The sequence below is a fragment of the Aquamicrobium defluvii genome, assembly GCF_004363725.1.
Taxonomy (GTDB): domain Bacteria; phylum Pseudomonadota; class Alphaproteobacteria; order Rhizobiales; family Rhizobiaceae; genus Mesorhizobium; species Mesorhizobium defluvii.
Genome location: NZ_SNZF01000027.1, coordinates 1 through 53,488 on the forward strand (window position 1 = coordinate 1; position 53,488 = coordinate 53,488).

Annotated in this window: 56 protein-coding genes and 2 pseudogenes; 40 read left to right on the top strand and 18 right to left on the bottom strand. The window is 62.5% G+C overall.

What is annotated here, in order from left to right:
* Positions 1 to 89 precede the first annotated feature (89 nt).
* From DES43_RS17400 to DES43_RS17425, 6 genes are all read right to left on the bottom strand, one after another.
* Complete coding sequence (locus DES43_RS17400; RefSeq protein ID WP_133675850.1) at positions 90 to 1,025, bottom strand: type I restriction endonuclease; 936 nt, start codon at positions 1,023 to 1,025, stop codon at positions 90 to 92.
* On the bottom strand, positions 1,022 to 2,305 hold the full coding sequence (locus DES43_RS17405) for a restriction endonuclease subunit S domain-containing protein (RefSeq protein ID WP_133675852.1): 1,284 nt from the start codon (positions 2,303 to 2,305) through the stop codon (positions 1,022 to 1,024). The genes DES43_RS17400 and DES43_RS17405 overlap by 4 nt, the downstream gene beginning before the upstream one ends.
* Positions 2,298 to 4,985: a type I restriction-modification system subunit M gene (locus DES43_RS17410; protein WP_208110847.1), complete on the bottom strand. Its 2,688-nt coding sequence runs from the start codon at positions 4,983 to 4,985 to the stop codon at positions 2,298 to 2,300. The genes DES43_RS17405 and DES43_RS17410 overlap by 8 nt, the downstream gene beginning before the upstream one ends.
* A gap of 206 nt (positions 4,986 to 5,191) precedes the next feature.
* Positions 5,192 to 5,737 carry an ATP-binding protein gene (locus tag DES43_RS17415; RefSeq protein WP_133675856.1) on the bottom strand — a complete coding sequence of 182 codons (546 nt, stop codon included), beginning with the start codon at positions 5,735 to 5,737 and terminating at the stop codon, positions 5,192 to 5,194.
* On the bottom strand, positions 5,734 to 7,269 hold the full coding sequence (locus DES43_RS17420) for a GNAT family N-acetyltransferase (protein ID WP_133675858.1): 1,536 nt from the start codon (positions 7,267 to 7,269) through the stop codon (positions 5,734 to 5,736). The genes DES43_RS17415 and DES43_RS17420 overlap by 4 nt, the downstream gene beginning before the upstream one ends.
* Positions 7,244 to 8,038 carry a helix-turn-helix domain-containing protein gene (locus DES43_RS17425; RefSeq protein ID WP_133675860.1) on the bottom strand — a complete coding sequence of 265 codons (795 nt, stop codon included), beginning with the start codon at positions 8,036 to 8,038 and terminating at the stop codon, positions 7,244 to 7,246. Before DES43_RS17425 ends, DES43_RS17420 begins: the two co-directional genes overlap by 26 nt.
* Before the next feature lie 388 nt (positions 8,039 to 8,426).
* Between DES43_RS17425 and DES43_RS17430 the strand changes: the two genes are divergently transcribed.
* The 3 genes from DES43_RS17430 to DES43_RS17445 all read left to right on the top strand — a co-directional run bounded on the left by DES43_RS17430 (position 8,427) and on the right by DES43_RS17445 (position 10,509).
* Entirely contained in the window at positions 8,427 to 9,098 is a 672-nt protein-coding gene (locus tag DES43_RS17430; RefSeq protein WP_208110848.1) for a DNA methyltransferase, read from the top strand.
* Between the two features lie 627 nt (positions 9,099 to 9,725).
* On the top strand, positions 9,726 to 9,941 hold the full coding sequence (locus tag DES43_RS17440; RefSeq protein ID WP_133675864.1) for a transcriptional regulator domain-containing protein: 216 nt from the start codon (positions 9,726 to 9,728) through the stop codon (positions 9,939 to 9,941).
* An 88-nt stretch (positions 9,942 to 10,029) separates the two neighbouring features.
* Positions 10,030 to 10,509, top strand: coding sequence for a DUF2285 domain-containing protein (locus tag DES43_RS17445; protein WP_245514597.1), 480 nt, complete (start codon positions 10,030 to 10,032; stop codon positions 10,507 to 10,509).
* A gap of 16 nt (positions 10,510 to 10,525) precedes the next feature.
* On the opposite strand, the gene DES43_RS17450 is transcribed toward DES43_RS17445, so the two are convergent.
* Positions 10,526 to 10,813 (bottom strand): DNA -binding domain-containing protein, encoded by a 288-nt coding sequence (locus DES43_RS17450; RefSeq protein WP_133675866.1) that lies wholly within the window; start codon positions 10,811 to 10,813, stop codon positions 10,526 to 10,528.
* Between the two features lie 463 nt (positions 10,814 to 11,276).
* On the opposite strand from DES43_RS17450, the gene DES43_RS17455 reads away from it, so the two are divergent.
* From DES43_RS17455 to DES43_RS17505, 12 genes and pseudogenes are all read left to right on the top strand, one after another.
* Entirely contained in the window at positions 11,277 to 11,549 is a 273-nt protein-coding gene (locus tag DES43_RS17455) for a helix-turn-helix transcriptional regulator (protein WP_133675868.1), read from the top strand.
* Positions 11,550 to 12,578 carry a replication initiator protein A gene (locus DES43_RS17460; RefSeq protein WP_133675870.1) on the top strand — a complete coding sequence of 343 codons (1,029 nt, stop codon included), beginning with the start codon at positions 11,550 to 11,552 and terminating at the stop codon, positions 12,576 to 12,578.
* A complete protein-coding gene (locus DES43_RS17465; RefSeq protein ID WP_133675872.1) occupies positions 12,575 to 13,804 on the top strand; it encodes a DNA cytosine methyltransferase in 1,230 nt (409 codons plus the stop codon). The genes DES43_RS17460 and DES43_RS17465 overlap by 4 nt, the downstream gene beginning before the upstream one ends.
* On the top strand, positions 13,801 to 14,316 hold the full coding sequence (locus tag DES43_RS17470) for a DUF2840 domain-containing protein (RefSeq protein ID WP_133675875.1): 516 nt from the start codon (positions 13,801 to 13,803) through the stop codon (positions 14,314 to 14,316). Before DES43_RS17465 ends, DES43_RS17470 begins: the two co-directional genes overlap by 4 nt.
* Positions 14,313 to 14,858, top strand: coding sequence for a S26 family signal peptidase (locus DES43_RS17475; RefSeq protein ID WP_133675877.1), 546 nt, complete (start codon positions 14,313 to 14,315; stop codon positions 14,856 to 14,858). Before DES43_RS17470 ends, DES43_RS17475 begins: the two co-directional genes overlap by 4 nt.
* Positions 14,859 to 14,881: 23 nt before the next feature.
* Positions 14,882 to 15,652, top strand: coding sequence for a lytic transglycosylase domain-containing protein (locus DES43_RS17480; RefSeq protein ID WP_245514598.1), 771 nt, complete (start codon positions 14,882 to 14,884; stop codon positions 15,650 to 15,652).
* 505 nt (positions 15,653 to 16,157) lie between these two features.
* Positions 16,158 to 16,619, top strand: a pseudogene (locus DES43_RS23405) (relaxase/mobilization nuclease domain-containing protein); the annotation flags it as partial.
* A gap of 168 nt (positions 16,620 to 16,787) precedes the next feature.
* Positions 16,788 to 18,020: a DUF3363 domain-containing protein gene (locus DES43_RS23025; protein ID WP_425352100.1), complete on the top strand. Its 1,233-nt coding sequence runs from the start codon at positions 16,788 to 16,790 to the stop codon at positions 18,018 to 18,020.
* Between the two features lie 426 nt (positions 18,021 to 18,446).
* Positions 18,447 to 19,343 carry a LysR family transcriptional regulator gene (locus DES43_RS17490; protein ID WP_035028975.1) on the top strand — a complete coding sequence of 299 codons (897 nt, stop codon included), beginning with the start codon at positions 18,447 to 18,449 and terminating at the stop codon, positions 19,341 to 19,343.
* Positions 19,344 to 19,474: 131 nt separating this feature from the next.
* Positions 19,475 to 21,463, top strand: coding sequence for a conjugal transfer protein TraG (locus DES43_RS17495; protein WP_035028978.1), 1,989 nt, complete (start codon positions 19,475 to 19,477; stop codon positions 21,461 to 21,463).
* Between the two features lie 10 nt (positions 21,464 to 21,473).
* Positions 21,474 to 21,953, top strand: a complete 480-nt coding sequence (locus DES43_RS17500) for a hypothetical protein (protein ID WP_035028981.1) — start codon at positions 21,474 to 21,476, stop codon at positions 21,951 to 21,953.
* A 127-nt stretch (positions 21,954 to 22,080) separates the two neighbouring features.
* Complete coding sequence (locus tag DES43_RS17505) at positions 22,081 to 22,533, top strand: GNAT family N-acetyltransferase (protein ID WP_035029209.1); 453 nt, start codon at positions 22,081 to 22,083, stop codon at positions 22,531 to 22,533.
* A 17-nt stretch (positions 22,534 to 22,550) separates the two neighbouring features.
* Here DES43_RS17505 and DES43_RS17510 read toward each other — a convergent pair whose 3' ends face one another.
* Complete coding sequence (locus DES43_RS17510; RefSeq protein ID WP_035028984.1) at positions 22,551 to 23,120, bottom strand: ATP-binding protein; 570 nt, start codon at positions 23,118 to 23,120, stop codon at positions 22,551 to 22,553.
* Positions 23,121 to 23,329: 209 nt separating this feature from the next.
* Here DES43_RS17510 and trbB point away from each other — a divergent pair.
* From trbB to DES43_RS17565, 11 genes and pseudogenes are all read left to right on the top strand, one after another.
* Positions 23,330 to 24,326, top strand: a pseudogene (gene trbB, locus DES43_RS17515) (P-type conjugative transfer ATPase TrbB).
* Entirely contained in the window at positions 24,323 to 24,655 is a 333-nt protein-coding gene (locus tag DES43_RS17520; RefSeq protein WP_035028993.1) for a TrbC/VirB2 family type IV secretion system protein, read from the top strand. The pseudogene trbB and the gene DES43_RS17520 overlap by 4 nt, the downstream one beginning before the upstream one ends.
* The gene (locus DES43_RS17525) at positions 24,655 to 24,936 is read left to right on the top strand and encodes a VirB3 family type IV secretion system protein (RefSeq protein ID WP_035028996.1); all 282 of its coding nucleotides are present in this window, start codon (positions 24,655 to 24,657) and stop codon (positions 24,934 to 24,936) included. The genes DES43_RS17520 and DES43_RS17525 overlap by 1 nt, the downstream gene beginning before the upstream one ends.
* Before the next feature lie 10 nt (positions 24,937 to 24,946).
* Positions 24,947 to 27,439 (top strand): conjugal transfer protein TrbE, encoded by a 2,493-nt coding sequence (trbE, locus tag DES43_RS17530; RefSeq protein ID WP_035028999.1) that lies wholly within the window; start codon positions 24,947 to 24,949, stop codon positions 27,437 to 27,439.
* Positions 27,436 to 28,212 (top strand): P-type conjugative transfer protein TrbJ, encoded by a 777-nt coding sequence (trbJ, locus tag DES43_RS17535; protein WP_035029002.1) that lies wholly within the window; start codon positions 27,436 to 27,438, stop codon positions 28,210 to 28,212. Before trbE ends, trbJ begins: the two co-directional genes overlap by 4 nt.
* A 14-nt stretch (positions 28,213 to 28,226) precedes the next feature.
* Positions 28,227 to 28,493, top strand: a complete 267-nt coding sequence (gene trbK-alt / locus DES43_RS17540; protein WP_035029005.1) for a putative entry exclusion protein TrbK-alt — start codon at positions 28,227 to 28,229, stop codon at positions 28,491 to 28,493.
* A 2-nt stretch (positions 28,494 to 28,495) separates the two neighbouring features.
* A complete protein-coding gene (gene trbL / locus DES43_RS17545; RefSeq protein ID WP_035029008.1) occupies positions 28,496 to 29,857 on the top strand; it encodes a P-type conjugative transfer protein TrbL in 1,362 nt (453 codons plus the stop codon).
* Positions 29,854 to 30,543, top strand: coding sequence for a conjugal transfer protein TrbF (trbF, locus tag DES43_RS17550; protein WP_035029011.1), 690 nt, complete (start codon positions 29,854 to 29,856; stop codon positions 30,541 to 30,543). Before trbL ends, trbF begins: the two co-directional genes overlap by 4 nt.
* Positions 30,540 to 31,538 carry a P-type conjugative transfer protein TrbG gene (gene trbG / locus DES43_RS17555; protein ID WP_035029014.1) on the top strand — a complete coding sequence of 333 codons (999 nt, stop codon included), beginning with the start codon at positions 30,540 to 30,542 and terminating at the stop codon, positions 31,536 to 31,538. The genes trbF and trbG overlap by 4 nt, the downstream gene beginning before the upstream one ends.
* Positions 31,535 to 32,662 carry a TraB/TrbI/VirB10 family type IV secretion system protein gene (locus tag DES43_RS17560; protein ID WP_035029017.1) on the top strand — a complete coding sequence of 376 codons (1,128 nt, stop codon included), beginning with the start codon at positions 31,535 to 31,537 and terminating at the stop codon, positions 32,660 to 32,662. Before trbG ends, DES43_RS17560 begins: the two co-directional genes overlap by 4 nt.
* A 2-nt stretch (positions 32,663 to 32,664) precedes the next feature.
* A complete protein-coding gene (locus DES43_RS17565) occupies positions 32,665 to 32,895 on the top strand; it encodes a DUF2274 domain-containing protein (RefSeq protein WP_035029020.1) in 231 nt (76 codons plus the stop codon).
* 238 nt (positions 32,896 to 33,133) lie between these two features.
* Here the strand turns inward: DES43_RS17565 and ftsH are convergent, their stop codons facing one another.
* The 6 genes from ftsH to DES43_RS17595 all read right to left on the bottom strand — a co-directional run bounded on the left by ftsH (position 33,134) and on the right by DES43_RS17595 (position 37,688).
* Complete coding sequence (ftsH, locus tag DES43_RS17570) at positions 33,134 to 34,963, bottom strand: ATP-dependent zinc metalloprotease FtsH (RefSeq protein ID WP_035029023.1); 1,830 nt, start codon at positions 34,961 to 34,963, stop codon at positions 33,134 to 33,136.
* A 122-nt stretch (positions 34,964 to 35,085) separates the two neighbouring features.
* A complete protein-coding gene (locus tag DES43_RS17575) occupies positions 35,086 to 35,445 on the bottom strand; it encodes an SPW repeat protein (RefSeq protein WP_035029026.1) in 360 nt (119 codons plus the stop codon).
* 30 nt (positions 35,446 to 35,475) lie between these two features.
* Complete coding sequence (locus DES43_RS22750) at positions 35,476 to 35,790, bottom strand: DNA-directed RNA polymerase subunit omega (protein ID WP_051520656.1); 315 nt, start codon at positions 35,788 to 35,790, stop codon at positions 35,476 to 35,478.
* Positions 35,791 to 35,799: 9 nt separating this feature from the next.
* The gene (locus tag DES43_RS17585) at positions 35,800 to 36,504 is read right to left on the bottom strand and encodes an NADH dehydrogenase ubiquinone Fe-S protein 4 (RefSeq protein WP_051520657.1); all 705 of its coding nucleotides are present in this window, start codon (positions 36,502 to 36,504) and stop codon (positions 35,800 to 35,802) included.
* 98 nt (positions 36,505 to 36,602) lie between these two features.
* Positions 36,603 to 37,115 carry an Hsp20/alpha crystallin family protein gene (locus DES43_RS17590; protein WP_035029032.1) on the bottom strand — a complete coding sequence of 171 codons (513 nt, stop codon included), beginning with the start codon at positions 37,113 to 37,115 and terminating at the stop codon, positions 36,603 to 36,605.
* A gap of 96 nt (positions 37,116 to 37,211) precedes the next feature.
* Positions 37,212 to 37,688, bottom strand: a complete 477-nt coding sequence (locus DES43_RS17595; protein WP_035029034.1) for an Hsp20 family protein — start codon at positions 37,686 to 37,688, stop codon at positions 37,212 to 37,214.
* Between the two features lie 219 nt (positions 37,689 to 37,907).
* Between DES43_RS17595 and DES43_RS17600 the strand changes: the two genes are divergently transcribed.
* Positions 37,908 to 38,123, top strand: coding sequence for a hypothetical protein (locus DES43_RS17600; protein ID WP_035029037.1), 216 nt, complete (start codon positions 37,908 to 37,910; stop codon positions 38,121 to 38,123).
* Positions 38,124 to 38,234: 111 nt separating this feature from the next.
* Positions 38,235 to 38,543, top strand: a complete 309-nt coding sequence (locus DES43_RS17605; protein ID WP_084496545.1) for a DUF982 domain-containing protein — start codon at positions 38,235 to 38,237, stop codon at positions 38,541 to 38,543.
* Here the strand turns inward: DES43_RS17605 and DES43_RS17610 are convergent.
* On the bottom strand, positions 38,537 to 38,815 hold the full coding sequence (locus tag DES43_RS17610) for an usg protein (protein ID WP_109708007.1): 279 nt from the start codon (positions 38,813 to 38,815) through the stop codon (positions 38,537 to 38,539). The two genes, DES43_RS17605 and DES43_RS17610, sit on opposite strands and share 7 nt — an antisense overlap.
* 19 nt (positions 38,816 to 38,834) lie before the next feature.
* Positions 38,835 to 39,179: a hypothetical protein gene (locus DES43_RS17615; RefSeq protein WP_035029039.1), complete on the bottom strand. Its 345-nt coding sequence runs from the start codon at positions 39,177 to 39,179 to the stop codon at positions 38,835 to 38,837.
* Between the two features lie 340 nt (positions 39,180 to 39,519).
* Between DES43_RS17615 and DES43_RS17620 the strand changes: the two genes are divergently transcribed.
* From DES43_RS17620 to DES43_RS17670, 11 genes are all read left to right on the top strand, one after another.
* Positions 39,520 to 39,834 (top strand): co-chaperone GroES, encoded by a 315-nt coding sequence (locus DES43_RS17620; protein ID WP_035029042.1) that lies wholly within the window; start codon positions 39,520 to 39,522, stop codon positions 39,832 to 39,834.
* Between the two features lie 69 nt (positions 39,835 to 39,903).
* A complete protein-coding gene (gene groL, locus DES43_RS17625) occupies positions 39,904 to 41,529 on the top strand; it encodes a chaperonin GroEL (protein WP_035029045.1) in 1,626 nt (541 codons plus the stop codon).
* A gap of 71 nt (positions 41,530 to 41,600) precedes the next feature.
* The gene (locus tag DES43_RS17630; protein ID WP_035029048.1) at positions 41,601 to 41,825 is read left to right on the top strand and encodes a hypothetical protein; all 225 of its coding nucleotides are present in this window, start codon (positions 41,601 to 41,603) and stop codon (positions 41,823 to 41,825) included.
* A gap of 133 nt (positions 41,826 to 41,958) precedes the next feature.
* The gene (locus DES43_RS17635) at positions 41,959 to 43,329 is read left to right on the top strand and encodes a DegQ family serine endoprotease (protein WP_035029051.1); all 1,371 of its coding nucleotides are present in this window, start codon (positions 41,959 to 41,961) and stop codon (positions 43,327 to 43,329) included.
* 50 nt (positions 43,330 to 43,379) lie between these two features.
* Entirely contained in the window at positions 43,380 to 44,579 is a 1,200-nt protein-coding gene (locus DES43_RS17640) for a COG1470 family protein (protein WP_035029054.1), read from the top strand.
* Entirely contained in the window at positions 44,576 to 45,514 is a 939-nt protein-coding gene (locus tag DES43_RS17645) for an ABC transporter ATP-binding protein (RefSeq protein ID WP_009452091.1), read from the top strand. The genes DES43_RS17640 and DES43_RS17645 overlap by 4 nt, the downstream gene beginning before the upstream one ends.
* The gene (locus tag DES43_RS17650) at positions 45,504 to 46,457 is read left to right on the top strand and encodes an ABC transporter permease (protein ID WP_035029062.1); all 954 of its coding nucleotides are present in this window, start codon (positions 45,504 to 45,506) and stop codon (positions 46,455 to 46,457) included. Before DES43_RS17645 ends, DES43_RS17650 begins: the two co-directional genes overlap by 11 nt.
* A 531-nt stretch (positions 46,458 to 46,988) precedes the next feature.
* A complete protein-coding gene (locus DES43_RS23030; RefSeq protein ID WP_245264744.1) occupies positions 46,989 to 47,456 on the top strand; it encodes a GGDEF domain-containing protein in 468 nt (155 codons plus the stop codon).
* A gap of 381 nt (positions 47,457 to 47,837) precedes the next feature.
* Complete coding sequence (locus DES43_RS17660; protein WP_035029225.1) at positions 47,838 to 48,152, top strand: hypothetical protein; 315 nt, start codon at positions 47,838 to 47,840, stop codon at positions 48,150 to 48,152.
* 20 nt (positions 48,153 to 48,172) lie between these two features.
* A complete protein-coding gene (locus DES43_RS17665) occupies positions 48,173 to 48,559 on the top strand; it encodes an HVO_A0114 family putative DNA-binding protein (RefSeq protein WP_035029065.1) in 387 nt (128 codons plus the stop codon).
* A complete protein-coding gene (locus tag DES43_RS17670; RefSeq protein WP_035029071.1) occupies positions 48,556 to 50,196 on the top strand; it encodes a recombinase family protein in 1,641 nt (546 codons plus the stop codon). Before DES43_RS17665 ends, DES43_RS17670 begins: the two co-directional genes overlap by 4 nt.
* 44 nt (positions 50,197 to 50,240) lie before the next feature.
* Here DES43_RS17670 and DES43_RS17675 read toward each other — a convergent pair whose 3' ends face one another.
* Both DES43_RS17675 and DES43_RS17680 read right to left on the bottom strand, forming a co-directional pair.
* The gene (locus DES43_RS17675) at positions 50,241 to 52,178 is read right to left on the bottom strand and encodes a heavy metal translocating P-type ATPase (protein WP_051520665.1); all 1,938 of its coding nucleotides are present in this window, start codon (positions 52,176 to 52,178) and stop codon (positions 50,241 to 50,243) included.
* Positions 52,179 to 52,405: 227 nt separating this feature from the next.
* The gene (locus DES43_RS17680) at positions 52,406 to 52,804 is read right to left on the bottom strand and encodes a cupin domain-containing protein (protein WP_035029077.1); all 399 of its coding nucleotides are present in this window, start codon (positions 52,802 to 52,804) and stop codon (positions 52,406 to 52,408) included.
* Between the two features lie 215 nt (positions 52,805 to 53,019).
* On the opposite strand from DES43_RS17680, the gene DES43_RS17685 reads away from it, so the two are divergent.
* Entirely contained in the window at positions 53,020 to 53,436 is a 417-nt protein-coding gene (locus DES43_RS17685) for a DUF924 family protein (protein ID WP_051520659.1), read from the top strand.
* Positions 53,437 to 53,488 lie beyond the last annotated feature (52 nt).

Here is a 53,488-nt window from a genome sequence, read left to right on the forward strand (position 1 = left end):
CCCTGCAATCAACCAGCAGGGGTGGGTTCAAACATGGGTCACTTCTCAATGGAAAAATCCCTCAATCCCGGGTCAGCTCTCAGCGGAAATCAACAGCGTGGCACCACCTTGATGCGCACGCCTTCGTCTGTGGTCATGTAGACAGTGAAAGCGCGCAGCGCGTCGAGCAGGTACTGCGGCCGCAGCAGGCCCGCCGCCATGACCTCCTGCTGCACCAGTTCCGTGCCCGGCGCCTTGCCAAGCTCGCCGCACACCTCGTCCATGGCAGCGCGCGTCTGCTCGATGCCGACCGGCTTGACCGAGCGCCAAGGGAGGAAGTCGTCTGGCCGGGCGGTGACCGAGCCGACGCGGGCGTCGTAGTAGTCGGTGGCGACGAGCAGGTGGTTCGTCCAGAACAGCCGCTCAGCGCCCTCGTTCTTTTCGGGCACGCGGCGGTTGGCGTACCGGCGCATCTGGTCGATGGCGGTGGCGATGGGGTCGGTGACGGCCGGGCTCTTGGCCTCGATCACCACCAGCGGCAGGCCGTTAACGAACAGCACGATGTCCGGCACGATGAACCCGCGGTCGCCGACAGCGCCGGGCGGGTCCACGCGGAACTGGTTGACCGCGACGAATTCGTTCTCGTCGTCCGGCTCGAACCCGATGAAGCGCACGCGGCGTTCGTGCTCTCCATCGGGGCCAGAGACATTGACGCCGCGCACGATCTTGTCGTGCAGCTCCTCGTTGATCGCGATGAAGTCCCGCGAGGTTGGCCGCTCGAGCTGCGAGATCGCCTGGCTGATGCGGCGCTCGTCCAGCCACTCGGACCCGTCGTCTTTGCGGTTCAGGCGGCGCAGCGCAGACTCGAGCCGGTCACGTAGCACTGTCCGCTGGAAGGTGTCGCGGCCGAGCAGGTGGTAGTCCTTGCGGCCAGTGCTCGGGTCTTCGTCGGCACCCTCGACATGGGTCCAGCCCATAACCCCCAGCTGGCGCAGGAGGGGGCGTTCAACAACATTCAGTTCGTCCAGACGGTCCTGCTGGCTCATTCGGCAGCCTCACGAATGGCCACCACAGGCTTGCGGCCGGTGAGGAGGTCATCGCGCAGACCTTCGCGAAGTGACGAAAGCTTGGCGCGCTCGCGGCGGTGGTCTTCGATGGCCGCAGCGACGCCGTTCACGCGGTCAATGATCGCTCGCTGTTCGTCCAATGTGTCCGGCACGGCGATCAGCGCGCGCCGGAGATTCGTGGGATTGATGTTCACCTGCTGGACGCCGGGCGTTGCGAACTGCCGGATGGCGCGCTGGACCGGCGCCCAATTCAGCCAGAGATGAAGGAACTCGGGCAGCAGGGAATCGCCGCAATGCAGCCGAACCAGGTAGGATGCAAAGGCTGGGCCGGGCTCGTCGCTTCGCCAAATGGCCGCCTTGCCCACATGCTCCCAGCTGTTCGTGCGGTTGAACAGGACATCATTGCGTTGCAGCCGGAAGCGGTCGACGGCATGGGCGGGAGCGTATTTCAGATCTGAGAGATCGAACTCGCCGTCCTGGATGTTATTCATCCGAAGGACGGGGGTCCCGGCGCTGCTGTCGCCCAAGGAAAGGTTGGTGCCGTATTCGGCTCCGACGACGAAGCGCCCGAGGTTCGCGACCATCCACGATGCGGGCCGGGAGCCGACGCTCGTCTCAACAAGGTCAGAGGGCTTGCGAGGTGAACCGTCGTCCGAGAGACCGCGCGTCAACAGGTCGTCTATGGTGCCGACGTGGATGGCGCGCAGCTTCTCAAGAACCATATCGGTTTCGAGGATCGCATCGTCGATAGCGTCAAGTACCGCAGCAATCTTCGCCCGCTCTGGAGGCGCGTAGCCAACGATTGAGATTCCCTCAACGTCACTGTTTTTCAGGTTATTGATCGCGCTTCCAGAAAGAATGATGTCGATGCTTCGCCGAAACTGTTCGCCTTGGAAAACATGCCGCAGAAAGGCGGCGTCACTCTCAATTTTTGGATGGAACACTGAGCAGAAGGCTCCCACTGTTAGTGGGGCACCGTACTCGCCGTTGTAACGAGCCGCCTTGCCGACAAGCGCTTTCGATCCGTTTGACATGCAAACGACAAGGTCGCCTTCTTGAACAACCTGAGCAGGTTTGACCAAATAGCTAGGTACAATCTGGATAGAGCCGAAATCTAGCTGACCTTCTTGAATATTCGTGGAACGAAGGAGAACCGTTCGATCTGGCCCGACGTCCTCTTGAAGATGCTCCGGACGATACGAGACACCTCTGACCCCATCCGCCAAGTTCCCAACTTTGATCGTGGACTCTTCACGCATATCCGAGCTCCACTAGGAAGCTGTCGAGGCGCGTGGTCGCGTCCGACCTTCGCCCCTCGATCCTTTTGAGGCTGACACGGTACTTGTCCCAGAGCCGCTCTAGGTCCCCAACGAGCGCGCCGACACGGCGGACGCGGGCGCGTTCGAGCCGGTCGAGCAGCCGCTCGCGGTCGATGTCGAGCACCAGTTCGCGGCAATCGTCGTCGTCCAGTTCGGCCCGTGCGGCCGTTAGCCGCTCGACGAACGCCGCCTTGAGCCGCCGCAGCGTGGCGCGCGCCTCCTTCAGCTCCTCCTTGATCGCCTCATAGGGGGTGAGCACGGCGTCGATGGTCACAGCCTCCTCGACCAGCGGCGCTAGGCGGCGCTCGATGGCTGCCAATTCGGCCTCGAACTCCTGCACATCCATGCCCTGCGCGCGCATCCAGTCGATGGAGCCCTTGGAGGGTTTGCCGGTGCCTGTGGTTTTCACAAGCTCCTTCCGGCGCTTGTCGTCATCCTTCATTTCGGCGCGCAGTTCCTTGCGCCGCTTTTCCAGTTCCTTGGCGAGGTTGCTGCCTTCCTCGGCCCCGTCCAGCCAGTCCTCGGCGCCCTCGACCCCGTCGCCCGTCTCCCAGGCTTCCTTCTCGGCCTTGACCCGCTCCACCTCGGCCTGCGCGGCGGACAGTTCGGTGACGTAGTCCGCCATGCGATGGCGCACGAAGGGATGTGCGAGTAGCTCCTCCAGCGTGACCTTCACGGTCTTCTTGGCGTCGCTGTCTTCGTCGTCGTCCGCGTCCTCGTCCTCCAGCGCCGAGCGCAGTGTCTCGACCCAGCCGTCGACCAGTTCGGCGAACCCGTTCTCGACGATGACGCGCAGCTCGTAGCGGATTTCATCCCACCAGCCCGCGATGGAGCCCATCAGCGCATAGCGATCGAGGCAGCCGACCGGCAGCATGGCGGGCTCAAAGCTGTCGAGCATCTCGCGGCGCAGCGGCATCAGGCGCTTGCTTTCGGGAAGCTCGGCCAACCCGGTCCGTGCCGACGACCACCAGGTATCGAAGGCCGCGACCATCTCACCTTGCCGCGTTGCAACGCCGGGGTTTGACTCGACCTGGGCCCTGATATCGGCACGCTTCTCGACGGCATTAGCGAACTCGGCGTAGTCGGCATCGCGGTCGACGAACGGCGTGTCGACGTCGAAGCCCTGTGCCTGCGCATGCGGGCGGATACTCTCGATTTCCCGCTTCGACACGCCGCCATGGAGGTGGGCGCGGACATCGTGGGGCTCGGGCGGCGGGCTGCTGTCGGCATAGCGCCGGATGTTCAGGTTGCCGGCTTCGTCATTGATGATGGCAGTTTTTTCGATGACCGTCGCGAAGCCGGGCACGTCAGTGAACGCGTCGTAGGCGCTGACGATCTTCTCGATGTGCTCCGGGTCGATGAAGTTCTGCGCGCGCCCCTCGCGATACTCGCGGTCCGCGTTGATGAAGAGCACCTTTCCCTTGCGCGCTTCCGGCTTCCCGTCCGGGTGGCGCATCACAAGGATGCAGGCCGGAATGCCGGTTCCGTAGAAGAGGTTCTGCGGCAGGCCGATCACGGCCTCGATGCAGTCCTCTTCGAGCAGAGCGAGCCGGATTTTCTTCTCTTCGCCGCCACGGAACAGCACGCCGTGCGGCATCACCACAGCCATTTTCCCGGTCTGCTTCAGGCTAGCCAGCATGTGCTGGGCGAACATCAGGTCGGCCTTCTTGCCCGTCGTGGGACACCAGCCGAAGCGGAAGCGGTCACCGAACTGAATCCCGCGCTTGCTGTAGTTCTGACTGAAGGGCGGATTGGCGATCACCCGGTCGAACCGCATGAGGCGGCCGTCCTCGATATGCTTCGGATCGACGAGCGTGTCGCCGTTCCGAATGTCGGCGTCGGGAATGCCATGGAGGAGGAGATTCATCCGGCAGATGGCCCAGACCGCGCCGTTGTCCTCTTGGCCATACAGACTCAGCCGCCGGCCGTCATGCTGGAGGGCGTACTCGTAACCCTGGTTCAGCATGCCGCCGCTGCCACAGGTGGGGTCGTAGAGCGATGTGCCGCCCTGCGGATCAAGGATGCGGACCATCAGCTGCACCACGCCGCGCGGCGTATAGAACTCGCCGGCCTTCTTGCCGGCGGAGTCCGCGAACTCGCTGATAAGGTATTCGTAGGCTGCGCCGAGGAGGTCGGGAAACTCGAAATCCTCGTCGAGCAGGCGATACTTGTTGAAGTGGCTGATGAGACGGCGAAGCCGCTCGTCGGGGATCTCCGACTCGCCAACCTTCCGGGCGAAATTGATGTGCCCCAGCACGCCCCTCAACGCGTTGTGGTTTTCGTTCTCGAGCCCCTCGAGGGCCTTGTTCAATTCATTGGCAACGTTGGCGTGGACGTCATTCAGGAGCCGGTCCCAGCGGGCGATCGGCGGCACGAAGAAGGTCTTGGTGTAGGACGACGGATGATCTGCGCGTTGCAGGGCTTCCTTTTCGGACCGTCCAAGCGCGCGCTGTTCCTTCAGAATCTTCTCGCGCTGCTGCTCGAACACGTCGGAGCATCGCCTTAGGAACAGTATTCCGAAAATGTACTCCTTGAACTCCGACGCATCCATCTTGCCGCGAAGGATGTCGGCGGCCGCGAACAGGTGGCGTTCAAGTTTTTCTAGAGTAAGCTTTGCCAATGTCGCCCCAGTTATAGAAGAAAGCGAGGATGTTAGAGAGCCGCGCTGATTATCCCCAAATCTCCTATCCGATTAACCGATCTAAGCAGGATAGAAAAGGACGGGCTAGTTGCCATCCTGCGATAAATCCTCTGCAACCCCTCGTGGTTCGCTCCACAGGAAGGCAAACGGTTCCAGCACTGCGGCAGGGGAATCTCCGGGGGCTGTTACACATCGAGAAACACTGAGATGTTGGGAGTTTCGTTCAAGGGGACGATAAACAGAGGAACCCGGAGAGCTAGGGCCGCACGATAGGCCGCAAGCACGGATTGCTCCTGATGTTCAGCTAGCTCCTCCGGCGATCTGCTCGGTCTGGACCTTCGATTATCCGACGCACGTCGAATCGCGATCTTTTCGACGTCATCAACCAAAACAACGAAGCGGGAAACATCGATCGCCGAAAAAACCGAAGGCAAAATTTCCACTAGGCCATTGGGAGTGTCTATGATGGTGTGACCGTCAAGAACGATCAATCCTTTTTCCGGCGCGTGTCTTTTGAAGCCAGATACCAGAAGGGCTTGATTGTCGTCGATATTTCCCTCGCGCAGGAGATCGTGGGCGGCAGGCTTGCCTTGGCGCTGTTTCCTTTCCTCTTTGATCAAATCACTCGCCCGCAAATGCTCAAAAACAAGTCTTCGTCGCGCATCTTCAAGAAGTGTCGACTTCCCGACGCCTGACAAACCCACCAAGGCGACAACCCTCCGCTTACTCATGCTTGAAATCCGAGGTCGATTTGCGAAAGTAGGCTATCTAGACAAGAGCGCGGTATACGAAAGATCGATTGAGGCGGATGCTCTGCGATAACCTTGCTCTCTTGAAGCTGCTTCAACCCCATAGCCGGATCAATATAGGCGGCGAGCAGGTAGTTGATGACTTTGACGGGCGATTCGGCAGATGCCCGCCACCGGTCGAGGTCTTTCTCGCTATAAACCGACCGCCCGCCTGTCATCTGGAGTAACTCCCGGGTGGATCGCGCAAGACGAACGTCCTCAAGTATTCCGATTGCAGTCATTGCCTGTGACGGTAACGACGATGATTTTCCTTTGTAGAAGAACAATATCGAACCTGGCGGGCCTAGGTTTGATGGTGCGCGACACAGGTACACCTTTCGGATTGTGTTGCCCGGTCGCCGCGGACCTCCTCCCAACCCAAGCGCTCCGAAGAGATCCAGCTGGTTCTGCTGCTTGAGATCCGGATAGAGGATGTCATGGTAGCCCTCCTTGATCGGGATACCGAACGCTGCGGTGTCCGCCACGATGGCGAAGCGCGGATAATTCAGCCGATGGGCATCAAAGTGATTGTCGCCATCAGTCGGCGAGGGTGCGCGCGCGCCCATACGTTTTTCATAGATCCTCTCACCGTCCTCCTTTGTTGCAGTATGGGTGAACCCGAAATACTCAAGAAGATCAATGAGGGAGGTCTGCCCCTCATACGTGGTGACATAGATGAGGTCATATTTGTTCCTTTGAGCGAACCAAAAGACCTTCTTCAAAAGCAACTCACCAAGCTTAAGGCCGCGTCGCTCCGGCCGAACCTTGAACGTGCAGATCTTCAGTATTTTGTTGGCTTTTTCAGTTGCGTCGGTGTCCGAGCCGGTCTCATCCTTTCTGACCAGAAGGCCGGCAATTCCGTCGTCTTCAATGATCCAGCAAAGGCGCCGCTGCTTCACACATTTTTCCGTCCACCATTGATCGAAACCGGGATAGTCCTCGCGCAGGCTGTCAAAGATGCTGTCCGTCAGAGGTATCGCATGAGCGGCGACCTCATCGATGAAACGCACTGGCGCTTCGATCGGCTCATAGGTCGTTCGAAGGAGCTGAACGGCGTCTGCTACATAGAGCACCCGGCGACCGAGTTCTGGAGAATGGCGCCTGGCCCGCTCGTGGAGGCCTCTGTCTTGGCTAACAAGAAAGTCCACGGCGCCGATGTGAAGCGTATGCAGCAGGGTCGCGTCGACTATATCATTGTGCTTCGGAAGAGGCCCGAATGCGTTCGAAAGCTCTGCAGCGGTCAAGCCTCGGACTTTTGATAGGGTTTGAAATTTACCAAGCTTACTGAGAGATATCGCTCGGCGGGCCGTATCCTTGTCGCGACCAACATCGTCGCGCGCCGCCTCGTGCACGAAAATATCGACCTTGTGCTTGGCGGCGAGGCTTGTAAGTGCGGAAAAGGCCGGCTCTACGGTTTTATTGTCTTCCAGATGAATAATTACATTCGTATCAATCAGATATGTTTGTGTGCTCATTCCGGAGCGCCTTTTGAAGGTCTGGCTTCGCGTAGAGGAAAGACTGCGGAGCCTTAAATCCAAATCGCTCCTTCAATTCAGGTAGGGTCAGTGGCCTCGTAAATCGGCGCGGTGTCGACAGTTTTAGTGCAAAGCCTTCTTCCAGGCCACTAAAGTACTCGTCGAAATCGGCTTTCTTGATCGATGCAGATCGGCCGTGCTTTTTCCAGAGGGCACAGAGTTCAAGGCGTTCAACGTTCTCAATTTTAATAGCGCCTACCAAAGCCATTTCTGGCGAAGTAGAATAAATATAGGCTGTCGCACCGGGAGCCAATGACAGTGGGAATCGCCTTCTTAGCTCAATGGTTTTTACACCATCGAATATCTTGCCCGAATAGTTCGGTTTTATGCTAATCACAACATCTCGTTGCGCCGGAAGAGCATCGCCGCGGTCGCCAAAAATTGGAAGAATATACTGATCGTCGTCGTCAACAGCTTCGCCAGTCTCAGTCCTGATACGAACTCCCAAGTTCGAGTGAACTGGAAATGCTGCATCGATACGTAAGCTGGCACCGAGGGCCTCAACATATCGCTGCAACGAGGATATCTGGACATCGCCCCGCTGCTCGATCTTGGAGATCGCAGCTTGGCCAACACCCAAACGTTTCGCCATCTCTAGCTGAGTTAAGCCTGCAGCGCATCTTAACGCCTTTAGCGATTGGCCCACAACACGCCCCGCATCGCCATCACCGACCAGGACAGCATCAACGATTTCGTGCTCAGCCGACATTGTTCGACACCGCCAGACTCCGAATCATACCATTAAATATTCCTCCTATGGAATACCACTAGTGAGGGTTCCCGCACAACTAGCGCGGCCACGATCGTATGCCTACTTGGTAGATTATATTGGTTTTGCCTTCGATTGGATGCGTTGAAAAACAGGTGTTAAGCGACTTGGGGACGCTGCCCCCTGGCGCGGCGCAAGGGACCGCTAACTCTCGACCGGGACGGTTTCCCCGGCCTTCCTCCACTTCGTTCCTCCGTTCTGTGCAGGCCGGGTGATCCCCCTCCATCCCGATCGCCCTTGCACCTTTCACCCCCGGTCTCGCCGACAGGCAAGGGTTCAGGAGCGCGCGCTTCGCGGCTCTGAACCCGCAACCCGAAGGATTAGAAACATGACCAGCACAGCCAACACCCCGCGCAATGTCATTTTCAATGGCGATTGCATCGACGTGATGCGATCGTTTGACCGGGCGTCAGTGGATTTCATCCTAACCGACCCGCCCTATGTGACCAACTTCCGAGACCGGCAGGGCCGCACCGTTGCCAATGACGACAACGGCCGCTGGCTTCGCCCGGCTTTCAACCAGATGCATCGCGTTTTGAAGGACGGCGGCTTTTGCGTCAGCTTCTATGGATGGAACAAAGTCGATCTATTCATGGACGCATGGAAGGCGGCAGGCTTCCGAGTTGTCGGCCATATTGTTTTCCGCAAGCGTTATGCGTCATCAACCCGCTTCCTTCGCTATCAGCACGAACAGGCTTATTTGCTGGCAAAGGGCAATCCGACCTTGCCCGCGCAGCCGATCCCTGACGTGCTGGACTTTCCTTACACCGGCAACCGGCTGCATCCGACGCAGAAGCCCGTCGAAGCCCTGACGCCGCTTATCGAGGCGTTCACGAAGCCCGGCGACTTGGTGCTGGACCCTTTCAGCGGCAGCGGTTCGACGTTGGCGGCCGCGCAGCAGACCGGGCGCAATTGGACCGGCATCGAACTGGACAACGCCCACTATCACACCGCCAGACAGCGCCTCTCGGAGCTGCAACGCCACCGGGAGGCCGCGTAACCCCTTTGCACCAGCGCCCGCCACAACATCGCGGGCGTCGCCACCCCCAACTCCATAGACAAGGATTTCACAATGCGCTGGATTGTTACTGTTGACCACCATGGCGGCTGCTTGGGCCTGGGCGAGGATGCGAACGGCCTTCCGGCACGCGGAAACCCGGAGCAGGCCGCAGCCCTTCCGATGGATTTCAGGCTTCACCTCGCAAGCGGCGAAGTTTTGTTCGAGGGCCGTTGCGGTGACATTGATGCCGATTGGTGGCACGGTTTCGAGCCGCTGAATTACCTATGGCATCCGTTTCGTTGCCGCCGCCTGTCATACCGCCGTGCACGAACTCAAGACGCTTGGCGCTCGCTTCGCCCATAAACCAATTGCATGGCCGCAAGTCGCCACCGCCGTCCCAACCGGGACGGCGGCTTTTGCGCGTTCATTCGACGTCGCTGTAGAAAAACACGCTCGCCGGGCAGCGCCCGGCTCGCAGGACCATGCAGGCATTGTCGGAAAGCATTGGGGCACTGATCGGGTTACGCGGACCAGTTATCTCGCAATGAGGGCTACCCCAGTAGCCGGACGTACCGAATGATCTTTGTGCGGGCAGCGCTTGCGCGCCCGAGATAGGGAGGAAGCGCCATGCTCAGCATCGATTGGCGTACTCCGGCGGCTTACAGGGACACCAGGAATCTGCCCGCCGCCGGTTTCGCATGGGAATATCTTCGTCGCAACAACGAGTATCGCCAGGAATACTGGGCGCTGGCGGCAAGTCAGCAGCCGGATTCCGGACACCTGGAGGCGTTCGTCGAGCGTTGGGGTGTGCGATTTCCCCAGCGATCCCGACGAGCCGCATGAACAGCAGAGCATCATATGGTCGCCAAAACTCCAGCCACAAGCAGTAAGGTTATCAGAGGTCGAGGCCGATGGAGCTCACGGCAGCCCTTTGTTCACGCTGGCACATCTTGATGGTCTGGAGCTTAGCCGAGCGACTGACGGCTGGCACGGCATATGGCGTTTAGATGGAGTAACGCACCAATTCTGGTTGCCTGATGCCTCGCCGGACACAGCAGCCAGCTACGCGGTGAATTTGCCGCTGGACAGCTTCCTGGAATTGCGTGTTCACGCGGCAAGAAGACTGTGGCGCTCTCTGACACGCCGCCCGCCGGGACCGGCCATCGGCACACTCCCAGACCAATTGCGCGAATGGCACATCCTGTCCTTGCGCGCGCTCGACGCGAAACTGCGCGGTGAGAGCTATCGCGCCATTGCCGAAGTCCTGCTCGGCTTCCAAGGGACGAAAGAAGATTTTGAGAACGACCCGCGCAAGAACAAGGCGCGCCGTCTGGTCAAGCATGGCATCAGGATGATGCGGGGCGGCTATCGTCTGCTGCTTCACTACCCGGTCAAGCCGGGCAAGTCCTGACACTGGGATCCCAGCATCACGCCTTGTTTGCAGCGGCCTGCTCGAGAATCCGTTTATAGCCTTCACGCGAAAGCCATTGTGCGCGTTCCAGGTGGCTTTGCCAGCAGCGGTAGGTTCGAAGCTCCTCGGCAGCAGGATCGCGGTGCAGAACGATCTGCGCCACTTCCTTCCAATCGGCATCTTCGGCCTTGGCATCGAGCAGCCGAAGGTAGGTGACAAAATGCTGCTCGTCATACGGCGTGATCTGATCGCCGGTCGGCGCGACGTCATCGACATCGGGATCGAGTTCAGTGGGTATTTTCATTTCACTCCCCATCCGAAGAAGAGCCTTGCGTGCGGTGCGCCCCCGCAACTGGCCCCTTTGACCTGGTGATCGGGGAGTTAGTAACCGTGTTGGACGGCCCCATGGCCTTTAGACGGGTAGCCCTGGACATACGCCATGGGCTCCCCGACCATAGGGTCAAGGAGTTTGGTGTCGTCACGGCCGACACCAACCGCCAACAGGGGTTACTAAGCCCCGGAACAGTGCGTCTGCTCCATCGGCATTCATAGCTGAACAGCACAGGATTGTCTTCGGCAATTCGATGGGGCAGCCATCTCGCCTCTGAAATCTCACGTCTTTTCCTTGCCGGCTCCGTCTTCCAGGGGGTGCCGCCAGCGCATGGTCGCAAATGCGGCACGCTACACGCCGCCGGTGCCTCGCCATGGTTCGCCACAGTCCGCCGTCCCCGCGACGGCCTGTCTGTCTGACCAACCGGAGGCATCCCATGACCCACGGCCGCAAAGCCGACCTGCCACCGCGCCTGCTTAGGACCCAGGAAGCTGCGCGTTTCCTCGGCATTTCGCTGCGCACCCTCGAGAAACACCGGACCTATGGAACTGGCCCCATCTATCGAAAGATCGGCGGGCGCGTCCTTTACACCCTGCACGATCTGGAGGCTTGGAGCGCAGTCGGCTCGCGTAAATCCACGCGCGACGAAAATGCCGGCACGGTCTTTCCGGCGCGTCCGCTCACACCTGCCGAGAGGGGTGAACTCTGAATGCTGCGCACCAACGATCATAAACCGTCGAGGCGCGATGCTGTCAGCGAACGCATTCACCTCGATCCATTCATCGTAGCCACTGGAGACGCCGCGCCGCGCGATCAGCGCGACCTGATGGAACGACCGTTCTTTTCCCTCGCCAAATCCCGGCGCATCAAACCCATTCTCTACAAGGCCGCCGATGTGGAAGTGCAGGTGCTCGGCATGCCTGAGCACGGCATGGCGACCATCTGGGATGCCGATGTTCTGATCTGGGCGGCGTCCCAGATCGTCGCAGCCGGGAACGCCGGCTTTCCCAACTCGCGCTTCTTTCGTTTCATGCCTTATCAGCTCCTGCGGGCGGTCGGCCGGTGCACCGGCAACCGTGACTATCTGCTGCTGAAGGCCGCACTTGCGCGGCTGCAATCGACAGTCATCGCCACCAACATCCGCAACGGCGCGCATTGGCGGCGGCGGCAATTCTCATGGATCAACGAATGGGAAGAGATGACGACGCGCACGGGCCGCGTCGAGGGCATGGAGTTCGTCCTGCCCGAATGGTTCTATCAGAGTGTCGTCGATCGTTCGCTGGTTCTGGCCATCGATCCTGCCTATTTCCGGCTGAAAGGCGGCATCGAGCGCTGGCTCTACCGCGTCGCCCGCAAGCATGCTGGACATCAGCCCGAGGGCTGGGCCTTCGAGTTTTCTCACCTACACCAAAAATCCGGCAGTCTCGCACGGCCGTCCGATTTCGCGCTTGATCTGCGCCGGATTGCAGCCCGCCAATCGCTGCCCGGTTATGGTCTCCGGATCGAGTGGCAGGACGGGCGAGAACTGCTGCGCTTTCTCCCTGAAAATCTATCCACAGGCACTGTGGATAACCCTGTGGAACCAATCGGGACATCAGGCGCACGCAGGATCGGGACATCAGGCGCAAATCGGCACCGACACTCTATAGAAGACTCTAACAATAAAACTAACTCTTCTTCTTTGATGCGCGCGCATCCGAGCCATGGTGCCGGTGCCACCTGCCGAGCTGCGCCATGATGCGCGCTCTCGACCTGTTCAGCGCCGCCGCCGGCGGCTGGTCGCTTGGTCTCCATCGCGCCGGCTTCGTCACCATCGCCGCCTGCGAGATCGTCGAATGGCGGCGCATCCTTTACGTAGAGAACAATCCCCATGTCCGCCTCTACGACGACATCCGTGGACTCACGGCAGCTCGCCTTGTTTCCGACCTTGGAATCCTCCCCGACATCATCGTCGGCAGCCCGCCATGCCAGGACATCTCCAGCGCAAACACCAGAGGCAAGGGGATCGAGGGCGAACGGTCGGGCCTCTACCTCGAAGCCGTCCGCCTTGTCGGAGACTGCCGGCCTCGCTGGTTTGCTTTTGAGAACAGCTCTAATCTCAGAACTCGCGGTGCTGACCGGGTGCTCGGCGAGTTGGAAGCGCTCGGCTACGCCACAGAACCGTGCGTGGTGGCTGCTTCGGATGTCGGTGCCAACCATATCCGCAAGCGGTCATGGCTCATCGGCTATGATCCCGAGCAGCTTGCCAACACCCATGGCCTCGGATGGGATGAAGGACGGCGCAGGCGGCGGAGCGGGATCGACATATCCCCTGCGGGCAATCCTGGCGACGCCGAGGAAATCGGATGCGGATCGGGGCGGCCGGGGCGACGTATTGAGCCAGCTTCAGGGCCATGCCAGCCGCCATGCGGGCATGATGCCGACGCCGGTCAAGCCGAACGGCGGGCGCAAGTTGAGCGCGCAGGAGATCGAGACAGGACGCCGGACGAACGGTGCGAAGGCGCAGATCGACACGCCGAACCTGCTGCGACACGCGGCGGAGATTCTGCCGACGCCCACAAAGCGCGACAGCCGCATGGACGGCTGGAGCCCGGCCTACGACCGCAGGAAATCCCCCACGATGGACGCAGTGATGGATGGCGCAATGACGGATCGCGCGCCGGACAAATGGGCGGGAGCGCGGGCGCTGGCCGTCATGCTGAAGAGCCATGGGCTGACTGGAACGGCGGCCTTGCCCATCACCTACGGCTGGATGATGGGCTTTCCGCCTGGGTGGCTGACACACGCATTGCACTCGGCTCTCGCAAAGGGACATCTGCGGCCAGCCTGATCGTCGAGGCGTTCGGCGACGCCGTTCTCCCGCAAATCCCCGAAGCCATCGGCCGCGCAATCCTGTGCACAGAAGCTGCCCTCGACGCGGTGCTCACCCGCACCGCCACCAATATTTCCGGAGAAGAACAATGATCCGGCGCACCTTTACCGGCGCGCGCGGACGCAATCTCGCGGATGCTCCACCCTTCACCACGCTGGTCGAACTGACGTTTCAGCGCAAGAAGATCGAGCACTGGATACGCTTCGGCCGCAAGAGCTATGAACAGATCATCGACCGCCGCCGCAGCGTCGTCGGCTTCGCGCCGGGCAGCGTCTTTGCCTTCGTGCGATGGGCGAAAGGCGAGCACGGCACTGTCGTTTCGCGCATCGACATTGTGCGGGCCATCGGTCGGGGCGAGCCGTTCCAGACATTGTCCTTCGTGAGCCCCGGCGGCGAAATCCTGTTGCGCCTCGATAGCTGGCCCAAGGTGCAGCGCGCGCTTGTCGCTATCGACGCTGTGGATGCGCTCGGCCTCGACCCGGCCGACGTCCCGCCGGATCACTGGCGGCACGTCCACAACCGTTTGACCGCCAATCTGGAACCGCACGCCTACACGCCCGAGCGACATGCCGCTTGGCTTAACCGCCGAAGGATTGACCCATGACGCGCCGCCGCACCCTTACGGTGACGGCGCTGGCGGTGATCGGCATCGCCGCCGCAAGCGCCGTCGAGACGCCGACGAAACTCATCTGGAACGCCACCGCCAGCGCGCCGGTCGGCTTCTACACGGTCGAGCCAGCCGACGCGCTCGACGTGCCGGAGCTGGTCGCCATCATGCCGCCCGAACCGCTCGCCAGCTTCATGGTCGAGCGCGGCTATATCGCGCGAGGCGTCCCGCTCTTGAAGCGCGTCTTGGGCCTGCCTGGACAGCGGGTTTGCCGCTTGCGATCCACGATCACGGTGAACGGGATCGAAATGGGCGAGGCGCTGGAGCGCGACAGCCTCGGCCGCGATCTGCCCGTCTGGAAGGGCTGCCACGTCATCGGAGACGACCAGATTTTCCTCATGAATTGGGAAGTCCGCGACAGCCTAGACGGCCGTTATTTCGGACCCATCCCCGCAACTTCCGTCATCGGCCGAGCGCTCTCGCTCTGGACCGATGAGGAAGGCGTTGGCCGATACGAGTGGCGCGCACCGACGCACTGAAAACCCACAGGCAGGAGATTTCCATGGCATATATCGGCCAGTTAATCCGCAGCGGCGATAGATGCGCCACATCATGGCATTATGCCGTCCTGATACTGGCCGGCGCGCTCTCGGTCTGCGCCGGATCGGGCCTCGCCGTCGCGCAACCCGCATCGGTAGAGCGCCCGGCCGCCGCCCATCCCTATGCGGCGCACATCGCCGAGGCGTCGCAGCGTTTCGGCATCCCCGAGCACTGGATTCGCGCCGTGCTGCGCGCCGAGAGCGCGGGCGACGTGCGCGCGGTCTCAATGGCCGGCGCGAGGGGATTGATGCAGGTAATGCCCGACACATGGGCGGGCCTGCGCGTCCGCCATGGCCTTGGGCGCGATCCCTATGATCCGCGCGACAACATCATGGCAGGCACCGCCTATCTGCGCGAGATGTTCGACCGCTACGGCAATGTCGGCGCGATGCTGGCCGCCTACAATGCCGGTCCCGGCCGCTACGATGAACACCGTGCGACGGGCCGACAGCTTCCCGCCGAAACGCGGGCCTATGTCGCCGCGCTCGCCCCGATCCTTGGCGGCGCGGCTCCATCGGATGCGCCGTTGCAACCACCAACACCACCGCCCGATTGGCGCGAGGCACCGCTATTCGTCATGCGCCCGGCCGACACGCGAGCGGCCGCCGCGCCGCCGTCCAAGGTGCAAACAGGCGACGGCCGCGCTGCCGTTCCGGCGCGCGACCCCGCCCGTGCGGAGCCGCAGGACGGCAGCATTTTCGTGGCGAGCGCCAGCGACGGGGGAACGCGATGAGGGCGGCGTTCCCGCGCTTGGCGGCGCTTGTTTCGGCATCCGGTCGGGCAGGTTTGCGCCCGGCTGGATTCCCCGCAGGAGGGGCAGAAAAGACAGAAAGGGCGGAGGGCAAGATTAAAGAAGACGGCACCATATCGGGCCGCTTCTGGAAATTATTGTTGTCTGCACACTGGTTAGGTGGCCGTTTCCGGCACCATGGTTTTGAGGGGCCGCGTGCCGCGATTTTGCGTAAAGCCTTGGCTTTGAGGGGTTTCGAGCGGCACCATAGGCGTAGGTCGGCCTGTTTTCGGCGGTTTTCGCTGGAGCAGCGCCCATGAGCGCCGACGACGAAAACCGCTTCCGACCGAAGCCCGGCCGCATCCGATCCGACACGCCGAGGGCGGGCAAGACCAAGAGCTTTTTCACGCAGGTCAGGAAGATCACCCGGCAGCATCAGGCGGCAGCCTCACGCGATCCTTCCATGCCGTCATCCGCCCGCCCGTCATCGCCGGGGCGGTCCCGCGCCATGGTCGCCAGCGGCAAGGGCGTGAAGCGCGGCCGGGGCGCGAGCTTCGTGCGCGCCCGCAATATCTCCGGCCATTGGCATCATCGCCAGCCGGGCAGCCGCCGCGTCATTGTCAAGCAGCGCAGCGTCAGGGCCGCATGGAAGGGCGGCCGTGCCCGCGCGCATCTGCGTTATGTCCAACGCGAAGGCACGTCACGCGACGGCGAGCGGGGCCGGCTGTATTCGGCGACCGAGGACCGCGCCGATGGCGACGCCTTCCTTGATCGCGGCAAGGACGACCGCCATCAGTTCAGGTTCATCGTCTCGCCAGAAGACGGCGCGGAGCTATCGGACCTCTCGGCCTATACCCGCGATTTCATGAAACAGGTGGAAGCCGACCTCGGCACGAAACTCGATTGGGTTGCGGTGAACCACTACAACACCGGCCATCCCCATGTGCATATCATCGTCAACGGCCGCGACGACACGGGCGGGGATCTGGTCATCAACGGTGACTATCTTTCCGCCGGCCTGCGCGAACGCGCCAGCGAGCTTGCCAGTCTCGAACTCGGCCCCGTGACCGAGATCGAGCAGACCCGCAAGCTGTCGGCCGAAATCGACCAAGACCGTTTCACCCGGATCGACCGCGCCATGGCCGAGGAAGCCGACGCCCGTTTCCTCGACCTTCGCCATGAACCGGCAGCGCCGAGGCGGCAGTTCGAGCGCACGTTGCGCCTGCGCCGTCTCGGCAAGCTGGAGAAGATGGGGCTGGCGACCGAACACGCGCCTGCCGTTTGGGAATTGAGCAAGGACATGGAGCCGGCCCTGCGCGAGTTGGGCGAGCGCGGCGACATTATCCGCACCATGCAGAAGGCGCTCGGCCCGCAGGGCGGCGAACGCGACCCCATGAGCTTTCAAATCCATGACGGAGCACCCGAGACGCCCATCGTCGGCCGCGTCGTGGACAAGCACCTGTCCGACGAGTTGGGCGAAGACCTGACCATAGTAGTGGACGGGATCGACGGGCGGACGCACCACATTGCCGGCATCGCGCCCGAGCGGTTGGAGGACGCCCGCATCGGCAGCGTCATCCAGATCGGCCCGGCCGAGGCGACGGCCCGGCCGTCCGACCGCACCATCACCGCCATCGCCGAGGACGGCATCTATCGGCCGAGCCGTCATCTGGAGCAGGCCAAGTTCGAGGGCCGCGTTCCCGGCGGCGGCTATGAGGGCTATGTCGATGCCCATGTCCGCCGGCTGGAGGCGCTGCGCCGCGCCGGGATCGTCGAGCGGATCGACGCAGATCAATGGAGCATCCCCGATGATCTGGTCAGCCGCGCCGCCGTCTATGACGCCGGCCGCGACCGGCAGGCCAGCGTTCGCGTCCTTTCCCCGGTCGATCTAGGCAAGCAGATCGGATCGGACGGCGCGACATGGCTGGACCGGCGACTGATCCACGCGGAAACCGCCGACCTTGCGTCGGCCGGCTTCGGCCAGCAGGTGAGCGAGGCGATGGAACAGCGCCGCGAGCATCATATCGAACAGGGCGATGCGACCCGAGCGCGGAACGGTCGCATATTCTACCGGCGCAGCCTTCTCGCCACCCTGCGCGAGCGCGAGGTTGCCCGCGTCGGTGCGGAGATGACCGAGAGCAAGGGGCTGCCGTTCCGCGCCGCCACGGACGGCGAGAACGTCAGCGGCAAGTTCACCGGCACCGTGCAGCTATCGAGCGGCAAGTTCGCCGTGGTCGAGCAATCCCACGAGTTTACCTTAGTCCCGTGGCGGCCGGTCATCGACCGCCAGCTCGGCCGCGAGGTCATGGGCGTCGTGCAGGGCGGGTCGGTGTCGTGGCAGTTAGGGAGGCAGAGGGAGTTGGGAATATAGCCCAATTTTATTCATCTGCATCTTGCGAGACCTGAAAGGCAGATAGGAGCTGAAAGATTATATTGCAAACGAACGGGGTCTATTTCTGCTTTCGTCTTATTTATTCCGAGATTTTCGAGCGCAAACAACGCCATAAAAGTCTGTGTTCGACAATGCCCAATAAAGTCAGTCGGTTAGCGCTCCGTCTGGAGCGCGTTTATGTGGCTCTCCACCTTAAATTAAGGCCCGCTACACCTTAAATTATGAGGACATTCCCATCGGGCGCCTCACAAGGATGCGCGAGCATGAACGCGCCCAAACAAGGATGTTTAGAGAAACAGCTATTATATGAGGAAAGGTCGGGTTTAGCGGGGCCAGACCATGAGGCGGAGGAAAAAGAAAAACTATCTTCCTGTCTCTGAAGCGATCAGGTCAGGAAGGGTTCCCATGGCGAGTTTGGTGCATTTGCTTGCCGCGGCAGATCACATGAATTTTCGCCACGCAGCGAAAGCGCTTGGCGTGGCACAGTCCAGCGTAAGCGCCCGCGTGAAAGCGCTGGAGGAAGACCTTGGGATCCTGCTGTTCGAGCGTAACACGCGCGGTATCAGATTGACCGAGGCCGGGCGCAACTTCGTCGAACAAGTGGCAGACGGTCTTGATCAACTCGACCATGCGGTGAAGACGGTAAGTATGGCGGCAGTAGGCGAGCATGGTCGCCTGCGTATTGGCATCCATGCTTTGATTCCAGGCAGCTTTCTCGCCGAACTGATCGCGAATTACCGTGAGAGCCATCCCGGTATCAATGTCGAGATTACAGAAGGTACCGCTCGTGATGCATTGATGCGGATACGCGCCGACCAGCTAGACGTAGCGTTTATGGTAGGAGAGCCGGAGCTGCCCGACTGCCACACACGTCTGACATGGAGTGAGCCGCTGGTGGCCGTTCTGCCCCAGATGCATCGCCTTGCGGGGAAGTCAAAAATTACTTGGGCGGATTTGTCCAACGAGACATTCCTTGTCCGATATGGTGGCACCGGTCCACAGATCCATGATCATATCGTCTTGCGTCTCACTGGCCGCTCGTTCAGGCCGTTGATCCAGCGATTTAATGTCGAACGCGGCACACTGCTGTCTATGGTTGGCCAGGGCTTTGGCATTACCATCGTCGGCGCGGCCACGGCACTGTACCCGGCGACTGACGTGGTTTTCCCGCCTTTCGCCGATGAGCCAGATCCGGTTCCGTTCTCGGCCGTTTGGTCGCCGTTCAACCGTAGTACAGCGCTAAATAACTTGCTTGACCTTGCGAACGATATGAGAACTTCCGTGAATCGTCCGGGCAGATGAGGATAGAGGCACCCCATCCCATTCGCCGCCGATAGTATCCGGCAGCCCTCCGGCAGCCTCTTTCCTGTTGACCGTCGCGATGTTGCCTACTCTCTGATCGGCTCCGTCTCTTTTGCCGACTGGAGCTTGCATTGCGCGGAGGCAGAATCCTTTGGGGACAGATCGCCATAGTCTTCGTCATCGTTCTGGTGATGACGTGGGCGGCGACGCAATGGACGGCGTTCCGCCTCGGCTTCCAGCCGCAGCTTGGAGCACCATGGTTCGAGCTGGCGGGCCTGCCGGTCTATTATCCGCCCGCCTTCTTCTGGTGGTGGTTTTCCTTCGATGCCTATGCGCCCACGATCTTCGTCGAGGGCGGCATCATTGCCACGTCGGGGGGCTTCCTCGCCATCGCCGCCGCCATCCTCATGTCGATCATCCGGGCGCGGGAGACGCGCAACGTCGCCACCTACGGATCGGCGCGATGGGCGGAAGACGAGGAAATCCGCGCCGCAGGACTGCTTGGCCCCGATGGCGTCCTGCTCGGCCGATACGACCGGGACTATCTGCGCCATGACGGTCCCGAGCATGTCCTATGCTTCGCCCCGACGCGCAGCGGCAAAGGTGTCGGGCTGGTGGTGCCGACGCTGCTGACATGGCCGGCATCCGCCATCGTTCACGACATAAAAGGCGAGAACTGGACGCTGACAGCGGGCTTCCGCGCGAAGCATGGCCGCGTGCTGCTGTTCGATCCGACCAACGCCAGATCGTCGGCCTACAACCCGCTGCTGGAGGTCCGGCAAGGGGAATGGGAAGTCCGCGACGTGCAGAACATCGCGGATATTCTGGTCGATCCCGAAGGCAGCTTGGACAAAAGGAACCATTGGGAAAAGACCAGCCATAGCTTGCTGGTCGGCGCGATCCTGCATGTTCTCTATGCGGAGAAGGACAAGACGCTGGCGGGCGTCGCCAACTTCCTGTCCGATCCCCGCCGCCCGGTCGAGGCGACCTTGCGCGCCATGATGGATACGCCGCATCTCGGCGAAGCAGGCGTTCATCCCGTCATCGCGTCGTCGGCCCGCGAACTGTTGAACAAATCCGAGAACGAACGGTCGGGCGTGTTGAGCACCGCCATGTCGTTTCTCGGCCTCTACCGCGATCCCGTGGTGGCGCGGGTGACGGAGCGATGCGACTGGCGCATTGCCGATCTGGTCGGCAGCCGCCAGCCCGTCACGCTCTATCTGGTCGTGCCGCCGTCCGACATAAACCGCACCAAGCCGCTCATTCGATTGATCCTCAATCAGATCGGCAGGCGATTGACCGAGGAACTGACCAGCTCGGGCGCGCGCCATCGGCTGCTGCTCATGCTGGACGAGTTTCCCGCGCTCGGCAGATTGGATTTTTTCGAGTCCGCCTTAGCCTTTATGGCGGGCTACGGCCTCAAGGGCTTCCTGATCGCGCAGAGCCTCAACCAGATCGAGCGCGCCTATGGGCCAAACAACGCGATCCTCGACAACTGCCATGTGCGCGTCAGCTTCGCCACGAACGACGAAAGGACGGCTAAGCGCGTTTCAGACGCATTAGGCACCGCGACCGAGCTGCGCGATTCCACCAATTACGCCGGGCACCGCCTAGCCCCGTGGTTAGGTCACTTGATGGTGTCGCGGCAGGAGACGGCGCGGCCGCTGCTCACGCCGGGCGAAATCATGCAGCTTCCGCCCACCGATGAAATCGTGATGGTCGCGGGCACGCCGCCGATCCGCGCCACCAAGGCCCGCTATTTCGAGGACGCGCGGTTTCAGGAACGCATTCTGACCCCGCCTGATCTTTCCACCGCATCGCTGGCGCCCAGCCCATCGTCCGATGACTGGTCGAGCCGGATCGTCGCGGCGGACATCCTTTCGGCGACGAACGCCGGAGACGAGGTCGAGGGCGATCCGGCCAATGCCGGCATCCGCCGCGAGCCGGAGTTGCCAAGCCAGGAGGAAATCGGCGCCCCACCGCCATCGCCCGAACAGGAATTCGAGTTTCTGAACGACGAGCCGGACGTTGACGCGGCCAAGGCCCGCACTATCCGCCAGCGCATGAGGATGGTGGCGCGGCAGGTGGCGTTGAACCCCGATGACGGAATCGACCTTTGAGGAGACGCCCATGGCAACCAGAACCCGCCTGAATATCTATTTCGACCCCGCGCTCATTCCGCAGATCGAGGCGATGGCGCTGCGCCGCTCGGTGGCCCTGCGCCGCAATGTCTCAAAATCCGCCATCGTGGAGGCGGCGGTCATGTCCTACCTGTCCGGCGATGCCGACGACCAGCTTGAAGCTGCCATGTCTCGCCGCCTGGACAAGCTCGGCCGCCAGATCGACACGCTCGACCGGGATCTCGCCGTTCTCGGCGAGACGGTCGCGCAGTTCATCCATTACTGGATGACGATTACACCGCCTTTACCGGATGCAGCGAGACAATCAGCCCGCGCCAAAGCAGCAGAGCGGTTCGAGGGCTTCATGCAAAATCTTGGCCGGCGTCTGGCGACAGGAGACAGATTCCTCAAGGAACTGTCGCGGGATGTATCCGGAGATGAGGCCCTTGGTTTAGCGGCAGAGCCTCAGACCATTGAACGCGGCACATGAGGCGGATATGCTTGATCGAAGCAGAAGGAGATTTATGCGCAGAGGTTTCTAGTGAGCCGCATTGAGCGGCGTCGTTCGGCACGATGGTTCGCCGACCCTCTTCGCATGTCTTTTCTGCAGGAATATCATGACACAAAATGACGTTATTATCCGGCCATTCAATTTGGCATCGGACACAAGAACGCTGTCAGCCATATGGCTCGAGGCGTCCCTCATCGCGCATCCCTTCATCGGCAGGCAGCGCCTGCTTGAACAGCGTCTGCTGATCGAAGACAAATATCTACCTGGTTCCGAGACCTGGGTTGCCTGCCAAGGGAACAAGTCGCTCGGTTTCATCAGCCTCCTCGACAAATTCATCGGCGGCATTTTCGTTGAACCCGGACAACAGGGAAAGGGCGTCGGACGCCAGCTGATCTCCTATGTGCTGGAAAGGAAAGGGGAACTCTCGCTCGAAGTTTATACGCAGAACGAACAGGCCGTCCGCTTCTATACGAGCCTTGGTTTCAGAGAAGTCTCACGTCGTCCTTACGATGATGAGGGCATGCCGTTCGAGAACGCGCGATTGACGCTGAGCACATGAACTTTGGAGAGGGCGGGCTAACTCCCCGCCCTCTCACCAATGATTGCGATCTCGCTCGCTACCACGTCTGCCAGCTCATCTATCGGCTTCTCGCCTTGCAGTCTGAGAACCGGAGCCGTTTGCTGGCCAAGCCAGCGTTCATGTTGAGCGAGGTTCCGTCCAGTGAACTGCGGGTCATCGTAGCCTGATGCCCATGTCCGAAACGCCACATGCGCTTCGTGCATGTCCCCACCGGGAAGGATGCGCTCACCGTGGCGCGCCGCCTCGCGCTGGTCGAGACGTTGCAGTCTGATGGCGGTAGGCGTGTAGAGAAAGACAATCAGATCAACGTCACGGATCAGGGCCTCACCCCATCCGATGAAGGAACCGGTCAATATCCATCCTTGGGGCGCAGCTTGCTGTTCCGCAATCAGCTTCACGCGCTCCTCGGGCGGTCGTTTGACGCTGAAAGGCGGGTCCGTCGGCATCCAATAGAAGTCATCGACATCGATATGCGGAATGTCGAACCGTTTTGTCAGCGCCGCGCCGAGCGTCGAAACGCCCGAACAGGACGCTCCCGTTATGTATATTTTCGGCCTGCCGTGCATTCAGATCGATTCCCTTTTCACACCTGCCTTCATATTCATGCGGCTTGATCCGCTCAACATAGACTTTCCCACCCATCCTATTTGCCGCCGTTCGCCGCCGATCACCGCACGAAGCTAGATACTTGTTGAACCGGCCCGATTTCGGTCTCTCTTAATCGACCCCGATCCGGGGATCGTCTGTCGCGTCCCTGTCAGAAGCCGGGGCCGACATGACCACCAACCACCAAAGACCGGAAGCCATCGCACGCGGCGCACGCATGTTGCGCACGGCATTGGGACCGGCAATCGCCCGGCTGCTCGAAGACCCGGCCGTGGTCGAGGTCATGCTGAACCCGGACGGGCGGTTGTGGATCGACCGCCTCTCCGAAGGGCTTTCCGATACAGGCGAGCGGCTGTCCGCCGCCGATGGCGAACGCATCGTTCGGCTGGTGGCGCATCATGTCGGCGCGGAGGTTCATGCCCGCAGCCCCCGCGTCTCGGCCGAGCTGCCCGAGAGCGGGGAGCGGTTTGAAGGGCTATTGCCGCCCGTGGTCGCCGCCCCGACCTTCGCTATCCGCAAACCCGCCGTCGCGGTGTTCACGCTCGACGATTACGTGGCCGCCGGCATCATGTCCGCCGATCAGGCCGCGATCCTACGCGCAGCCGTTTCCGACCGCGCCAACATCTTCGTGGCGGGCGGCACCAGCACCGGCAAGACCACGCTGACCAATGCGCTGCTCGCCGAGGTCGCCAAGGGCGCGGATCGCGTCGTCATCATCGAAGACACCCGCGAGCTGCAATGTGCCGCGCCCAACCTTGTCGCCATGCGGACGAAAGACGGCGTGGCGACGCTTTCCGATCTGGTCCGTTCCTCGCTGCGTCTGCGCCCGGATCGCATCCCCCATCGGCGAGGTGCGCGGATCGGAAGCCCTCGACCTGCTCAAAGCATGGGGCACGGGCCATCCGGGCGGGATCGGAACCATCCATGCCGGCACCGGCATCGGCGCGCTGCGCCGGCTTGAACAGCTCATCCAGGAGGCTGTCGTCACCGTCCCGCGCGCGCTGATCGCCGAGACCATCGACCTAGTTGCTGTCCTTTCCGGGCGCGGTTCCGCGCGCCGGCTGACTGAACTCGCCCGCGTCGAGGGGCTGGGGCCGGACGGCGACTATCGCATCACGCATCCCATCCCTTTGGCAATCCCCAACAACACAGGAGAATCTTCATGATCCGCACGATTTCGCGCGGCTATCGCTTCGCCGCGACCGCCGCATCCGCCCTTGCCATCAGCCTCATGCTCGCCCCGGCCGCGCACGCGTCCGGTTCCTCGATGCCGTGGGAACAGCCCCTTCAACAGATTCTTCAAAGCATTGAAGGGCCGGTTGCCAAGATCATCGCCGTCATCATCATCATCGTGACCGGCCTGACCCTCGCTTTCGGCGATACGTCAGGGGGCTTCCGTCGCCTGATCCAGATCGTGTTCGGCCTGTCCATCGCCTTTGCGGCGTCGAGTTTCTTCCTCTCATTCTTCTCGTTCGGCGGCGGGGCGCTGGTTTGATGGCGGGCGGCCTCGAACAGCTTGACGCGGTGCCGGGCTTCACGATCCCGGTCCATCGCGCGCTGACCGAGCACATTTTGCTCGGCGGCGCACCGCGCGCCATCGCCATCATGAACGGGACGCTGGCCGGGGCCGTGGGTCTCGGCCTGCGCCTCTGGCTGGTCGGCCTCGCCATCTGGGCCATCGGCCATTTCGCGGCCGTATGGGCAGCGAAGCGCGATCCCCAATTCGTCGAGGTCGGGCGGCGGCATATCCGCATCCCCGCTTTCCTGTCGGTGTGAGGGCGCGGCCATGATGAACCTTTCCGAATACCGCCGCACCGCCACCCGGCTCGCCGACTATCTGCCATGGGCCGCATTGGTCGGCTCGGGCGTCGTCTTGAACAAGGACGGCAGTTTTCAGAGGACGGCGAAGTTTCGCGGTCCCGATCTGGATTCCGCCGTCGCGGCCGAGCTGGTCGCCGTCGCCGGCCGCATCAACAACGCCGTGCGCCGTCTCGGCTCCGGCTGGAGCATCTTCGTCGAGGCGCAGCGCAGCGAGGCGGCGACCTATCCCGACAGCATCTTTCCCGATCCCGCGTCGGCGCTGGTCGATGCAGAGCGCAAGGCCGGTTTCGAGGAAGCGGGCGCGCATTTCGTGTCGGGCTATTTCCTGACCTTCCTCTGGCTGCCCCAGGCCGAGGAAGCCGCCCGCGCCGAAACATGGCTCTACGAGGGCCGCGAGAAAACGGGCGTGGACCCGTGGGAACTGCTGCGCGGCTTCATCGACCGCACAGACCGCGTGCTGGCGCTGCTCGACGGCTTCATGCCCGAATGCCGTTGGCTCGATAACGGCGCGACGCTGACCTACCTCCATTCCACCATCTCGACCAACCGGCATCGCGTGCGCGTGCCAGAAGTGCCGATGCACCTCGACGCGCTGCTCGCCGACCAGCCGTTGACCGGCGGGCTGGAGCCGCGCCTTGGCGACGTGCATCTGCGCGTCCTGACCATCGTGGGATTCCCGACCGCGACGATGCCGGGCCTGCTCGACGAAATGAACCAGCTGCCGTTTCCCTACAGGTGGAGCACGCGCGCGATCCTGCTCGACAAGACCGATGCGACCCGGCTGCTGACCCGCATCCGCCGCCAATGGTTCGCCAAGCGCAAGAGCCTCGCCGCGATTCTGAAAGAGGTCATGACGAACGAGGCGTCCGCCCTCGTAGACACCGACGCCGCGAACAAGGCGCTCGACGCCGACATGGCGTTGCAGGAGCTTGGGGCGGATTTGGCGGGCATGGCCTATGTCACGGCCACCGTCACCGTATGGGATGCTGACCCGCGCATGGCCGATGAGAAGCTGCGCCTGGTCGAGAAGATCGTTCAGGGCCGCGACTTCACCGCCATGGCCGAGACGGTCAACGCCGTGGACGCTTGGCTCGGCTCGCTGCCGGGCCATGCCTACGCGAACGTGCGGCAACCGCCCGTCAGCACACTGAATCTCGCCCACATGATCCCGCTTTCAGCGGTGTGGGCGGGGCCGGAACGGGACGAGCATTTCGGCGATGCTCCATTGCTTTACGCCAGGACCGAAGGCTCCACCCCGTTCCGGTTTTCTTTGCATGTCGGCGACGTGGGCCACACCCTCGTCGTCGGTCCGACCGGCGCGGGAAAGTCGGTGCTGCTGGCGCTCATGGCGCTCCAGTTCCGCCGCTACGAGCGAAGCCAAGTCTTCGCCTTCGACTTCGGCGGTTCGATCCGCGCCGCCGCCCTCGCCATGGGCGGGGACTGGCACGATCTGGGTGGCGGGCTGACAGAAGGGGCCGAGGCGTCGGTTTCGCTCCAGCCGCTCGCCCGCATCCACGACACCTATGAACGCGCATGGGCGGCGGACTGGATTGCCGCCATCCTCATGCGCGAAGGCATCGCCATCACGCCGGAGGTGAAGGAATATCTTTGGACGGCGCTGACTTTGCTCGCCTCGGCCCCGGTCGAAGAACGCACGATCACTGGCCTTGCGGTGCTGCTGCAATCCAACGATCTGAAACAGGCGCTCCGGCCGTTCTGCGTCGGCGGCGCTTATGGCCGGCTGCTCGACGCCGAAGCCGAACATCTCGGCTCGGCAGACGTGCAGGCGTTCGAGATCGAGGGCCTTGTCGGCACAGGCGCGGCCCCGGCCGTGCTCGCCTACCTGTTCCATCGCATCGGCGACCGGCTCGACGGGCGGCCGACGCTGCTCATCATCGACGAGGGTTGGCTTGCGCTGGACGACGAGGGTTTCGCCGGCCAGCTCCGCGAATGGCTTAAAACGCTGCGCAAGAAAAACGCCAGCGTCATCTTCGCCACGCAAAGCCTGTCCGACATCGACGGCAGCAACATCGCGCCCGCGATTATCGAGAGCTGCCCGACGCGGCTCCTGCTGCCGAACGAGCGCGCCATCGAGCCGCAGATTACCGCGATCTATAGGCGGTTCGGATTGAATGACAGGCAGATCGAAATCCTCGCAAGGGCTACGCCCAAGCGGGATTATTACTGCCAAAGCCGCAGGGGCAATCGCCTGTTCGAGTTGGGCCTGTCCGAAGTCGGCCTCGCGCTCTGCGCCGCATCCGCCAAATCCGACCAGACCCTCATTACGCAGATCGTCACTGAGGCCGGCCGCGACGGCTTCCTCGCCGCATGGCTGCGCGAGCGCGGCGTCGATTGGGCGGCCGACCTGATTCCCAACCTCACCAATCTTGCCGACCGGCCGGAAACCGCCGCGCCGGCCCGGCTCGATACCCACCCCACACAGGAGATTCTTCCATGACCTATCCCAGGATCGTCGGGGCCTCGGCCCTTGCGCTGGCGCTCGCCGTTCCGGTCGCGCTTTCGCCCATGCTGGCAAGCCCGGCCCATGCGCAATTCGGTTTCGGCCGCATAGTCTATGACCCGAGCAACTACGCGCAAAACCTGCTCACCGCCGCGCGCACGCTGGAGCAGATCAACAACCAGATTCAGAGTCTCCAGAACGAAGCGCAGATGCTCATCAATCAGGCCCGCAATCTGGCGAGCCTGCCGCATTCGTCGCTCCAGCAGCTCCAGCAGAGCGTCCAGCGCACGCAGCAGCTTCTCGGGCAGGCACAGAACATCGCCTTCGAGGTCGGCCAGATCGATCAGGCGTTCCAGCAGCAATATGGCAATGTCTCGCTTTCGGCGACCGACGCCCAGCTTGTCGCCGATGCGCGCAGCCGGTGGGAGAACACGGTCGGCGGCTTGCAAGACGCGATGCGCGTTCAGGCGGGGGCGGTCGGCAATATCGACAGCAACCGCGCCGAGATGGCCGAATTGGTCGGCCAGAGCCAAGGCGCGACCGGCGCATTGCAGGCGACGCAGGCCGGCAACCAGCTCCTTGCCCTCCAGTCGCAGCAGCTTTCCGACCTGATCGCGGTCATCTCGGCCAATGGCCGGGCGGACGCGCTCACCGAGGCCGAGCGCGCGACCGCCGCCGAACAAGGCCGCATCCAGCGCGAGCGGTTTCTGACGCCCGGCACCGGCTATCAGCCGGGCAACGCGCAGATGTTCAACAACGGCAACAACTGACGGGAGGGCGCGGCATGGACGGCAAGATGCTGGCCCGGCTCGGGGCCGTGGTGTTCATCGCCATTGCCTTGACAGTGACCGCAATAGACATGGCGCGGAAGGACGAGCCTTCCGCGCCACCCTCTGCGCCGGCCTTCCAGCCCCCGGCCGATCCGCTCCGCGAAACCCTGCGCCGCTGCCAGCAGCTCGGCGAGGCGGCGGCGAGTGACACCGGCTGCCTCGCCGCATGGGCGCAATCCCGCGACCGCTTCCTCGGTCGTGACCGCAGCGAGGCGCGCTGACCATGGGCAACACGGGCGTCATCGACAATTTTCTCGGCGTATTTACCTCCTACATCGACTCGGGGTTCGGCCTGCTCGGCGGCGAGGTCGCCTTCATCGCCACCACACTCATCGTCATCGACGTGACGCTCGCCGCGCTCTTTTGGGCATGGGGCGCGGATGACGACATCATCGCCCGGCTGGTCAAGAAGACGCTGTTCATCGGCGTCTTCGCCTACATCATCGGCAATTGGAACAACCTCGCCCGCATCGTCTTCGAGAGCTTCGCCGGCCTCGGCCTCATGGCATCGGGGACGAGCTTTTCCGTCACCGATCTGATGCGGCCGGGCCGCGTGGCGCAGACCGGCCTCGACGCCGGCCGCCCGCTGCTCGATTCCATTTCCGACCTGATGGGCTGGATCGCCTTTTTCGAGAATTTCATCCAGATCGCGTGCCTGCTGTTCGCATGGGCGCTGGTGGTGCTGGCGTTCTTCATACTCGCCATCCAGCTTTTCGTCACCCTGATCGAGTTCAAGCTGACCACGCTCGCCGGCTTCGTCCTGATCCCCTTCGGCCTGTTCGGTAAGACCGCCTTCATGGCCGAAAAGGTGCTCGGCAACGTGGTGTCGTCCGGCATCAAGGTCTTGGTCCTCGCCGTCATCATCGGCATCGGCAGCACCTTGTTCAGCCAATTCACGGCCGGTTTCGGCGGGGCAACTCCGACCATCGACGACGCCATGGCGATTGTGCTCGCCGCGCTATCGCTGCTCGGCCTCGGCATCTTCGGCCCCGGCATCGCCAACGGTATCGTCTCGGGCGGCCCGCAGCTTGGCGCGGGCGCAGCCGTGGGAACCGGGCTTGCGGTCGCAGGTGCAGGCGTCGCCGCTGGCGGCGGGGCCATGCTCGCCGCCAAAGGTGGTGCTGCCGCCCTGTCCGGTGGGGCCGCGGCCGTCCGCGGCGGCGCGACGGCCGCGGGCGCGGCAACCGCAGCCTATAGCGTCGGTGCGCTCGGCCAGTCCGGCGCGGCCGGTGTCGCCTCCGGCCTCGGCGGCGTAGCGCGTGCCGCAGGATCGGCGGCTATCTCGCCCCTGAAACGCGCTGCATCGAAGGCCACCGAAAGCGTCAAATCCAGCTTTTCAGATGGCGCACGCGCGGCCTTTGGCGTGACCGGCGGTTCTTCCATCGCAGGCACGGTCGGCGGCGCAAGCGCCGCCTCAGCCGCAGCGCCGTCTGGCCCGGCTGGCAGCCCTCCCGCTTGGGCGCAGCGGATGCGGCGCTCGCAGGCCATGAATCACGGCACGACCATGGCCGCCCATGCGGTGCGCTCCGGCGACAGCCACGGCTCCGGTTCCTCCATCAACCTTTCCGAAAGTGACCGCTCATGAGCATCTTCAAACGACCAGCAACCCATTACGGCAAGACGCCGGAACCCGAGACGCCTTATCAGAAGGCCGCGCAAGTGTGGGACGAGCGTATCGGTTCGGCCCGCGTGCAGGCGCGGAACTGGCGGCTCATGGCCTTCGGCTCGCTGATCCTGTCTGCCGGCTTCGCCTCGGCGCTGGTCTGGCAGTCCGCACGCGGGACCGTGGTGCCGTGGGTGGTGCAAGTGGACAATCTCGGTCAGGCACAGACCGTCGCGCCTGCGAACGCCGACTATCGGCCGACCGATCCGCAGATTGCTTTCCATCTCGGCCGCTTCATCGAACAGGTCCGCGCGATCCCGGCCGACGCGATCATTGTCCGCCAGAACTGGCTTCGCGCCTATGAATGGACCACGGATCGCGGCGCGGCGGCATTGAACGATTACGCCCGCGCCAATGACCCTTTCACCAAGGTCGGCCGCCAGCAGATCGCCGTCGAGGTATCGAGCGTTATCCGGGCATCTCCCAACAGCTTCCGCGTCGCGTGGACGGAAAGGCACTTCGAGAACGGTCAGCTTTCCACGACCGAACGATGGACGGCCATCCTCACCATCGTCATCCAGCCGCCGCGCGACGCCGAGCGCCTGCGCGCCAATCCGCTCGGCATCTACGTCAATGCAATTTCGTGGTCGCGGGAGATGAGCCAATGAGAACGATCACCCGCACCCCGGCAATCGCGGCCGTGATGCTTTCGGCAACCATGCTCGCAGGCTGCGTCACCAACCGGACGCCGCAATTCAGCTACGACGCCAGCGTGCCGCCGCTGCCGACCGTGCAGGCGACGGCAACCGACAACACGCCCCGGCCGCTGCATGTGCCCCCGGCATGGACCGTGGCGCGCGGCGGCACCGCCGCAGGCACGCCGACCGGCCGCGTCGAGAACGCCAACGCAGCCGCCCGCGTCGAGCCGCGCCGCGAAGGCTACTATAACGCCATCCAGATATATCCGTGGTCGGAAGGCGCGCTCTATCAGGTCTATGCCGCAGTCGGGCAGATCACGACCATTGCGCTGGAGCCGGGCGAGAGCCTGACAGGCGCGGGGCCGATCGCGGCCGGCGACACCGCCCGCTGGATCATCGGCGACACCGAGAGCGGCAGCGGTGCGAACCGCCGTGTCCATATCCTCGTGAAGCCCACGCGCCCGGACATTTCCACCAACCTTGTCGTCACCACCGACCGGCGCACCTACATGCTCGAGCTGCGCGCGCGGGAATCACTCTACATGCCTTCCGTCGCATGGTCCTATCCCGCAACGCCCGGCCAGCGCCGCGCCGTTCCGGTCGCGCCGATCATTCCGGCCGAGGCGGCGCGAAACTATCGCTACGGTTTGCAGGTGCAGGGCGACAGCCCGCCATGGCGGCCGGTTTCGGTCTTCGACGATGGACGCCGCGTCTATGTCGTCTTCCCGGCAGGGATCGTGCAGGGCGAAATGCCGCCGATCTTCGTGCTCGGATCGAACGGCGAGCCGCAAATCGTCAATTCCCGCATCCACCAGAACGTCCTGATCGTTGACCGCCTGTTCGGCGCGGCCGAGCTGCGCCTTGGCAGCGGCAACCGCCAGCAGATCGTCAGGATCGTCCGCACCAACCCGACGCAGGCCGCAGCAGACCCAGCCAGCACGACCACGGGAGGATCGTCCTCATGAGCGATACCGACACCGCAGCCCCCATGCGGCTGCGCGCCGAGCCGCCCCGAGTCACCCGCCTGTCCCGCAAGATGCTGGCAGGCGTCGGAGCCGTCGCACTTCTCGGCATCGGCGGCGCGCTGATCTATGCGCTCCAGACCCGCGATGCAGGACCGGGAGGTGACGAACTCTATTCGACCGAGAACCGACCCACGGCGGACGGCTTGTCCGGCCTGCCGCGCGACTATACCGGCCCTGTCTTGGGGCCGGCGCTGCCGGGCGACCTCGGCCGTCCGATCCTCGACGCGCAGAACCGGGGGCAGCCCGTCGCCACGCCGGCCATCACGACGCTCGCCGTCGATCCCGAAGAAGAACGCCGCAGGGCCGAGGAAGAAGCCGCGCGCTTGAGCAACGTCTTTTTCCAGTCCGGCCCGCGCACGGGAGCGCCGGCAGGAACGGCCATTCCCGGCCATGCCGGGCTTGGCCTCGGCGGGCAGCCCGCGACACAGGATCGCCACGCGGCGTTTCTCAACGGGCCGGTGGATCGGCAGACCGTCGCGCCGGATCGTGTCGCGCCGCCGGCCTCGCCCTGGATACTTCAGGCCGGGGCCGTGATCCCGGCCGCGCTCATCACCGGCATCCGTTCCGATCTGCCCGGCCAGATCACCGCGCAGGTGACGGAGAACGTCTATGACAGCCCAACCGGCTCGCTGCTCCTGATCCCGCAGGGAACGCGCATTATCGGTCAATACGATGATGGCGTGACCTTCGGCCAGCGCAGGGTGCTCTTGGTCTGGAACCGCCTGATCCTGCCGGGCGGCCGTTCCATCGTTCTGGAGCGCCTGCCGGGTGCGGACGCCAGCGGCTATGCAGGGCTTGAGGATGGCGTCGATTATCACTGGTGGGATCTGATGAAGGCGGCTGGCCTCTCCACGCTGCTCGCGGTCGGCACGGAGCTGGCGACCAGCGACGAGGATCGGATGATCCGGGCCATCCGCGACGGGGCGCAGAATACCGTCAATCAGGCAGGCCAGCAGATCGTCCAGCGCCAGTTGCAGGTCGCGCCCACGCTTACCATCCGGCCCGGCTTCCCGGTCAGGATCATCGTCACCCGCGATCTTGTGTTCGGGGCGGCAGGAGGTTGACCATGACAAAACTGAAACTTGGCCCGCTGCCCGACGACAAGCCCGTGAAGGTCACGGTGGAGCTGACCGCGCCGCTTCACCGCGATCTGGTCGCCTATGCCGAGGTGCTGGCGCGCGAGACGGGCCAGCCCGTCGCCGATCCCGTCAGGCTCATCGTGCCCATGCTGGAGCGGTTCATCGCCACGGATCGCGGGTTCGCCAAGGCACGGCGAGCCGTCGCCCGACGGCGTTAGGATCGTGGCGAGCGAATCAACATCACAGAATTGGCAATCGAACGAAACAACACGAGGGTTAAAGATTATTCGGTTGCAGCTCCGGCGACGAGAGCTCGCCTGCCGATTAAAACTAGACATTTCGAAGCTTCTGTGTAGCGTATTTTTAACCAGATTCTCCCCAATTTACAGACGCCCAAAAAGAAATGATATCTTCGTCGAAAAGACAGTCGCAATAGATAATCAAACTTTCCTCAGATCAATTACCGCTCCTACTCTTAACATATTTTCTCAGAATTTCCCGCAACTCTTCCTCGCCTAAAGTCTCGCGCTCCAACAGCAGTCTCGACGATTTCTCAAGGATTTCGCGGCGTTCCTGAAGCAGCGCTACGGTACGCCCAAACGTTTCCTCGACGATACGTTTGACCTCTTCGTCTACGGCCGCCGCGGTCTCGTCGGAATAGTCGCGCTCCTGCGGCCCGTAATAGGGCTGGTCCGTGATCAGGAACGAGCGGCGGTCCTTCTCCAGCGCCACATGGCCCAGCCGTTCGGTCATGCCGTAGCGCGTGACCATGGCGCGGGCAATGTCGGTGACCTTGACGAGGTCGTCGGCCGCGCCGGTGGAAAGATGCTCGAAGACGATCCACTCGGCGGCGCGGCCGCCGAGCAGCACCGCCATCTTGTTCGCAAGCTCCTGGCGCGTCATCAGGAAGCGGTCCTCGGTCGGACGCTGGATGGTGTAGCCGAGCGCGCCGATGCCGCGCGGGATGATCGACACCTTGTGCACGGGATCGACGCCCGGCAGCGCCATGGCGACGAGCGCATGGCCCATCTCGTGATAGGCGACGATCTCGCGCTCCCTGGGGTTGAGCAGGCGGTTGCGCTTCTCCAGCCCGGCGATGATGCGCTCGATGGCGTTGTTGAAATCCTCCATCGTCACCGCGTCGGCCTTGCGGCGGGTAGCGAGCAGAGTCGCCTCGTTGACGAGGTTGGCGAGGTCCGCGCCGGTGAAGCCGGGCGTCAGCGCCGCGATCTGCTCCGGCGACACGTCCGGCGCGAGCTTTGCCTTCTTCATGTGGACATGCAGGATGGCGATGCGGCCCTGCTTGTCCGGCCGGTCGACCAGGACCTGCCGGTCGAAGCGCCCGGCGCGCAGCAGCGCCGGGTCGAGGATCTCCGGCCGGTTGGTGGCGGCGAGCAGCACCAGCCCGCTCGACGGGTCGAAGCCGTCGAGCTCGACCAGAAGCTGGTTGAGCGTCTGCTCCTTCTCGTCGTGGCCGCCGGCCATCGGACCGATGCCGCGGGCGCGGCCGAGCGCGTCGAGCTCGTCGATGAAGATGATGGCCGGCGCCTTGGCGCGCGCCTGCTCGAACAGGTCGCGAACGCGCGCGGCGCCGACGCCGACGAACATCTCGACGAATTCGGAGCCGGAGATGGAGAAGAAGGGCACGCCCGCCTCGCCGGCCACCGCTCTCGCGAGCAGCGTCTTGCCGGTGCCGGGCGGGCCGACTAGAAGCACGCCCTTGGGCATTCGCCCGCCGAGCCGGCCGTACTCCTCCGGGTCCTTCAGGAAATCGACGATCTCCTGCAACTCGGCCTTGGCCTCGTCGACGCCGGCGACGTCGGCGAAGGTCACGCCGGTGTCCGTCTGCACATAGACCTTGGCCTTGGACTTGCCGATCTGCATCAGGCCGCCGCCCATGCCGCCGCCCATTCGCCTCAAGATGAACATCCACAACCCGACGAACAGCGCGACGGGAACGACCCACGACAGGAGGTCGCGCAGGAAGGTGCTCTCGACCTGGCCGGTGACGACGACGTCGTGCTGCTGGAGATCGCGCGCCAGATCGGGCTCGACGCGGGTGGTGATGAACATCGGCCGGCCGTCCACCGGTTCGGTGAAGCGACCCTGGATGAAGCGGTCGGAGACGGCGACCTCGGCGATGCGCCCCTGCGTAAGATAGGTCTGGAACTCGCTGTAGGGAATTTGCGCGACTTGCGTCGCCGCCGCGAAGAGGTACTGGAAGACCATCAGGCCGAGAAAGGCCGCGATCCAGTACCAGATATTGAACTGCGTCTTCTTGTCCATTCTCTATCGCCATGCATCTGCGTGGGGCACGCCGCCCCTACCGACATCACTTTAGCCAGACCACCCTGTCCTCGTTTGAGGCAGATCAACGTGAAAGGGCCCGGCAGAGCCGGGCCCCTCGGTCAGGCCGTTGAGAACGGTTTGTCGGAGCCTTTCCAAAGGCTGTAGCCCGCAGCAGCAGCCACGATCAGGCCGACGACGACATGGGAGATCGTCGCGCTGCTGTTGGTCGAGAATGGCAACACCCATGGCGCCGCGACCGACCAGACGCCTAATGCCGTGTTAACCCACTGTTGCCATTCGCTGAACGCGAACAGCGCAATGCATGCAACAACGGCGATCGCCGCTCCTACAAGCCATGCGTTCCAGGCCGCAGTCGTTAGAGCCGCATAACCCAGAATCCATGGCGTTATGGCCAGTCCGAGGCCGGCGGCAATATTCACAACATCAAAGGCAGAGCGGTTTTCGAATGTCTTCATCATCGTTTTCCTCCTTTCCGGTTTGATGCGTCGTCAATGAGCGGTCCGCCTGTCGGGCGGAACGCAGGTGCCGGTGTCACGAGATGGGAAGCCGGCACCCAACTGCTGATGTGGGGCGCGCAGACGCCCCACAGGCTGCTGTCCGATACGGAACGGAGCAAGCTCCGCATCGGTGAAAGCACCCGCAGCAATCTCATGCAGCGCAAGATCCTGCGTTGTCATTCCTTCCAGCGCCAGTCGAGGCTCATCGCCCCGCCTCAGCGCTCTACAACGCATGGCCCCTGCGAGAGCCAGCCCGAACCTGTTAGGCAGAACCTTTTGTGCATCGATCGTGACAAATGGATCCATGGAATCACCTCATGCTGCTTCGAGATGCCCCGGACCATCCGTCTGGGCATCCACGCCTCTTTCGAGAGCGAGCAGCGCCTGCTCAACCTCATCAAGGCGCGAGGGACGGCCGTTCTCAGGCATGCCCTCGTTGGTGGCCTGATCGATCAGGAATTCGGTCCAGGCCCAGTTCATCAGGATCGACCGCCTCGCATCAAGGGGGAGCCGGTTGTCAGTCACGACATCCATCGGCGAAGCCCAGCCGCCATCCCCATCATTGCGATTGGCGTCATTCGACATGGCCCGACGGTACTTGTCCGAAAGCCCGGCGAGGCCAAGCTTGCCGAGCGTCGCATCGGAGAATGTGTTTCGCTTTTCTCCAGACTTATCCATGGTAATCCTAGCCTTATCCTTTGGTACGTCCACGACATAGCAAAGACCCTGCCGCTGCGCGTAACGGATCGCAGACGCCAGCGTCGGGAACTTAAGCTCGACCTGCTTCAGTGTGTCCCGGCTGCCGGTGTAGCCCATGAGCGGTTCGATAAAAGACGGGCTGCGCGCCTCGAACACGAGCTTCCATTGATCGCGCGACGGAGCACTGGTAGTCGCCGAGCGAGATGGGCGGTAGATCCTGGCCACGGCATCGCTGGGGAATAAGGAGCGTCCTATTGACAGCATCGTGCGACGATTGTCGTTGGCTCCCGGCACGGCCCGGTCGACAGGACCATCTGCCATTGATGTCCTTCTTGCAGCAATGTTCATGGTTCTTCCTCCGTGATCGGTGAAGGTCGGCGCCGACGGGCGCAACGAACCCGCCGGCGTAGAAACCGTCGTCAGCTCTTGATCGCTATGCGTTTTACCTGCGACTGTGCCTTTTCGGTCTTGGGAAGGATGAGGTTGAGCACGCCATTCTTGAACCTGGCGTCGATCTTGTCCTCGACGATTTCCCTTCCAACCGGGATACGGCGCTCGAAACGGCCGTAGAAGCGTTCCGAGAACTGCTTGTCCTTGTCCTCGGTCTCAGATCGCTTTTCGCCTCTTAGCGTCAGCACACCGTCATCCAGAACCAGTTCGATGTCCTTTTCCTCCAGACCTGGCACTTCTGCGGTTATGCGGATCTCCTTTTCAGTCTCGGAGATTTCGACGCTTGGCCACCCCCGTCCGAAGGAAGCCAGAGAGTCAAAAGCTGGCAGGTTTCGATCAAACGAGCGAAAGACATCATCGAACAGGCGATTGACTTCCCGGTGCAGCGACAGGAACGGATTGCGGTCCTCTTCACGATAGACAGCGGGAGCTTGATTGCTGCTCGTGTCACGGCCCCAGGGGATCAGGTCACGTACGTTCATGGTTACTCTCCTTCTGTTCTGAACAATTGGACACAGCTTCGCTGATGGCGCCGGACGCGTGGCCCGGCGCTGGCGATACGTAAACTGACAAAAGCGTCAGGCTGCGATCTGCTCGTTGGTCTGCGAAGGGGCTTCAATCTGCATCGTCTTCTCCTGCGACGAGATCGCAATCCGACGAGGCTTCATCTCCTCCGGGATCTCACGCCGAAGATCGATTGTCAGGAGGCCGTTGACGAGAGTCGCGCCTTCAACTCGCACGTGGTCGGCGAGCTGGAAGCGACGCTGGAACGAGCGTCCGGCAATGCCGCGATGCAGATACTGCGCATTCTCGTCGGTGGCTTTGCTACCCGCCACGAGAAGCATGTTCTGCTCCTGCGTGATGGAAAGCTCGTCTTCGCTGAAGCCGGCCACCGCCATGGTGATGCGGTAGTCGTCTTCGTCAGTCTTTGCGATGTCATAGGGAGGCCAATTGTCGATGCTCTCGACGCGGCTGGCTGCCTCCAGCGCATTGACCAGACGGTCGAAGCCGATGCTCGACCGGAACAGGGGAGAAAAATCGAAAGTGGTTCTCATAGCCACATCCTCCTTGAAGCAACATGGGTACAAGATTGTCCGGCTTTTTTAACCGGCGCCGCCCCGTAGTGGCAGCGGCGCACAATCGATCTGGTTTCGTCATCTCTGAGTTTCAAGAGGGTGACGGCAGAAAATTTCTACAGCTATTTCAGGCTGTTGGAATTTGAGAACAACTACACCATGTGATGAGTTGGTTGGTAATATGAATGGAGGCCTGCCATGACCTATGACGACATCGTTTCAGTGCTCGGCTCCATAGACGACGATCTGGCGGCGGGGCTTATCGCAACCGGGGCGAGTGTTGATGAACTGCGAGAAGCGTGGAACTGGCTTAACAATGACGAGGCGCTGATGGGCGAAGGGCGACCGCTCCCGGACACACGCGTCAGCCAACTCATCGATCTGCTTGAACCTGATGATGACGGCGTTGACTGAGATACGGATGGAGGGTTGAAGAGGCCCGTCGGTATGCCCAGATCACAAGAGATCGTACAGAACGATCAGTTACTTGCTCTTAAAAGACGATCAGAAAACAAGGAGGAAGTGATGTCTGATGTCGTGTTCCAAGAACCCGTAATTCTGCGCATGCCAAAAACTGGCCTCCGAAAGGTGGCGACAGGTTTTGAAGCACTGGAATGCCTTGAGCGCGAATGGCCGGACTGGGCACGTGGACGTCGTTGGCGGAATGCCATTGCTGCCTGTCGGGACGCACTCGATGGATGGCGCTCTGCGAAGGAGGCGCGCCGGAGCTTCATGAAGGCTGCAATGCGAGCGGGCCTCGTTCAGGGAGCACGACGCACGCGAGTTCGGGGTACTCTCGGTAGCTATCAGGGAATTCCCGCCGGGCTTCAGTGAACGGATATGATCCCGTCGACGGCTTTCCATTCTGATGGCTGGATCAGACGGTGGTGGGCGACGCGCACGGAGTGCAGCGCGCCCTCCAGCGTCTCGGTCCAGTAGTCCAGAAAGCCGCGCAGTTCGGGAAATTTCGGGGCGAGGTCGTAATCCTGCCAGACATAGACCTGCAACAGGCTCGGGTGATCCGGCAGGTGATAGTGGATTTCGGCTGTGGTCAGGCCGTAGCCTTCCATCTGCATCCGGAATTCACGACTGACGATCGCTGGCATATGTCTCTCCTTTGTCGTTTCATGCGTGAAGATGATGGTGATGGTCTGCGGATCCGCATACGGCATCGTCCGCCCCGATGTCGTCGCGATCAAGTCGCCGCAGCGCATCCATGATGACATCGAATGGGATGGGGCTTTCTGCGCCCGGCGGCTGGCGCAGTGCGGGCATCGATTCGACCGCGCATGCGTCGGATGCCCATGACGAGAGAATGGCGCGCTTTTCGCTGCGTTCGAGCGTGTCGTCGCGCAGCACATCCTCGGGATGCCTGTAGTGGCGCGCCGGCGACAGGAGCCGGTCGAGCGCAATGTCTTCGGCTCGTGGCGCGAGAGAGGGAATGATCGTCGAAAAATCGGCTCGGCGCATCGCTGTCCTCCTTCCGTTTTCAGCCGTTCCAAAAACTCCGTTTCGATCAGGACTCCGGACCGCACCTCCCGGCACGGCACAGAAGGAAGTTCGGCCAATCGAGCGAATTTTTCAAGTGCCCGGATGCTCGATGGTGTCAATTTCGGCTGCGATTACATCGCACTAGCAGTGAATGGCTGCGAGTGCCAAAAATTTTGCATTCCCCTCTTGAAATCGAAAATCGCCAAAACCAGATCGATACGCGCGTGACGCCGACAAGGGTTGCGCGGCCCCGCTCCGGTTCTCACCGGGCCGGAGCGGAGGGACCTCTCAAAATCTGTTTGTCCTTGAGGAGAACGATATGACGTTCCGTCCATTGCATGACCGTATCCTGGTTCGCCGCATCGAAGCCGACGAGAAAACCGCAGGCGGCATCATCATTCCCGATACCGCCAGGGAAAAGCCGAGCGAAGGCGAAGTGATCGCGGTCGGCCCCGGTGCCCGCGACGAAAGCGGCAAGCTGGTCGAGCTCGACGTGAAGGTCGGCGACCGCATTCTGTTCGGCAAGTGGTCCGGCACCGAGATCAGGCTCGACGGCGAAGACCTGCTCATCATGAAGGAAAGCGACGTGATGGGCGTGATCGAGCAGCCCACCACGCTGAAGAAGGCCGCCTGACGGATTCTTCGACCATCAACCAGTCCCAGCAACCAGTCAACGAAAGCTGCCTATTGAAGGAGTGATCCAATGGCTGCCAAGGAAGTCAAGTTCAACACCGAAGCACGCGAGAAGATGCTGCGCGGCGTCGATATTCTCGCCAATGCGGTGAAGGTGACGCTCGGGCCGAAGGGCCGCAACGTCGTCATCGACAAGTCGTTCGGCGCCCCGCGCATCACCAAGGATGGCGTCTCGGTCGCGAAGGAGATCGAGCTTGAGGACAAGTTCGAGAACATGGGCGCCCAGATGGTGCGCGAGGTGGCGAGTAAGACCAACGACCTCGCCGGCGACGGCACAACCACCGCGACCGTTCTGGCGCAGGCGATCGTCAAGGAAGGCGCGAAGGCCGTCGCCTCCGGCATGAACCCGATGGATTTGAAGCGCGGCATCGACAAGGCGGTGGATGCGGTTGTCGCCGAACTCAAGGCCAATGCGCGCAAGATCTCCAGGAACGACGAGATCGCACAGGTCGGCACGATCTCGGCCAATGGCGATTCTGAGATCGGCCGCTTCCTCGCCGAAGCCATGCAGAAGGTCGGCAATGAGGGCGTGATCACTGTCGAGGAGGCCAAGACGGCCGAGACCGAACTCGAAGTGGTCGAGGGCATGCAGTTCGACCGTGGCTACCTCTCCCCCTACTTCATCACCAACCAGGACAAGATGCGGGTCGAGTTCGAGGATCCCTATGTCCTGATTCACGAGAAGAAGCTGTCCAACCTTCAGGCGTTGCTGCCCGTGCTCGAAGCGGTGGTCAAGTCGGGCAAGCCGCTGCTCATCATCGCCGAGGACGTCGAGGGCGAGGCGCTGGCCACGCTGGTCGTCAACAAGCTGCGCGGCGGCCTGAAGATCGCCGCCGTCAAGGCGCCGGGCTTCGGCGATCGCCGCAAGGCCATGCTGGAAGACATCGCCATCCTCACCGGCGGCACCGCGATCAGCGAGGATCTCGGCATCAGGCTGGAGAACGTCACGCTGGAGATGCTCGGCCGCGCGAAGAAGATCGTCATCGAGAAGGAAAACACCACCATCATCGACGGGTCCGGCAGGAAGGAGGAGATCGAAGGCCGGGTGAAGCAGATCAAGGCCCAGATTGAGGAAACGACCTCCGACTACGACCGCGAGAAGCTTCAGGAGCGCCTTGCTAAGCTCGCCGGCGGCGTCGCGGTGATCCGCGTCGGCGGTGCGACCGAGGTCGAGGTCAAGGAGAAGAAGGACCGCGTCGACGACGCTCTGCACGCGACCCGCGCGGCGGTCGAGGAAGGCATTCTGCCCGGTGGCGGCGTGGCGCTGCTGCGTGTGCAGAAGGCGCTGGACAACGTTCAGGTGGACAACACCGACCAGAAGCACGGAGTCGAGATCGTGCGCCGCGCCATCGAGGCGCCGGTTCGCCAGATCGCCGAGAATGCCGGCGCGGAAGGTTCGATCATCGTCGGCAAGCTGCGGGAGAAGCCCGATTTTGCTTACGGGTGGAACGCCCAGACCGACGAGTATGGCGATCTCTTCGCACAGGGGGTCATAGACCCGGCCAAGGTGGTGCGTACTGCCTTGCAGGACGCGGCGTCCGTCGCCGGCCTGCTGGTCACCACCGAGGCGATGATCGCAGAGAAGCCGAAGAAGGAAGCAGCCCCGGCGATGCCCGCCGGCGGCATGGACTTCTGACCATCTCGCGCTGAAAGTGACCGCTCCCGTATCGGGAGCGGTCAGGAGCAAAGCATAGATCGGAGACTGACATGAGGCTCATGCCAGACTTTGACCATGTACCTGTACCGCATCATCCGCCGTCCGAGTTCCTGTCGCACGATGCGGAGGCGCGGACGGCATTGGCCCCGCTGATCGAAACCCTGCTCGACAGGCTCGTGATGGCTGGATGGGATCGGCGCACGGCGGCCTCCGCGCTGATGTTCCATGCGGCGGGGCAGGTGTCGGCCCTCTCGCGAGTCGGCCGGCCGCAATGATCCAGGAACCTCGCCTCCGGGCGGGGTTCATTTCCACTCGAACCAGATGCGCGAAGGACGGCGCCGGAAGATCTCTTCCGGCGCGACGGCATCGCCGCATCCAACACGAAGGAACCATATCGGGAGATCGACAATGTTCATCGGCCTGCCTCGCGCCCCGCAGATTGCCGCCATCCTTGTCACGTGCCTTACATTGTCATTTTCCGGTGGCGCCGTGCAGCCCGCTGCCGCACAGGATGTGGCATCCGGCGGGCATGTCGAGCGTTCGTTGCCTGACGTGCTGGAGGAGATCACGCCGGCGGTCGTCAACATCGCCGTCACATCGCGCGCGCCTGCGGAAACCAACCCGCTCTTCAACGACCCCTATTTCCGGCGCTTCTTCGACCTGCCGCAGATGCCGCAGCAAAGGCCCCGCATGAGCGCCGGATCCGGCGTCATCGTCGACGCGGACAAGGGTTACATTCTCACCAACCACCATGTCGTCGACGGCGCGAGCGAGATCGCGGTGACGCTGAAGGATCGCCGCCGCTTCACTGCCGAACTGGTCGGCAGCGACAAGGCGACCGACATCGCTTTGCTCAGGGTCGATGCGTCAAACCTGACCGCCCTGCGGCTGGGCGATCCGTCGCGTCTGCGCGTCGGCGACAGCGTGGTCGCCATCGGCAATCCGTTCGGGCTCGGCCAGACCGTTACCTCCGGCATCGTCAGCGCGCTGAGCCGTAGTGGGCTGAACGTCGAAGGCTATGAAGACTTCATCCAGACCGACGCTTCGATCAATCCCGGCAATTCGGGCGGCGCGCTGGTGACGGCGGACGGCCAGCTTGTCGGCATCAACACCGCGATCATCGCACCGGCCGGCGGCAATGTCGGCATCGGCTTTGCCGTCCCCATCGACATGGCGTCGGCGGTGATGACGCAGCTAATCGAGCATGGCGAGGTCCGGCGCGGACGCATCGGCGTCTCGATCCAGGACCTCACGCCCGACCTTGCCGAGGCTCTTGGCATCGATGCCAGCTTTGGCGCGGTCGTCGCCAGCGTCGAGGACGGCTCGCCCGCCGAGCAGGCAGGCATTCAGGCGGGCGACATCATCGTCGCCGTCGACGGACGCGAAATCTCTGGTTCGGCCGATCTGCGCAACCGCATCGGCCTGTCGCCCGCGGGCTCGCGGGTGGAGATCGTCTATCTGCGTGATGGCGTCCGGCAGACCGTCGCCATGACGGTGAATGGAGAATCGGGTCCCTCTCGCGCCTCCACGAGCGCCATACCCGACCGTCTGGCCGGCGCTGAATTCCAGGATGCATCCGGCAACGTGCTGGTCGCCAACGTGGCTCCGGGCAGTCCCGCCGCACAGGCCGGTCTGCGCACCGGCGACGTCATCGTCGCCGTCAACCGCCGACCGGTCGGGACCGTGGCCGAACTGACGCGGCTGCTCGGCGAAACACGCGGCACCATCGCGCTCGATCTCTTCCGCGGAGGGGCGCGGCTCCTGCTCGTCGTTCGTTAGGGCGTGCCTTCCGCTTTGCTGACTGTTCGTTGTGAATACGGGAGAACATGATGAGGACATTCACCACAACATTGATGGCAGCCGCGCTCGGCGCAACGTTGATGGCGCCGCTGCCGCTTGGCGCACAGGAAACCCCTGACGCGCAGCAATCCGCCGAACTCAGCGGCTTCTGGCTGACGACGTCCTGGCCAGAGATGACCATCAAGCCGGGCGAAACGCAGTCGGTTTCGCTGTCGCTGCGCAATGAAAAGCTGCCGCCCCAGCGTGCCACGATTGAAGTGTCCGGCGTGCCCGAGGGCTGGGAGTGGTCGCTGAAGGGCGGCGGCCGCGAGGTGACGGCAGCGATCGTCTCGCCGGATTCGACCGAGCGGCTGACGCTCGAACTCACCCCTCCGGAAGACGCTTTCACCGACGGCGAACACGCCATCGAGGTCCGCGCCCGCACCGCAGCAGAGACGGTGACCCTGCCGCTTGTGGTGCGCCTGTCGGAAACCGAGGAGGCCGCCTCCGGCCTTTCGCTTGAGCCGGAATTGCCTGCGTTACGCGGCACCGCGCGCTCGACCTTCTCCTTCAAGATCAAGGTGAAGAACGAAGGCGCGGAAGACGGGCTGTTCAATCTGACAGCCAGCGTGCCGGCCGGCTTCCAGACACGCTTCAAGAAGGGTTATGGCTCGGAAGAGATCACCGGCCTGCCCATCGCCGCCGGCGCGATCGAGACGGTCACGATGGAGGTGATCCCATCGCGTGGGGTCGCAGCCGGGCGCTATGAAGCCGGGTTCGAGGTTTCCGGCGAAGGGCTTTCCGGAACCACGCAGCTCAGCCTCGACGTAACGGGCGAACCGCAGGTCGCCATCGTCGGCCCGCAGGAGCGCCTGTCTGGCGAGGCGGTGGCCGGCAGAGAGTCGAGCTTCACCTTCACCCTCGTCAACACCGGAACTGCTCCCGCGACCGATCTGGAGCTTTCCGCCACGCCGCCCTCCGGCTGGACCGTCGCGTTCGAGCCGCGGGACGTTGCCCAGATCGCGCCGAACTCCACCGGCGAGGTCAATGTAAAAATCACCCCATCCGAACAGGCGATCGCCGGCGATTACATGGTGTCGGTGCGGGCCTCCAACGACACCGTCTCCGAAAGCGTGCAGTTCCGCGTCACGGTCAGGACCTCGACGATGTGGGGCGCTGCAGGGCTTGGCGTGATCGCCGTCGCCGCGCTGGTGCTGGGCGGCGCAGTAATGAGGTACGGGCGGCGATGAGCACGGTCGTTCTCGAAGCGAAGGGCCTCGCCAAGCGCTATGGCGACGCGGTGGCCGTGGCCGGCATCGACCTCTCCGTCAACCAGGGTGAGGTGATCGGCCTGCTCGGTCCCAACGGCGCGGGCAAGACCACGACGATCCTGATGCTGCTCGGCCTCACGGAAGCGAGCGAGGGAAGCGTCAGTATCCTGGGCAAGGACCCGCTGCGCCGGCCGCTGGAGGTCAAGCGCGAGGTCGGCTACCTGCCGGACTCGGTCGGCTTCTACGACACGATGACCGGCAGGGAGAACCTCGCCTATACGGCGAAGCTCGCTGGCATGTCGCGCGAACTGGCGAAGGAGCGCATCGCGGCAGCACTCGAGAAGGTGCGGCTCAGCGCCCCCGCCGACCGTCCGGTCGCCACCTATTCGCGGGGCATGCGCCAACGCCTCGGCATTGCCGAACTGCTGATGCGCGACTGCAGGATAGCGATCCTCGACGAGCCGACCTCGGGCCTCGATCCGCAATCGACGCAGGAGCTGCTCGACCTCATTCTCGATCTGTCGCGCGGCGGCATGACTATTCTGCTGTCCTCGCACATGCTGGACGTGGTGCAGTCGATCTGCAGCCGCGTAGCGCTGTTCAATAAGGGCCGCATCGGCTTCTTCGGCACGATCGAGGAACTGGCCGCGAGGATCGGGCGCGGTTCCTTCGTCATCGATGTTGAGGCGGATGGGATCGACCTCGGCCAACTCGCGGGCAAGACCGACGGCGTGACATCGGTTGCATCCGCCTCCCACGGCCTCTGGCAGGTCGAGGCGACGCGCGATGTGCGGTCCGATCTCGCAAAACTCGTGGTCGAGGCCGGCGGCAGGCTGAAGAACCTCGACCTGCGCCGCGCCCGCCTCGACGAAGCCTACAACCGTTACTTCAGGGAGGTTGCCAATGCAGCGTGAAGGATCTCCGTTCAGGGGTGTGGGCACGGTGGCGCTCAAGGAAGCGGCCGACCACATGACGAGCGCCCGAATGCATCTCATCATGCTGCTGGTTCTGCTCACGGCCATCGGAGCGGTCTACGGCGCCATCGACCGCATCCGCGACACGACAGCGCAAGACGCCTATCTGTTCCTCAAGCTGTTCACGGTGGCGCGCGAGCCGTTGCCGTCTTTCGCTGCATTTCTCGGCTTCCTGCTGCCGCTGGTGGCTATCGCGCTCGGATTTGATGCCATCAACGGCGAGTTCAACCGGCGCACCATGAGCCGGCTGCTTGCCCAGCCGATCTATCGCGACGCCGTGCTGTTCGGAAAATTCCTCGGCGGCCTGCTGGTCATCGCCATCGCCCTCCTGACACTGTGGCTGATGATGGTCGGGCTTGGCATGCTCTTCCTCGGCCTGCCGCCTTCCGGCGCGGATATCGTACGCGGTGTGTTCTGGCTTGCCGCGACGCTCGCCTATGCCGGCGTCTGGCTCGCGCTCGCAATCGCATTCTCGACCGTAATCCGCTCGCCCGCCACCTCGGCATTGGCCGCGCTCTCCGTCTGGCTGGTGCTCACCGTGTTCTGGGGCATGATCGCGCCGCTGGTCGCGGGGATCGTCGTGCCGATCGACCCGTTCGATCCGATGAGCGTGCTCAACCGCTTCGAGTGGCAGCAGGCGATCGCCCGCATCTCGCCGCAGACGCTCTATGGCGAGGTCACGGGGCTGTTACTGGACCCTGCCGCGCGCTCCGTCGGGCCGCTGTTCATGCACCAGATGCAGGGCGCGGTGATCGGCGCACCGCTGCCGACCATGCAGAGCTTGCTGATCGTCTGGCCGCAGATCTCCGGCCTGATCGCCGCGATGCTGGTCCTGTTCACGCTCGCCTATGTCGTGTTCCAGCGGCAGGAGGTGCGGGCATGATGGCCGCGGGCCTGAGCCATTGAACGCCATCCTCCGCTGGACGCAAGCTGATCTGGCGGAGGAGTTCTGCATTTTCCGTCGGGCAGGCAAGCGACTGGCTGGAGGCGCGAACCCATGTGGCTGTCGCTATCGCCAGATTGCGGGATACTCCCGCCCGTCGTTGCCCAGCCTTTCGCTCAAGTTGTAGATATACGATTAGCTGCCCCGACACCAAAATATTGTAACAAGCGGCAGGTTCTAACTCATTTAGGAGAATGATGGTGGCTTTCCCATCGAGAGGTGTTCTGAAGAAGTCCGCCATCGTGACCATCATATGTGCCGCGATTTCGATATCCGTCTCTACGGGGATCCGATTCTACCTGGGTGTCCAGTCGGACACGATCACGATCATGGTACGGCTCATATTGCCGTTCATCATCGCGTTTCCGATTGCTATCATGCTCTTTGCGAAAATCGAGAAACTTGAGAAAGCCTACCGCAACCTGCTGAAAGAAGCGAGAGAACTTGCAAAAATGCGCCAGCACCGACCCGTTGACGGGCCTTCTCAACAGACGCAGTTTCGAGAGACAATTCAATCTTGCAATGGCCCATCGCGCGGGCGGCAAGTTCATCATTGCCGACATGGACTACCTGAAAGCGATAAACGACGAACATGGGCATCTTGTAGGAGATGACGCTATCATCTCGTTCGCGCAGGCATTGGAACTGGTGCTAGGTGATGAGTGCCTCATCGCGCGGATCGGTGGTGACGAGTTTTGCGCCTATCTGCCAAAGGCTGACGCAAACACTGTCAATCAACTGGTGACACAGGTCGGATCCGCCGCCCGAAACGAATTCCTCCGTAAAACAGGGCTGGACTATCCGCTTTCATTCTCCGTTGGGATGCAGAAATGCCATCCGAAGCTTACGTTCCGGGAAATGATCTCCCGCGCCGACAGCGAGCTTTACGCTAAAAAGCGTAGCCGTCCTGCTCCCACGGCTATCGATAAGGCGGCTTGAGTCGACCAAAGATAAAGTCAGCGGCGGGTGCGCGCTTGGCCACGAGCTGATCCTGCTAAAACCATCCTGCCCATGATAGAATGTCCTGCCGCTACGGCTTGTAGGCTTCGTCAAGCCAAGGCATCCAATCGACTGCTCCGTCAGAATCGTGCCGAACGGATCGCCCGTTAAAGAACCGAAGCCGCGCTGCCGCTAGAATACCGCTTCCCCTTGTTCGCGAACGTTGATGAACGCCATTTTTTCTAACGCATAGCGTAACAGAGGGGTGCCGTTCGCGCATCCTTCTACATGCGGCACGCTACAGGCCGCCGTCTCCCCTCCATGGTTCGCTTGGTTCCGAGACTTGAGCTCTTCGGAAGCATCCAGAATCAGGAGGATACCATGTGCGCAGAGCACCGCCGCGTCCAAAGAGGCAGCCTAAGACAGCCAGCCCATGGAACTCTCCCCGACGATCTCTACGACTATGAAGACGATCCCACGCCGCGCATCAGCCCGCCTCGCGGCAGTCCGTCCCATGTTTTCGCTGTCGAAAGGCTCCCCGTCATCGACGACTGGCCGGAGGACGTGCCGATCACCGAGGCCGAGATTAAGGTCTTCGAGCGTTGGTTCGGCGATGTGTTCGACGAGATGTTCGGCCCGATCGATCTGCCCGATGACTTAAGAAGGTTATCGTATTATGATAACGAAAAGCCTTAACCGGATCATCGGGCGATGCCATGTCAACATTGAAGGTCGGTATTGCCGACCCAGAGGAAATGAGAGCGAGAACCATGCGGATCGCCAAGGGCGAGGAAAGGCCCACGCCCGGCGAGCCAACAGTGTGGTTTGCTTCGACCATGTCATTCGCGAAGCTCCTCTCACCAGCCAATTGCGAGTTGCTCCGCCTAATTCGTGAACAGGAGCCGGATTCGCTGGAGGAACTGGCACAGATCACGGGGCGCGCGAAATCCAACCTGTCCCGAACACTCAAAACCATGGCGGCCTGTGGCCTTGTCCGGATGGAGAAAGGCAAGGGGCTCAGGCTGGTGCCCAGGCTCATCCATGACCGGGTAGAGCTGGTCCTGCCATTGGTCAAACGCCGCAAGAAAGGAACCCGCAAATGAATGCTAAATCGCCAACCATTGCCGTGCGGGCCGCTCTCTATCTACGCGTCTCGACCACGCGGCAGGCCGAACACGATGTTTCCATTCCCGACCAAAAGCGGCAGGGCGAAGCCTGGTGTGAGGCGCGCGGCTTTCAGCTCGTCGAGACCTTCGTTGAGCCCGGCGCCTCGGCGACCAATGATCGGCGGCCTGAGTTCCAGCGCATGATCGAAGCGAGCACGTCCAAGCCTGCGCCCTTTGACGTAGTCGTGGTCCATTCGTTCAGCCGGTTCTTCCGCGATCACTTCGAGCTGGAGTTTTACGTCAGGAAACTCGCCAAGAATGGCATCAAGCTGGTCTCCATCACTCAGGAAATGGGCGATGATCCCATGCACGTCATGATGCGGCAGATCATGGCGCTGTTCGATGAATATCAATCCAAGGAAAACGCCAAGCACGTCACCCGCGCCTTGAAGGAAAATGCCCGTCAGGGCTTCTGGAACGGTTCGCTTCCGCCGATCGGCTATCGGGTCGTGGATGCCGAGCAGCGCGGCGCCAAGACCAAGAAAAAGCTGGAGATCGACCCGTTGCATGCCGACACGATCCGCTTGATCTACCGGCTCGCGCTGGAAGGCGTTGGCGATAGTGGCCAGATGGGCGTGAAGGCCATCGTCAAATATCTTAACGCCAAGGGTATCTTCACCCGTGATGGGGGCCGTTGGGGCATCGGTCAGGTTCACCGCGTTCTGACGCGCCGCACCTATGTCGGTGAACACGAGTGGGGAAAGCGCAGCAAGCATACCGATGCGCGCTCACCGGGGGAGATCGTCATCGTGTCTGTTCCGGCGATCATCGAGCGCGAAACGTTCGATCAGGTTCAGGCGCTGCTACAGGCGCGCAACCCCAAGACCGATCTGCCAGCTCGCGTGGTCATCGGGCCGACCTTGCTGACCGGCATCTGCTATTGCGGCAATTGCGGGGGAGCCATGACCATCCGCACCGGAAAAAGCGGCCGCTACCGCTACTATGCCTGCTCCATAAAGGCCCGGCAGGGCGAAACGGGTTGTAAGGGGCGAGCGATCCCGATGGACAAGCTCGACACCATGGTCGTCAACCACATCGAAGATCGGCTGCTTGATCCAGAACGGCTTGAGGACCTCCTTGGCAGCGTTCTCGGCCGCCGCTCTGAACAGGCTGAGCGGCGAAAACAACACATTGATGAGCTGGAACGACGGGCTACAGAATCGGAACTGCGACTGAAGAGGCTATACGATGCTATCGAGGCAGGTGTAGCCGATCTGGAAGATCCGGCGCTGAAGGAGCGGATCGTTGGTCTCAAGGTTATCCGCGACCAGGCTCGTGTGGATGCCGACCGCGCACAAGCGATGCTCGATAGTCCCGGTCACTCTGCCATCAGCCCCGAGATGATACGTCGCTTTTCGAAAGTTGCCCGCGATCGTATCCGCAACCGTGAGGGCGGCTATCGGCGGGATCACCTGCGGGCGCTGGCGCAACGAGTTGAGGTCGCTGACGATGCCGTTCGCATCATGGGATCGAAGACGGAACTGCTGAGAACGCTTTTTACGGAGAACGTGCGGCCACCGGCGGCGATTGGCGTGCCCAGAAGCGGACCGAAGTGGCGGAGGGAGAGGGACTGACATCCAACCTTCTCTGGGCCGGAAACGAGTTGAAGTCGTTGTCTTCAACCCGCGCGCCGCGGGATTTTCCTGCGATAGGCATGACGTTGGACGGGGGCGCTGATGCTGTCGACCGTCACCACCTGATCTGGTGACGCTGACTTGTTTTCGTTGCGGCGGATGGGGTCCCGCAGCAGACGCAGCCCGTTGAGCACCACCAGAACCGTTCCGCCCTCGTGACCGATCACTGCGAGCGGCAGAGGCAGCTCGAAGAACAGCGCGCCCGTCACCAGAATGACCATGGCACCCATGGCGAAGGCGAGGTTCTGCCGAATGATCCGCGCCGTGCGCCGCGCCAGTCGATGCGCCTCCGCGAGCCGTCCCATGTCTTCCGACAGAAGCGCCACATCGGCTGCCTGGAGCACGACGTCGGAGCCCGCAGCACCCATGGCGATCCCGACATCGGCGCGGGCCAGCGCGGCGGCGTCATTTACCCCGTCGCCGACGAAGGCGACCTTGCCTCTTGCAGCCAACTCCCCCGCCATCCTGACTTTGTCCTCCGGCAGCATGTCGGCATGGATTTCCTCGGGCTTCAATCCGAGCTCTTCGCCAATCCGCAACGCAACCGGACGGCGATCGCCGGTCATCATGATGATTGCGGTGACCCCACCTTCCCGCAATGCGGCAAGCGCCGCCGCAGAGGTCGGGCGGGCCTGATCCGCGATGGTAACAGCTCCCATCACCTGCTGATCCCGCCCGAAATAGATGACCGTCTCGGTGTCCGCAGCCAACGCCTTCAGCATCGGGTGATCGATGGAAGCGTCCATTTGCCTGGCGAGTCGCGGATTGCCTGCCCATACCTGCCTCCCGCCGTCGTCGCCGACGATGCCGGCACTCGGCCGGGTGATCACGTTAAGTACCTTGGCCGGTTCAACACCGCGGCTGACGGCTTCCTGCCGGATGGCTGCCGCGCTGTGATGTTCCGAGTGGGCCTCAAGTCCAGCCAGCAGCGAGAGGAAGCGTCGCTCATTGCCGTCGAGCGCCACCACCTTCGTGATCGAGGCCCTGCCGGTCGTCAGCGTTCCCGTCTTGTCGAAGGCGAAGGTGTCGACCGCCGCCAGCGTCTCGAGCGCGCCGCCGCCCTTGAACAATACACCTCCGCGCGCGGCAGCCGACAGGGCGGAGAGGATCGCGGCAGGGACGGAGATCACGATTGCACAGGGGCTCGCCGCTACCAGCAGGGTCGCTGATCGGTAGAGCGCCTCCTCCCAGTCGCGCCCCAGCCAGTAGAACGCGGCGAAGGCCAGGACGGCTCCGACCATGACCGCGACCGTGTAGCGTTGCCCGAACCAGGCACTGAAGCGCTCCGACGGAGCCTTGGCCGCCTGCGCCTCGGTCACGAGTGCGATCATGCGGGCGACGGTGCTTTCCTCGATCGTCTTCGTTACGGCCATCTCGAGCACGCCGTCGAGGTTGACCGTCGCCTCGAAGACCGGGGCGCCGGGTTGTTTGGCGACGGGCATGGACTCGCCGGTGATATGGGCTTCATCGAGAGAGCCCCGGCCGCTGACGATCACCCCGTCCGCCGGAACCCGCGCGCCAGGCCGCAGCACCACGACGTCATCCACCTGAAGATCGGCAGCAGGGACTTCCGAGACTGACTCGTCCGGCGCCTTGCGAAGTGCCGTCTCCGGCCGAAGCTCCATCAACGCCTCGATGGCCCGGCGCGCGCGGCCGAGCGCCCGTTCCTCCAGCGTCGTGGAGATGCTGAAGAGCGTCAGCAGGACGGCGCCCTCGAAAGGCGCCCCGACGGCCGCAGCCGCGACCGCTGCAACGACCATCAAGAGGTCGATGTCGAGGATCCGCTCCTCCCACAAGGTGGCGGCCGCCCGCCAAGCGGCTGGCAGTCCGCCCGCTAGATAAACGAGCAACAGACCTGCGAGGGAAAAGTACGCGGCGGCGGCACCCTGCAGCGGCCAAAGAGCGAGTATGGCCAGAAGCATCCCAGCGACGGTCAGGACCGTCAAAACGAACGAACGATCGATCTCGAATGCTTTTCCCACTTCATCTCCTAATCGCGGCGCAGGCTCTCATGCCGAAACTATGCTTCCGGGCGCAACAACGCGCGCCGCCCGCCGTAGCGACGAGATCATGAACGTTCGACGATGGTCGCCGCTGGCTCCTGTCAGTGAGACTGGTGCCGGTTTCCGACAGAGTCGGCAAAGCCGAGCTATTCTTCGGTCGTCTTTCCGTCGAAGTGCTCGTGGGCAGCGTCGGCTTCGCCTTTGGTCGAATGGACGACGCCATCGACATGTTCGGGAGGACTGTAGATCGTGTAAAGCCTGAGGGGCTCGTCGCCCGTATTCCTGACATTGTGTCGCGCGCCCGCCGGTACGATCATCGCCATGTCCGACTTTATCTTGTGTGCGGCGCCATCGATCAGGATCTCGCCTTGCCCCTTCTCGACACGGAAGAACTGGTCGCCACCGTCATGCACCTCTTCGCCAATCTCTTCGCCGGGCTGTAGCGCCATCAGGACCAACTGCATGTTCCTCGCCGTATAGAGGACCCGCCGATAGTCGGCGTTCTCCTCGGTCAACTTTTCGATGTCATCGACAAATCCGCGCATGGTGTGCTCCTTGTATTTTGGCAGGCCTCTTTAACCATAGGTCCATCACGTGTGGATGACCAGTCCGCGTGCTGCTGCGACACCAGCTGGCCTGAATTTGCCTCCACATTGGCCTCGTATAAACCTGTTGGCCAAATGGAGTGTTTCGTTTTGGACCTGTTGACATGGATGGGCGTTAGTCTCGATGTTCAGTCCCTCGGCGCACACGTTTTGCGATGAAGAACACGAACAAACGCAATGAATGGCAGGTCGTACTCGAATTCTGGTTCCCTGAGGGGAACTCGCTCGACATAGATGCGGACGTCCATCGCAGCCATTGGTCTTGGCGGATGCGGGGCGGCGCGGACGACGAAATCACGGCCCGCTTCGCGGAACTCACAGTTGAAGGAGCCGCGGGAAATCTTGACCACTGGGCCTCCGATCCCGAAGGCAGGCTCGCGCTCATCATCGTGCTCGATCAGTTCTCGCGATCGGTCTGGCGAGGCGATGCCCACGCTTTCGCGCAGGACAAGGCGGCGCTGGCGCTGGCAATGAACGGATTGTTGAATGGCCACTACGCCGCGCTATCAACGCCATGGTTCAAGGTCGTGGTGCCGTCTGGGATGTGGTGGACTTTTGAGAGGGTGGCGTAGTCTCCGGGTGTTGAAGCCCACAAAACGGGATTCGGGCGTTGGAGCGCCAGGG

Coding starts and splice junctions, on each gene's coding strand:
- DES43_RS17400 (WP_133675850.1), bottom strand. CDS start 1,025: ATGAGCCAGCAGGACCGTCTGGACGAACTGAATGTTGTTGAACGCCCC.
- DES43_RS17405 (WP_133675852.1), bottom strand. CDS start 2,305: ATGCGTGAAGAGTCCACGATCAAAGTTGGGAACTTGGCGGATGGGGTC.
- DES43_RS17415 (WP_133675856.1), bottom strand. CDS start 5,737: ATGAGTAAGCGGAGGGTTGTCGCCTTGGTGGGTTTGTCAGGCGTCGGG.
- DES43_RS17420 (WP_133675858.1), bottom strand. CDS start 7,269: ATGAGCACACAAACATATCTGATTGATACGAATGTAATTATTCATCTG.
- DES43_RS17425 (WP_133675860.1), bottom strand. CDS start 8,038: ATGTCGGCTGAGCACGAAATCGTTGATGCTGTCCTGGTCGGTGATGGC.
- DES43_RS17430 (WP_208110848.1), top strand. CDS start 8,427: ATGACCAGCACAGCCAACACCCCGCGCAATGTCATTTTCAATGGCGAT.
- DES43_RS17440 (WP_133675864.1), top strand. CDS start 9,726: ATGCTCAGCATCGATTGGCGTACTCCGGCGGCTTACAGGGACACCAGG.
- DES43_RS17450 (WP_133675866.1), bottom strand. CDS start 10,813: ATGAAAATACCCACTGAACTCGATCCCGATGTCGATGACGTCGCGCCG.
- DES43_RS17455 (WP_133675868.1), top strand. CDS start 11,277: ATGACCCACGGCCGCAAAGCCGACCTGCCACCGCGCCTGCTTAGGACC.
- DES43_RS17460 (WP_133675870.1), top strand. CDS start 11,550: ATGCTGCGCACCAACGATCATAAACCGTCGAGGCGCGATGCTGTCAGC.
- DES43_RS17465 (WP_133675872.1), top strand. CDS start 12,575: ATGATGCGCGCTCTCGACCTGTTCAGCGCCGCCGCCGGCGGCTGGTCG.
- DES43_RS17470 (WP_133675875.1), top strand. CDS start 13,801: ATGATCCGGCGCACCTTTACCGGCGCGCGCGGACGCAATCTCGCGGAT.
- DES43_RS17475 (WP_133675877.1), top strand. CDS start 14,313: ATGACGCGCCGCCGCACCCTTACGGTGACGGCGCTGGCGGTGATCGGC.
- DES43_RS17480 (WP_245514598.1), top strand. CDS start 14,882: ATGGCATATATCGGCCAGTTAATCCGCAGCGGCGATAGATGCGCCACA.
- DES43_RS23025 (WP_425352100.1), top strand. CDS start 16,788: ATGGCCGAGGAAGCCGACGCCCGTTTCCTCGACCTTCGCCATGAACCG.
- DES43_RS17490 (WP_035028975.1), top strand. CDS start 18,447: ATGGCGAGTTTGGTGCATTTGCTTGCCGCGGCAGATCACATGAATTTT.
- DES43_RS17500 (WP_035028981.1), top strand. CDS start 21,474: ATGGCAACCAGAACCCGCCTGAATATCTATTTCGACCCCGCGCTCATT.
- DES43_RS17505 (WP_035029209.1), top strand. CDS start 22,081: ATGACACAAAATGACGTTATTATCCGGCCATTCAATTTGGCATCGGAC.
- DES43_RS17510 (WP_035028984.1), bottom strand. CDS start 23,120: ATGCACGGCAGGCCGAAAATATACATAACGGGAGCGTCCTGTTCGGGC.
- DES43_RS17520 (WP_035028993.1), top strand. CDS start 24,323: ATGATCCGCACGATTTCGCGCGGCTATCGCTTCGCCGCGACCGCCGCA.
- DES43_RS17525 (WP_035028996.1), top strand. CDS start 24,655: ATGGCGGGCGGCCTCGAACAGCTTGACGCGGTGCCGGGCTTCACGATC.
- trbE (WP_035028999.1), top strand. CDS start 24,947: ATGATGAACCTTTCCGAATACCGCCGCACCGCCACCCGGCTCGCCGAC.
- trbJ (WP_035029002.1), top strand. CDS start 27,436: ATGACCTATCCCAGGATCGTCGGGGCCTCGGCCCTTGCGCTGGCGCTC.
- trbK-alt (WP_035029005.1), top strand. CDS start 28,227: ATGGACGGCAAGATGCTGGCCCGGCTCGGGGCCGTGGTGTTCATCGCC.
- trbL (WP_035029008.1), top strand. CDS start 28,496: ATGGGCAACACGGGCGTCATCGACAATTTTCTCGGCGTATTTACCTCC.
- trbF (WP_035029011.1), top strand. CDS start 29,854: ATGAGCATCTTCAAACGACCAGCAACCCATTACGGCAAGACGCCGGAA.
- trbG (WP_035029014.1), top strand. CDS start 30,540: ATGAGAACGATCACCCGCACCCCGGCAATCGCGGCCGTGATGCTTTCG.
- DES43_RS17560 (WP_035029017.1), top strand. CDS start 31,535: ATGAGCGATACCGACACCGCAGCCCCCATGCGGCTGCGCGCCGAGCCG.
- DES43_RS17565 (WP_035029020.1), top strand. CDS start 32,665: ATGACAAAACTGAAACTTGGCCCGCTGCCCGACGACAAGCCCGTGAAG.
- ftsH (WP_035029023.1), bottom strand. CDS start 34,963: ATGGACAAGAAGACGCAGTTCAATATCTGGTACTGGATCGCGGCCTTT.
- DES43_RS17575 (WP_035029026.1), bottom strand. CDS start 35,445: ATGATGAAGACATTCGAAAACCGCTCTGCCTTTGATGTTGTGAATATT.
- DES43_RS22750 (WP_051520656.1), bottom strand. CDS start 35,790: ATGGATCCATTTGTCACGATCGATGCACAAAAGGTTCTGCCTAACAGG.
- DES43_RS17585 (WP_051520657.1), bottom strand. CDS start 36,504: ATGGCAGATGGTCCTGTCGACCGGGCCGTGCCGGGAGCCAACGACAAT.
- DES43_RS17590 (WP_035029032.1), bottom strand. CDS start 37,115: ATGAACGTACGTGACCTGATCCCCTGGGGCCGTGACACGAGCAGCAAT.
- DES43_RS17595 (WP_035029034.1), bottom strand. CDS start 37,688: ATGAGAACCACTTTCGATTTTTCTCCCCTGTTCCGGTCGAGCATCGGC.
- DES43_RS17600 (WP_035029037.1), top strand. CDS start 37,908: ATGACCTATGACGACATCGTTTCAGTGCTCGGCTCCATAGACGACGAT.
- DES43_RS17605 (WP_084496545.1), top strand. CDS start 38,235: ATGTCTGATGTCGTGTTCCAAGAACCCGTAATTCTGCGCATGCCAAAA.
- DES43_RS17610 (WP_109708007.1), bottom strand. CDS start 38,815: ATGCCAGCGATCGTCAGTCGTGAATTCCGGATGCAGATGGAAGGCTAC.
- DES43_RS17615 (WP_035029039.1), bottom strand. CDS start 39,179: ATGCGCCGAGCCGATTTTTCGACGATCATTCCCTCTCTCGCGCCACGA.
- DES43_RS17620 (WP_035029042.1), top strand. CDS start 39,520: ATGACGTTCCGTCCATTGCATGACCGTATCCTGGTTCGCCGCATCGAA.
- groL (WP_035029045.1), top strand. CDS start 39,904: ATGGCTGCCAAGGAAGTCAAGTTCAACACCGAAGCACGCGAGAAGATG.
- DES43_RS17630 (WP_035029048.1), top strand. CDS start 41,601: ATGAGGCTCATGCCAGACTTTGACCATGTACCTGTACCGCATCATCCG.
- DES43_RS17635 (WP_035029051.1), top strand. CDS start 41,959: ATGTTCATCGGCCTGCCTCGCGCCCCGCAGATTGCCGCCATCCTTGTC.
- DES43_RS17640 (WP_035029054.1), top strand. CDS start 43,380: ATGAGGACATTCACCACAACATTGATGGCAGCCGCGCTCGGCGCAACG.
- DES43_RS17645 (WP_009452091.1), top strand. CDS start 44,576: ATGAGCACGGTCGTTCTCGAAGCGAAGGGCCTCGCCAAGCGCTATGGC.
- DES43_RS17650 (WP_035029062.1), top strand. CDS start 45,504: ATGCAGCGTGAAGGATCTCCGTTCAGGGGTGTGGGCACGGTGGCGCTC.
- DES43_RS17660 (WP_035029225.1), top strand. CDS start 47,838: ATGTGCGCAGAGCACCGCCGCGTCCAAAGAGGCAGCCTAAGACAGCCA.
- DES43_RS17665 (WP_035029065.1), top strand. CDS start 48,173: ATGTCAACATTGAAGGTCGGTATTGCCGACCCAGAGGAAATGAGAGCG.
- DES43_RS17670 (WP_035029071.1), top strand. CDS start 48,556: ATGAATGCTAAATCGCCAACCATTGCCGTGCGGGCCGCTCTCTATCTA.
- DES43_RS17675 (WP_051520665.1), bottom strand. CDS start 52,178: ATGCTTCTGGCCATACTCGCTCTTTGGCCGCTGCAGGGTGCCGCCGCC.
- DES43_RS17680 (WP_035029077.1), bottom strand. CDS start 52,804: ATGCGCGGATTTGTCGATGACATCGAAAAGTTGACCGAGGAGAACGCC.
- DES43_RS17685 (WP_051520659.1), top strand. CDS start 53,020: ATGAAGAACACGAACAAACGCAATGAATGGCAGGTCGTACTCGAATTC.